Source organism: Salipiger bermudensis, assembly GCF_020171625.1.
GTDB lineage: Bacteria > Pseudomonadota > Alphaproteobacteria > Rhodobacterales > Rhodobacteraceae > Salipiger > Salipiger bermudensis_B.
In genome coordinates this window covers 54584-112254 of the sequence record NZ_JAIUZY010000014.1, presented here as the reverse complement: position 1 = coordinate 112254, position 57671 = coordinate 54584, and the positions used below count along the sequence as shown (strand labels likewise).

Here is a 57671-nt window from a genome sequence, read left to right as displayed (position 1 = left end):
GCCCGGCGCAGACGCTCTGATCGCCATGCTGAGCGCCTCCGAGGCAGCCCGCGCCGAGGACATGGACGCCGCCGCGCAGAACCTCGAGGCGGTCGCCGCCAATGGCGAGGTGCCCGAGATCTACCGCGAGATCGCCAGCTACAAGGCGATGAGCCAGGCAGGGTCGGGGCTCTCCATTGACGAGCGCCGCGCCGGGCTCGAGGCGCTCGCCGTGCCCGGCAAGCCGCTGCGCCTGCTGGCGGAAGAACAGCTTGCGCTGCTCGAGATCGAAGCCGGCGACCGGCTCGCCGCCGAGGAGCGGCTGCGCCGCATCGTCGAGGATTCCGAGGCCACCGCCGGCCTGCGTCAGCGCGCCTCGCAGATGATCATCGCCCTTGGCGGCGAACTGGATGCCAGCTAAAGCGGTGGAAACACAACAGGTCTGACCGGCCCGCCGGCCAGATCGAAGCGTGACAGGCGAAAGACGGGGGCAGTGGATTTGCGTATCACCACCATCACAGCGGGGCTTCTCGGGCTGACCATGCTGTCGGCCTGCTCGGAGCCCGAAGTCATCCTCCCCGGCGAGCGTCTGGGCACCCGCCAGGTGCTGCAGGACAGCGGCCCGGCCGACGTCACGCCGCCAAACACCGCCCGTGCGCTGTCGCTGGCGGCCAGCACGGTCAATGCCGGCTGGGCGCAGAGCCCGGTCTCGCCCTTCGCGCGGGTTGCGAACGCGGCGCTGAACCGCACGCTCAGCCCGGTCTTCTCGGTCGATATCGGCGCCGGTGACAGTCGCCGCAAGCGCATCAACGTCGACCCCGTCGTCTCGGGCGGCCGGATCTACACGATGGATTCCGAGCACATGCTCAGCGCCGTGAGCAGCTCCGGCCAGATCCTGTGGCAAAAGAGCATGGTGCCGGCGCGCGAACGCGCGGGTCAGGCGCAGGGCGGCGGGCTCGCCGTGGCGGACGGGCGGCTTTACGTGGCCTCGGGCTATGGCCGGCTCACCGCGCTCGACGCTGCCAGCGGTGCCGAGATCTGGGAGCAGCGCCTCGGCAACACCGCCACCGGCGCACCCACCGCCGCCGGCGGGCTGGTCTACCTGACCTCCGGCGACAGCCGCGCCTGGGCGCTCGAGGCCGACAGCGGTCGCATCCGCTGGCAGATCGACGCCCCCGAGAACATCGCCAACGTGGCCGGTGCCCCGGCGCCGGCACTGAACGACAAGGCTGTGATCTTCGCCTTCGGCAATGGTGGCGTGCAGGCGGCGTTCCGGCAGGGCGGGATGCGCCTGTGGAGCGCCGACGTCGTCGGCAGCCGCGTCGGCTCGGCGCTGGCGCAGGTCGGTGACATCACCGGCGGGCCGGTGATCGCCGGCGACCGGGTCTATATCGGCAACCATTCCGGCCGTATCGTGGCCTTCAACGTCGGGAATGGCGAGCGGCTCTGGACCGCGCGCATGGGCGCCCGCGGGCCGGTCTGGCCGGCTGGCGATTCGGTGTTCCTCGTGTCGGACAAGAACCAGCTGGTGCGGCTTGACGCCGCCAGCGGCACGCAGATCTGGGCCATCGACCTGCCGGGCTACGAGCCGGTGCGCCGGCCGCAGCGCCGCCGCGACAGCGCCTATGCCCATTATGGCCCGGTGATGGCCGGGGGGCGGCTCGTGCTGGCCTCCTCGGACGGGGCGCTGCGCAGCTTCGACCCGGCCTCGGGCGCGCTCATCGGCGCCACCGAGGTGCCGGGCGGGGCGACCACCGCGCCCGCGATCGCCAACGGCACGCTCTACGTGGTGACCAAGAAGGGCCAGCTCGCGGCCTATCGCTGACCCGGCAGGGAGCAACGTGACAGGAGGGGCGCGCGGGGCCGACCCGTCGCCCCTTTCGCCGTGCCCGCAAATGCGCTATCGGGGCGGCTTGTGATCTGGGAGTCAGGATATGACCTTCTCGCTGGCCATCGTGGGCCGCCCCAATGTGGGGAAATCGACGCTGTTCAACCGGCTGGTGGGCCGGCGCCTTGCCCTGGTCGATGACCAGCCCGGCGTGACCCGTGACCTGCGCGAGGGCGAGGCCAAGCTCGGCGACCTGCGCTTCACGGTGATCGACACCGCGGGGCTCGAGGATGCCACCGACGACAGCCTGCCGGGCCGGATGCGGCGCCTGACCGAGCGTGCCGTCGACATGGCCGACGTTTGCCTGTTCATGATCGACGCCCGCGTCGGAGTGACCCCGACCGACGAGATCTTTGCTGAGATCCTGCGCAAGCGCGCCAAGCACGTGATCCTCGGGGCCAACAAGTCCGAGGGCTCGGCGGCGGATGCCGGGGTGCTCGAGGCCTACGCGCTGGGGCTGGGCGAGCCGCTGCGCATCTCGGCCGAGCACGGCGAGGGAATGCCAGAGCTCTACAGCGCGTTGCAGCCGCTGGCCGACGGCTTTGCCGAGCGCGCCGCTGCTGAGGCGCCCGAAACCGATGTGAGCGTCGACGAGGAGGTCTCGGACGAGGCCGACGAGGCGCTGCCCGAAATCACTGTCGCGAAGCCGTTGCAGATCGCCGTGGTGGGCCGCCCCAACGCCGGCAAGTCGACGCTGGTCAACAAGATCATCGGCGAGGAGCGGCTGCTGACCGGCCCCGAGGCGGGCATCACCCGCGACGCCATCTCGGTGCGCTCCGAATGGGGCGGGGTGCCGATGCGGATCTTCGACACCGCCGGCATGCGCAAGAAGGCGCGGGTGCAGGAAAAGCTCGAGAAGCTGTCGGTCTCCGACGGTCTGCGCGCGGTCAAGTTCGCCGAGGTCGTGGTGGTGCTGCTCGACGCGGCGATCCCTTTCGAGCAGCAGGACCTGCGCATCGCCGACCTGGCCGAGCGCGAGGGCCGCGCGGTGGTGATCGCGGTGAACAAGTGGGACATCGAGGACGAGAAGCAGGAGAAGCTGCGCGACCTCAAGGAGGCGTTCGAGCGCCTGCTGCCGCAGCTGCGCGGCGCGCCGCTGGTCACCGTCTCGGCCAAGACCGGGCGCGGGCTCGACCGGCTGCAGGGGGCGATCATGAAGGCCTGGGAGGTGTGGAACCGCCGCATCTCGACCGGCCAGCTCAACCGCTGGCTCGAGGGCATGGTGTCGAGCCACCCGCCGCCCGCGCCGCAGGGCCGCCGCATCAAGCTGCGCTACATGACCCAGGCCAAGACCCGTCCGCCGGGCTTCGTGGTGATGTGCTCGCGCCCGCAGGACATGCCCGACAGCTATACGCGCTACCTCGTCAACGGCCTGCGCGAGAGCTTCGACATGCCCGGCACGCCGATCCGGCTCTACATGCGCGGGCAGGGCGACAAGAACCCCTACAAGGGACGCCGCGAGAAGAACGCCGGCGCGCTGAAGAAGCACCTCGGCAAGAAGAAAGGCTGATCCCAAACAGTGCCGCTGCGCGGCGCACTATGGTTTCTGCAGGGGGGCGCTGCCCCCCTCTTGGCCTCCGGCCAATTCACCCCCCGAGGTATTTTCGAACCAAAGAAGCCAGAAGCGCCGCGCCCCTGGCTTCTCTTCGTCTAAAATACTCCCGCCGGAGGCAGGCCGTCCGGGGCGACCGGGCGATGGTTGTCGGGCAGGTGTGCGCTGCTCAGTCCATATCTCCGCCAGCGGGAAGCGCCTTGAGATAGGCCGCGACGGCCTCGCGATCGGCGGCGTCGAGCTTGGCGAAGCTCTCAACCACTGCCACCATGTGGCCGCCGGCGCTGTCGTAGTCGGGCGTGAAGCCGCTTTCGAGGTAGTAGGCGATGGCGCCTGCGTCCCAGTCGAGCCGGTCCGGCGTCAGGCCCGGGATGGTGCCGGTGCCGTTGGGGTTCGGCGCGCCGGAGAGCCAGGCGGAGGTGTCGAGCCCGCCGAGCCCGTCCCGCGGCGTGTGACACTCGCCGCAATGCGCCAGCGCCTCGACGAGGTAGCGGCCGCGCTCGAGCTGCGCGTCGGGCACGTCGTCCAGCACCCAGCCATCGCTCATGTAGAGCAGTTTCCACGCGCCTACGCCGCGGCGGATGTTGAAGGGGAAGGCAACCTCGTGCGGCTCGCTCGGCACTTGCGAGGCAGGCAGGGTGAGCAGGTAGGCCCAAAGATCCACCACATCCGTGTCGCGCATATGGGCGTAGGCGGTGTAGGGAAAGGCCGGGTAGAGGTGCCGGCCCGAGGGCGAGACGCCGCGCATCACCGCGTTGGCGAAGTTGGACAGCCCCCAGGTCCCGATGCCGTGCTCGGGGTCGGGCGAGATATTGGGCGCCACGAAGGTGCCGAACTCGGAGACGAAGCGCTGCCCCCCGGAGAGCACCAGCTTTTCGTCGTCCGACGCGTCTGGGGCATGGTGACAGGAGGCGCAGCCGGCGGCGGTGAAGACCCGCTCCCCGGCGGCCGGGTCTCCGGTCATGCCGGAGAAGCGTGCGTCCGGCAGCCGGTTCGGCGCGGTCAGTACCCATCCGGCCGCGGCAGCGGCCAGCGCCGCCACGACCACGATTCCCAGTGCCTTGCGCATGGATCAGTTCCGCGGCGCGCGGTAGCTGTCGTGGCAGGCCTTGCAGGCGCCGCCGAGTTCCCCCATCGCCGGGCGGATCGCGTCGAGGCCCTCTCCGGCGGCGGTCTGCATGGCGCCTGCCGCCTCGCCGAGGCCGGCCCATTTGGAAGCGAAATCCTCCCAGTCGGTCCAGATCTCGGGCTTGGCGCGGGTGCCGTCCATCTCTGCTGTCGAGGACCCTTCGGGCCAGAGGGGCGGCTGGTGGATCATCGAGACCGCGACGAGCGTGTCGGCGGCGGCCTGCGCGGCCTCGGCGTCGTACTCGGTCTTGCCCTGCGCCATGTCGCCCAGCGTGCCGAGATTGATCGCGAGGATGCGGAACTGGCCCTGGCGGGCCTTCATCTGGTCGGCGTAATCCTGCGCCATCGCGGCGCCTGCGAGGCCGAGCGATAGGGCGGTGGCGGCGGTCAGAAGTCGGGTCATCGGAAAACTCCCTGCGGGTGATGCAATTTCTATCTATGAGTGACTTGAAAGCTAGGCCGACACCGGGGTCTCGGCAAATCCGCCCGGGCTGCATGCCGATGGTCTGACATCCGAAGGGTTTGCTCTCGCGACGATGCGGTCAGCCGTGGCGCTCGAAAGTCGACACGCCGTAAAAGCAATTGTATGTTGCAATTCAGTTTGTTGAAGATATTTCTTACAGTGATCTGTCAGCCGCCGGTAAGCCTCTAAGAGAGGCCCAACTCCCAGATTACCCAGTCGCTCGGCTCAGGGGCTCACCCGCATCGGGGCGCGCAGGCGGTCTGCGGTCAGCGCGTCGGGCCAGCCGACCCAGCGCTCGATGGCGTAGAGCACGAGGCACAGCGCCACCACCGCGAGAACCAGCTTGACGCGGCCCGACGAGGGCGGGTTGCGCACCCACCGCACCATGCGCAAGAGCCAGTGAGGGTTCATCCTAGCCCTCCGGGAAACGCACCTTGCCGATGAACGGCAGGTTCCTGTTCCTCTGCGCGAAGTCGATGCCGTAACCCACGACAAACTCATCGGGAATCTCGAACCCGGTCCAGTCCGCCTTGAGCGCCACCTCGCGCCGCGCCGGTTTGTCGAGCAGGGCGATGGTGCGCAGCTTGCGCGGATCGCGCGAGCCCAGAAGCTTGAGGACGTGGTGCAGGGTGAAGCCGGTGTCGACGATGTCTTCCACCACCAGCACGTCGCGGCCCTCGATCGGCGAGCGCAGGTCCTTGAGGATGCGCACTTCGCGGCTCGACTGCATGGCGTCGCCGTAGGAGGAGGCCTCGAGGAAATCGACCTCGACCGGCAGGTCGAGCTCGCGCACCAGATCGGCGATGAACACGAAGCTGCCGCGCAGGAGACCGACCACCACGAGCTTGTCGGTGTCGGCATATTCGCGGTCGATTTCGCGCGCGAGATCCTCGATGCGCGCGGCGATGGTCTTGGCCGAGATCATCTCATCTACGACATAAGGCCGCTCTGTCATGGCATTCCCCTTGCAAAGACGGCCACAGCATATGAAGAAACCCCCGACCATTGTCACGCGATAAAGGGACGCTAGAAAGACCGTCATGCCGACCCATTCCGAGACCAAGCACCTGCCTTACACCGCCCAACAGATGTACGATCTGGTGGCAGACGTCGGCAGCTATCCCGAGTTCCTGCCGTGGACCGCCGCGGCGCGCATCCGTTCGACCGAGGAGGAGGGGGATCACACTGTGATGCTCGCCGACCTGGTGATCTCGTTCAAGGTGTTCCGCGAGCGGTTCGGCAGCCGCGTGACGCTGTACCCGGAGCAGAAGAAGATCGACACGGAATACCTCGACGGTCCGTTCAAGCACATGATTTCCAAGTGGGAATTCGAGGACACGCCCGATGGCGGCGTGGACGTGCACTTCTTCGTCGATTTCGAGTTCAAGAACCGGCTGCTGCAGGGCGCCGCGGGAATGTTCTTCTACGAGGCGATGCAGCGCATCGTGCGCGCCTTCGAGCGCCGCGCGGCAGAGCTTTACGGCCCTAAAGGCTGAGGGCGGCTCAGTCCTCGCTGAGCGCGCTCAGCAACAGCTCGAGCGCGCGGATCGTGGCGGCCTCGCGCACCTTTGCCCGCCCCAGCGCGCCGAACTGCACGGTTTCGGTGATCGTGCCGCGGGCGCTGGCGAGCCCGAAGCAGACCATGCCCTCGGGCTTGCGCTCCGAGCCGCCAGGGCCCGCCACACCGGAGATCGCCACGGCGAGATCGGCGTCGGCGGCGGCGCGGGCGCCTTCGGCCATCTCCCGCACCACCTCTTGCGAAACCGCCCCGTGCCGCGACAGGGTGTCGCCGCGCACACCGAGCAGGTCCTGCTTGGCGGCGTTGGAGTAGGTGACGAAGCCGCGGTGAAAGATGTCGGACGAGCCCGCCACGTCGGTGATGGCCGCCGAAACCATGCCGCCGGTGCAGCTTTCGGCGGTTGTGACGGTGGCGCCGCGGGCGCGGGCCAGCCTCAGGATGTCGTGGGTGAGGGCCTCGGTCACATCAGCACCCCATGGGCCAGCGCGGCCAGGGCGATGCCGACGATCGCGGCGAAGACGCCGGCGATCACGTCGTCGAGCATGACTCCCATCGCGTCGCCCCGGCGGTCCGCTTTGCCCACCAGCCAGGGCTTCCAGATGTCGAACAGGCGGAACAATATGAACGCCGAGATCCAGCCCGGCCAGAGCCGCCAGATGTCCACTGACATCATCATCGCGCCGTAGCCCACCGGGAACAGCGCGATCCACTGGCCCACCACCTCGTCGATGACGATCCAGGAGGGATCGTGGTCGGGGGCGTTGGTGGTCAGGCGTTCGGTGGCGACGAGTCCCAGGACGAAGGCCGCGACGGCGGCGGCGGCGAGCAGCCAGAACCCGCCGGCGAGCAGCAGCGCGTAGGCCACGGGCAGGGCGGCAAGCGAGCCCCAGGTTCCGGGCGCGGGCTTCAGGAAGCCGACGTAGAAGAAGGAAGCGATGGCTTTCATGATTTCACCAGTGTGGCTGTTGCGATGGCGGCGATGCCCTCCTCGCGGCCGGTAAAGCCCAGCCGTTCCGAGGTGGTGGCCTTGACCGAGACCCGGTCGGTCTCCATGCCCATGATGCGGCACATCTCGGCAGTCATGGCAGCGGCGTGCGGGCCGATCTTGGGGCGTTCGCAGACGAGCGTGAGGTCGATATTGGAGATGGTAAAGCCCTTGGACCGGGCCAGATCGACCGCGTGACGCAGGAAGATCTCGCTTGCGGCGCCCTTCCACTGCGGGTCCGAGGGCGGAAAGTGGCGGCCGATATCGCCCTCGGCCATGGCGCCGTAGAGCGCATCGGTGACCGCGTGCATCCCGACATCGGCGTCGGAATGGCCCTGCAGGCCGCGCCCGTGCGGCACCTTCACGCCGCAGAGCACGACGTGATCGCCCTCGCCGAAGCGGTGCACGTCATAGCCGTTGCCCAGTCGGATATCCATCTCGTCGGTCTCCTTCAGAAGTGCCTCGGCGCGGGCGAAATCGTCCGGGCCGGTGATTTTGAGATTGCGCTCCTCGCCCGGGACGATGGCGACGTCCAGCCCGGCGGCGCGGGCCACCTCGACATCGTCGGCAGCGCCGCCGGGATGTGCGGCGTGAGCCTGCACGATGGCGTCATAGCGAAAGCCCTGCGGTGTCTGGGCGCGGTATAGCCCGGTGCGGTCGCGGGTGCCGGTCACACGGCCCTCGGCGCCGGTCCAGAGCGCATCGGTCACCGCGAGTGCGGGTGCGGCGCCCGGCGCGGTGTCGAGCGCGGCGATCACCGCGTCGATCAGGGGGGCGGAGACGCACGGCCGCGCCACGTCGTGGATCAGCACCCGTTCGGGGGGATCGTCTGCCAGCGCCTCGAGTCCCGCCCGGACCGAGCCCGCGCGGTCCCCGGCGCCATGCACCAGCGTCACGGGCAGGCCCTTGCAGAGCGCCTCGGCGCGGGGCTCGTCCTCGGGGTGGATCACCAGCACGAGCCGGGGCAGGTGGGCGAAGGCGCGCAGGGTCCAGAGCGCCACGGGCGCCCCGGCGATCTCGCGCCATTGCTTGGGCAGCGCGCCCCCGGCGCGGGTGCCGCGCCCGGCGGCGACGATGATGGCGGCGGTGGTCATGTCTGGCGTCCTTCCCATCGCCTTCTCTAGGCGCTGCCCCGCCGCTGCGCAATGCAGCCGGAGCGGGCGATCAAAAAATAGGCAGGACGCATCGAGATGGGGCGCCAAACCCTTTGAGGAATTGAATGTCGCGGCAGCACAGGTTACCTCCCAAGCATCTGCACAAGGAATAGGCGCTTGAGTATCCTCCTCGGCGACAGGTCGATCACGCCCCCCGTCCTACTGGCCCCGCTGGCGGGAATCACCGATCTGCCCTTCCGCACCCTCGTGTCGCGTTGGGGGGCGGGGCTTGTCGTGTCCGAAATGATCGCCAGCGGCGAGTTCCTCACCGCGCGTCCCGGCACCCGCGAAAAGGCCGAGCTTGGCGCCGCGATCGAGAACACCTCGGTCCAGATCGCCGGTCGTGCGGCCGAGCCGATGGCCGAGGCCGCGCGCAGGGTCGCCGACATGGGCGCGCGGGTGATCGACATCAACATGGGCTGTCCGGCCAAGAAGGTCACCGGCGGCTACTCGGGGTCCGCATTGATGCGCGACCCGGACCACGCGCTCCGGCTGATCGAGGCGGTGGTCGCGGCGGTGGATCTGCCGGTGACCCTGAAGACGCGGCTGGGCTGGGACGATGGCAGTCTGAACGCGCCGGAGCTTGCGGCGCGGGCCGAGGCGGCGGGCATCCGGATGATCGTGATCCATGGCCGCACCCGCTGCCAGTTCTACAAGGGCCGCGCCGACTGGGCGGCGATCCGCAAGGTGAAGGAGGCGGTGAGCGTGCCGCTGGTGGCAAACGGCGACATCACCGACGCGGCCAGCGCGCGCGAGGCGCTGCGGCTCTCAGGCGCGGATGGCGTGATGGTCGGGCGCGGGGCGCAGGCCGCGCCGTGGCGGCTGGCCGAGATTGCCCACGCGCTCTACGGCGCACCGGCGCCCGAGATCCCCGAGGGCGCGGCGCTGACAGATCTGGTGCGCGAGCATTACGACCGGATGATCGATTTCTACGGCCCCGAGCTTGGCGTGCGCTGTGCCCGCAAGCATCTGGGCTGGTACATGGATTCCGCCGGAACCTGCGCCGCGATGCGCCGCGAGGTGCTGACCGAGCGCGATCCCGGCCGCGTCGGCGCTTTGCTCAAGGCGGCGCTTGAAGAGGCCCTCGAGGAGGCCGCATGAACACCGAAATTCAAGGCCAGCTCTGGTCCTCCCTGCCGATCCCGGCGATCCTTCTGGATGCCGAAGAGCGCATCGCCGACATGAACCCGGCGGCGGAAGGCTTCATGAACAACTCGGCCAAGTGGCTGATCGGGCAGCCGATCTGGGATCGGCTGGCGGTCGACGCGCCGCTCGAGGAAAGCCTCGCCCGGGCGCGCGAGAACGGCACGCCGCTCTTCGTCAACGATGTCGACGTGGGCACCGGGGCGCGCCCACCGCTGGTCTGCAACCTGCAGATCGCGCCGGTGCAAAGCCATCCCGGCTGGTTCATCATGCTGATCTCTCCGCGCGAGCTTGCAGGGCGGATGACGCAGAGCCACTCGGTGAAATCGGCGGCCAAGTCGGCCATCGGCATGGCCGAGATGCTGGCGCACGAGATCAAGAACCCGCTCGCGGGCATCGCCGGGGCGGCGCAGCTTCTGAGCATGAGTCTCAGCAAGGACGACCTCGAGCTGACCGATCTGATCGTGGCCGAGACCCGCCGGATCGTGAAACTGCTCGAGCAGGTCGAGCAGTTCGGCAATCTCTCGGCCCCCGAAAAGAAGCCCGTCAATATCCACGACGTGCTCGACCGGGCGCGGCGCTCGACCCAGCTCGGGGCCGGGGCGCATATGCGGTTCATCGAGGAATACGACCCCTCTCTGCCGCTGGCCCATGGCGACCCGGACCAGTTGCTGCAGGTGGTTCTGAACCTTCTGAAGAACTCGGCCGAGGCCGCGGACCCGAAGGCCGGCGGCACCATTCGCCTGCGCACCTTCTACGAGCATTCCTTCCGGATGCGCCGGGCGGACGGCACGACGCAGAAGCTGCCGCTGCAGATCGAGGTGATCGATGACGGCCCCGGCCTGCCGGACGACATCAAGGGCGACGTGTTCGACCCGTTCATCTCGGGCAAGGAGAACGGCACCGGGCTTGGCCTCGCGCTGGTGTCCAAGATCATATCGGACCATGACGGCTGGATCTCGGTGGACTCGGTCCCCGGCCGCACGGTCTTTCGCATTTCGCTTCCGCGCGCCCCGCGCGAGACTGAGGAGAAGAGCTAATGGACGGCACCGTTCTTGTCGCTGACGACGACCGCACCATCCGCACGGTCCTGACCCAGGCCCTGACCCGGGCCGGCTGCAAGGTGCACGCGACCTCGTCGCTGACCACGCTGATGCGCTGGGTCGGCGAAGGGAAGGGCGACGTGGTGATCTCGGACGTGGTCATGCCCGATGGTAACGGGCTCGAGATGCTGCCCAAGATCCGACAGGACCGGCCCGAGCTGCCGGTGATCGTGATCTCGGCGCAGAACACCATCATGACGGCGATCCAGGCCGCCGAGGCCGAGGCCTATGATTACCTGCCCAAGCCCTTCGACCTGCCGGACCTGATGAAGCGCACGGCCAAGGCGCTCGACAATCGCAACCGCACGCCGCGGCGCGACGAGGCGACGACCATCGGCGCCGACAGCCCCGACGAGCTGCCGCTGGTGGGCAAGACCCCGGCGATGCAGGCGCTCTACCGCCTCGTGGCGCGGGTGATGAACACCGATCTTCCGGTGCTGATCTCGGGCGAGAGCGGCACCGGCAAGAGCCTGATCGCGCGGGCGATCCACGATTTCTCCGACCGTCGCACGCTGCCCTTCGTGACCGTGACCGGGGCCGACCTGTCGGACCTCGAAGGCCCGGCGCGGGTGCTGGCGCGGGTCAAGGGCGGCACGCTCCTGATCGACGAGATCACCGACATCCCCGACGAGATCCAGGCCCGGGTGGTGCGGATGATGGACATCCCCGGCGAGCACGTGCCGCGCTTCATGGCGACCTCGCAGGGCGATCTGGCGCAGGCGATGGAAGAGGGCCACGTGCGTCAGGATCTCTACTATCGTCTCTCGGGTGCCACCATCAACGTGCCGAGCCTGCGCGAGCGGGTCGAGGACATCGCGCTGCTCACCGATCACTTCCTCGCCCGGGCCGAGCGCGAGGGTGCGCCCAAGCGCTGGCTGTCGGCGGATGCAGCCGAGCTGTTCCGCGCCTATAGCTGGCCCGGCAACGTGCGCCAGCTCGAGAACTCGGTGCGCCGCCTCAGCCTGACCAGCCGTGCCGAAGAGATCAGTCGCCCCGAGGTCGAGGCGGTGCTGGGCAACCAGCCCGATACCGGCCCGATCCTGCGCGGCGGCGATGCCGAGAAGCTCGGCACCTCGGTGGCGCGCCACCTGCGCCGCTATTTCGACCTGCACGGCAACATGCTGCCGCCGCCGGGGCTCTACACGCGCATTCTCAAGGAGGTCGAGGCGCCGCTGATCGAGATCGCGCTCGAGGCCACGGGCGGCAATCAGGCGAAATGCGCCGATCTGCTGGGAATCAACCGAAATACCCTGAGAAAGAAGATCACCGACCTCGATATTCGCGTGACACGCCGCCGCAAGCTGATGTAAAACCGCCACAGAGATGTGGCCGCGCTGCTTCGCTTTTTGCGAAAGTGGCGAAGAAGCCACAATATATGGCGGTTCGCTGCATCGAGCAGCACATCACGATGAGGTCGGCCTGTGGCCATCCGGGCACGGAAATCAGTCTCGCGAAGCGCGGCTTGGTCAAAGCTGGCGCGCTTGCGGCGTCAGCGCATGGTGCAGAACATCGCGGCCCTGGGTCTGGTGATCCTCGGCCCGTTGCTGGCGCTGATGACCTTCATCGCGCTCGGTCCGCTCGACAAGGGCAGCGGGCCGGAGTTGAGCCTCAGCCTCGTTCTGCTGGCCGATTTGGTCTATGTGCTGCTTCTGGCGACGCTGGTTCTGGCCCGCGTCGCCCGTATGATCGCCGACCGCAGGGCGCAATCCGCGGGCTCGCGCCTGCATCTGCGCCTGACCGGGGTGTTCGCGCTGATGGCGCTGCTGCCCACGGTCACGGTCGCGGTTTTCGCCGTGCTCACCATCAATATCGGCCTCGAGACGTGGTTCTCGAGCCGGGTGCAGAACGTGGTCGGCGCCTCTCTCGCCGCCGCCGAAGCCTATGAGGAAGAGCAGCGCCGCGGCCTGACCGAGGACGTGGAGGCGCTGGCGCGCTTCGTCGACAACGCCCGCCGCGCCAATTTCGCCTTCGACGACGGCGACATCCGCCAGATCCTCGCGCAGGGGCAGGGGCAGGTGCAGCGCGGTCTGCGCGAAGCCTTCGTGATCGACGGCGCGGGCGAGATCCGCGCCCGTGGCGAGCGCTCCTACCTCTTCGACTACGAACAGCCCACCATCGCCCAGATCGCGCTGGCCGAGGACGAGGGCGTGGTGATGATCCCGGACTGGGAGAACCACGAGTTGCGCGCGCTCACGCCGCTCGATGCCTTTGCCGACCGCTACCTCTATGTTAGCCGCGCCGTCGACGGCAACCTGCTCAGCCTGCTTGATGAAACGCAGGCGACGGCGAAGTTCTACCAGCAGCAGGAAAGCGAGCGCGGGCGCCGCCTTTTCGACTTCGCGCTGCTCTATCTCGGCTTTGCCGTGCTGCTGATCCTCGCCGCCACATGGCTGGGCCTGTGGTTCGCCGAGCGCCTGTCGCGCCCGGTGGGGCGCCTGACCGGGGCCGCTCAGCGTGTCGGCGCCGGCGATCTCGACGTGCAGGTCAAGGAGGAAGAGGGCGACGACGAGATCTCGATGCTCGGGCGCTACTTCAACCAGATGACCCGCCAGCTCAAGGCGCAGCGCGAGACCCTGCTCGAGAACACCCGCCAGATCGAGCGCCGCCAGCGGCTCTTCGACAGCGTGCTCTACTCGGTCACCTCGGGCGTGGTCGGCCTTGATGACAGTGGCCGCGTGACCTTCGTGAACCGCTCGGCCGAGCGGCTGCTGGGCTGGCACGAGACCAAGGCCGAGGTGCCGATCACCGTCGCCGTGCCCGAGTTCGGCGCGCTCTTCGACAAGCTGATGGCGACCGGGCAGGAGACCGCGCAGGAAGAGGTCAAGGTCAGCCGCGAGGGCCGGCTCGAGCACCTTCTGGTGCGCATGTCGCTGCGCCGCCGCGACGACGGCTCGCTTGAGGGCTACGTGGTGGCCTTCGATGACGTGACCGATCTGGTCAGCGCGCAGCGCATGGCCGCATGGGGCGACGTGGCGCGCCGCATCGCGCACGAGATCAAGAACCCGCTGACCCCGATCCGGCTGTCCGCCGAGCGCATCAAGCGCAAGTTCGGCCGCCAGATGCAGGGCGAAGATGCCGAGAAGCTGGACCAGATGACCGAGGTCATCGTGCGCCAGACCGAGGACCTGCGCCGCATCGTCGACGAGTTCTCCAAGTTTGCCCGGATGCCCGAGCCCGAGCGTCGACCCGAGGACGTGGTCGCCCTGCTGCGCGGCGCGGCGCTGCTGCAGGAGACCGGCCAGCCCGACGTGCGCTTCGTCATCGACCTGCCGGAGGCCGAGATGCCAGCCGAGCTCGATGCGACGATGATCGGGCAGGCGCTCACCAACATCATCAAGAACGCGGGCGAGGCCATCGAGACGCGCGTCGAATCCGGCGTGCCCGAGGGCTACGCCCCCGAGATCCGCGTCAGCCTCACCGAAGAGGACGGCCGCGCGCTGATCCGGGTGATGGACAACGGCATCGGCCTGCCGGAGGACCGCGCGCGGCTCTTCGAGCCTTACGTGACCACCCGCGACAAGGGCACCGGCCTCGGCCTGCCCATCGTGAAGAAGATCATCGAGGAGCATGGCGGCAGCCTCGCCCTCGAGGACGCGCCGCTCTTCGACGGCGACACCCATGCCGGGGCGATGGCGGTGATCCGCCTTCCGCTCGGGGCGATGCCGGCGGATCCGGCGCAGAAGCAGAAGATCATTTCAGAGTTAGAGGGGCAGACATGAGCGACATCCTGATCGTCGACGACGAGCGCGACATCCGCGAGCTGATCGGGGACATCCTCGAGGACGAGGGCTTCAGCACCCGGCTGGCGGCCAACAGCTCCGAGGCGATGGCCGAGGTCAACGCCGAGCCGCCCGGGCTGATGATCCTCGACATCTGGCTGAAGGACAGTAAGATGGACGGCATCGACATCCTCAAGACCGTCAAGCGCGACAACCCCGACATCCCGATCATCATCATCTCGGGCCACGGCAACATCGAGATCGCCGTCGCGGCGATCAAGCAGGGCGCCTACGACTTCATCGAGAAGCCGTTCAACATCGACCAGCTGCTGGTGGTGATCCGCCGCGCCATGGAGACCTCGCGCCTGCGCCGCGAGAACCAGAAGCTCAAGCGCCGCGAGACCGAAGTGGCGCAGATGGTCGGCGACAGCGCCGCCTTCCGCGCGCTGGTGAGCCAGCTCGACAAGGTGACCAAGTCGAACGGACGGGTGATGCTGACCGGCCCCGCGGGCTCGGGCAAAGAGGTGGCGGCGCGCTACATCCATGCCAATTCTGGTCGCGCGCAGGCGCCCTTCGTGACGGTGAACTGCGCCGGGGTCGAGCCCGAGACCATGGAAGAAGTGCTGTTCGGACGCGAAAGCCCCGAGCGCGGCATCGAGCCGGGGCTGCTCGAGCAGGCGCATGGCGGGGTGATCTTCTTCGACGAGGTCGCCGACATGCCCGGCGGCACCCAGTCCAAGATCCTGCGCGTGCTGGTCGACCAGTCCTTCACCCGGGTCGGCGGCTCCGACAAGGTGCGGGTCGATCTGCGGGTGATCTCCTCCACCAACCGCGATCTCGACGCCGAGATCGACGCCGGCCGCTTCCGTCAGGAACTCTACCACCGGCTCAACGTGGTGCCGATCGCGGTGCCGAGCCTCGAGGACCGGCGCGAGGACATTCCCATGCTGGCGGCGCATTTCATCGAGGCCTGCAACAAGAGCCAGGGCCTGCCGGTGCGCCCGCTCTCCGAAGACGCGGTGGCCTTGATGCAGACCATGGTCTGGCCGGGCAACGTGCGCCAGCTCAAGAACCTGGTCGAGCGGGTGCTGATCCTCGGCGAGGGCACCGGCCCGATCGAGGCGCGCGAGCTGCCGCAGGATGCGCCCGTGGGCGGCGAGAACGATGGCCGGGTGGTGCTGTCGGGCACGCTCGCGACCCTGCCGCTGCGCGAGGCCCGCGAGGCGTTCGAGCGCGAGTACCTGCTGACCCAGATCAACCGCTTCGGCGGCAACATCTCCCGCACCGCCTCCTTCGTGGGGATGGAGCGCTCGGCGCTGCACCGCAAGCTGAAGTCGCTGGGCGTGGTGACCGGCTCCAAATCCGGCGGCCGGATGGCCTATGTGGACGAAGACAATGTTCAGCAGGCCGGCTGACGCGGCGCTGCTTGCGCTGGCGCTTCTGCTTGCGGGCTGCGGCGCGACGGTGTCGACAAAAGGCAGCGTGGACGCGCCGAGCTCCGTCGCCGCTGGGGCGCGCGAGGCCAGGGTCGCCGAGGTCACGCAGGCGCTGCTGGCCCTCGGCCCCTCGGTCGATCCCGCCGAGGCGGCCCGCGCCGCGCGCATCGCCGTCGAGGTGCCGCTCGAACGTGCCCGCGAATGGCAGGTGACCGACCCGCCGCTGGTGCACAATTTCAAGGTCGTCAACGGGTTGCGCGAGAAGGGCGTGTGTCAGGATTTCGCCGACGCGCTCGAGATCGCGCTGACCGCCGCGCGCTTCCGCAGCCTCGAACTGCACCGCGCCATCGCTAATGCCCGCAACCTCAGGCTCGAGCACGCCACGGTGATCGTCACCGCGCGCGGCGCGCCGATGGAGAGCGGGCTGGTCCTCGATCCCTGGCGCACGGGGCAGGGACGACTGTGGGTCGGTCGGGTCACCGAAGACCCCGACTACCAGTGGGAATCCCGCGCCGCCGTGCGCGCCTGGCACGCCGACTGGAAAGCCCGCGCCAAGGCCGAAACCTGAGCCCGGCAGGTCTTCTTCTGGCCGGAAATATCCCGGGGAGTTTGAGGGGCAGCGCCCCTCATCGTCGCACGCCTCGCCACGCTGTGCGGCATGGCCCGCAGCCGCGCCGCCAGCGTCGCAGCCTCGCGCCTCAGGCACGCCAGCGGTCCGCCGCCCGTTGACGCTCTGGCGCGCCCGTGTCATGCCAGCGAGACGTCTTGGGCCAGACACGAGGAACGGATGAAGGTCATCATTTGCGGGGCGGGGCAGGTCGGATGGCAGATCGCCCGGCACCTCTCGGGCGAGCGCAACGACGTCACCGTCGTCGACAGCAACCCCGATCTTGTCCGCCGCGCCACCGACACGCTCGACGTGCAGGGCATCGCGGGCTTCGCGTCTTACCCGGACGTGCTGGAAAAGGCCGGCGCGCGCGATGCCGACATGATCATCGCCGCCACCCATTCCGACGAGGTCAACATGGTCACCTGCCAGGTGGCCCACTCGGTCTTCGCGATCCCGCGCAAGGTGGCCCGGCTGCGCTCGCAATCCTACCTCACGGCGATCTATTCCGATCTCTACCGCCGCGATCACATGCCGATCGACGTGGTGATCAGCCCCGAGCGCGAGGTCGCCGAGGCAGCGCAGCAGCGCCTGTCAGCGCCCGCCGCCTTCGACACCGAGACCTTCCTGCAGGGCGATGCACAGCTTCTGGGCCTGACCATCGACGATGACTGCCCGATCGTGAACACGCCGCTGCGCCAGCTCTCGGACCTGTTCTCGACCCTGCGCGCGGTGGTGGTGGGCGTGCGCCGCGAGGGCACGCTGTTCGCGCCCGAGCCGGGCGACCAGCTCTTCACCGGCGATTCCTGCTACGTGGTCACCCACCGTCAGGACATCCGCCGTACCCTCGAGATCTTCGGCAAGTCGCTGCGCAAGCAGGAGCGCGTCGTAATCATCGGCGGCGGCAATGTTGGCCTCGCGGTGGCCAGCGCGCTCGAGAAGCGCACCGAGCGCATCCGCGCCAAGGTGATTGAGCGCGACCGCGGCCGCGCCGAGCGCGCCGCCGATGCCCTCGAGCGGACCATCGTTCTGCATGGCGACGGGCTCGACGCCGCACTTCTGGCCGAGGCCGGGATCGACCGCGCCGACGCGGTGCTCTGCGTCACCGACGACGACAAGACCAACATGCTGGCGGCGGTGCGCGCCAAGGCAGCGGGCTGCCCGATGGCCATCGCGCTGGTCAACGATCCCACCATGGTGCCGCTGATGGAGCCGCTGGGGGTCGACGCCTATATCAACCCGCGCGCCACCACGGTGAGCTCGATCCTGCGCCACATCCGCCACGGGCGGGTGCGCTCGGTCTATTCCATCGGCGATGCCGAGGCCGAGGTGATCGAGGCCGAGGTGCTCTCGACCTCGTCGCTGGCGGGCAAGATGGTCCGCGAGATCGATTTCCCCGAAGGCGTTCTGGTGGGCGCGGTGCGCAAGGGCGACAAGGTGGTCAAGATCACCGGCGACCTGCGCATCGAGGATGGCGACCGCGTGGTGATCTTCGCGCTTGCCAAGGACGTGGCGCAGGTCGAGCGGCTGCTCCAGGTCTCGATCGATTTCTTCTAGGCCGATGCGCACGCTGTCCCGAACGCCGCTGCTGCTCCTGCTGACCGGGATCGTCTGCGCCTCGATGATCCTGCCGGCGGCGGTGTCGCTGTCGGAGGGCGAGTATCACGACGCGCGCAGTTTCTTCTATGCCGGCATCGTGGGAATGGTGCTCACCGTCCTGATCGCCATCGCGCAGGCGACGCGGCGGCACAACCGGAGTGCCTCGCGCCAGCTTCTGGCGCTGATGACCGCCTTCATCGTCCTGCCGGCGGTGATGGCGGTGCCGTTCCACGAGGCGGTGCGCACCACCAGTTTCCTCAACGCCTTCTTCGAGATGGTCTCGAGCTTCACCACCACCGGCGCGACGCTCTTCGACGCGCCGCGCCTGTCCTCGGCCGAGCACCTGTGGCGCGCGCAGGTCGGCTGGCTCGGCGGGCTGCTGATGTGGGTGGCGGCGGCGGCGATCCTCGCGCCGCTGACGCTCGGCGGGTTCGAGATCACCGCCCGCGGTGAGCCGGGGCAGAGCGTCGATACCGGCGCCATCCTGCGCGACCTGTCGGACCCGGCCGAGCGGCTGTCGGTCACCGCGCGGATGCTGGTGCCGATCTATGGCGGGCTGACGCTGGCGCTCTGGCTCATGCTGATGATCGCGGGCGACCCGCCGCTGCTCGCGGTCAGCCACGCGATGTCGACCATGGCGACCTCGGGCATCTCGCCGCTTTCGGCGCCGCTCAAGGCCCCCTCGGGCATCGCTGGCGAGATGATCGTGTTCTGCTTCCTGTTCTTCGCGTTGTCGCGCCTGACCTTTTCCGGTGACACCGGCACGTCCTACCGGCCCGGGCTGCCCGAGGACCCCGAGTTCCGCATGGGCCTCGCGCTGGTCATCGTGGTGCCGGCGCTGCTGTTCCTGCGCCACTGGATCGCCGCCTTCGACGTCGGCGAGGAAACGAACCTGCTGCTGGGGCTGCGGGCGCTCTGGGGGGGCATCTTCACCGCGCTGTCCTTCCTGTCGACCACCGGCTTCGTCAGCGCCGACTGGGCCGAGGCGCGCAGCTGGTCCGGCCTCGAGACGCCGGGGCTGATGCTGATGGGGCTCGCGATCATCGGCGGTGGCGTCGCCACGACGGCGGGCGGGGTGAAGCTGCTGCGTATCTACGCGCTCTTCCTCGCCGGCAAGCGCGAGCTCGAACGGCTGGTGCATCCGCACTCGGTTGGCCATTCTGGCATCACCGCGCGGCGGATGCGACGGCAGGGGGCGTTCATCGCGTGGGTGTTCTTCATGATGTTCGCCATGTCGATCGCGGCATTCTCGCTGGTGTTCAGCCTGTTCGGGCTGGATTTCGAGAATGCCATGGCGATGACCATCGCGGGGCTGACCAATTGCGGCCCGCTGCTGCGCGCGGCGGCCGAGATGCCGGTCGATCTGGCCGGGCTGAGCGGCGGCGCCAAGCTGACCTTCGCGGCGTCGATGGTGCTTGGCCGGCTCGAGCTGCTGGCGATCATCGTGCTCCTCACGCCGGGGCTGTGGCGCGACTGAGACGCGCGGGCGATGGCTTGGTTGACGCCGCGTTAATGATAGCGTGCCTCCCTGACCCCATGCCTGCATCCGTGTGAGGCAGATCGCTTGCGGGCGCCGGTGATCGGCGCTACGGGCCTATTTTTGCACTGGAAGTTCCGCTTCACGCGTTACATACTCGGCAAAACGAGGGAAGGCCGCAGCGCGGCAAAGGGCAAGAATAAAGGCAATTTCAATGGCTTCGGACAGACAGAACCTGCAGGACGCATTCCTTAATCACGTCCGCAAAACCAAAGTTCCGGTGACAGTCTTTCTGATCAACGGCGTCAAACTTCAGGGTGTGATCACCTGGTTTGACAATTTCTGTGTGCTGCTGCGTCGTGATGGACAGTCCCAGCTTGTCTACAAACATGCGATCTCGACCATCATGCCGTCTCAGCCCATCAACCTCTATGACGGCGACGGCAACGATTGAAAGAACACGCAACGCACGTGACCCGCGCGTGGGTCCTGCATCCTGACATCCGGTCGGACCGGGATCGGCGCGACGCGGATATGGCCCTCGAGGAAGCGGTGGCCCTGGCCGCGGCGCTTCCCGACCTCGAGATCGTGGGCAGCGCCGTTGTGCCGCTGCGCGATCCCCATCCCGGACATCTCTTCGGCACAGGCAAGATCGAGGAACTGCGCCAGCAGATCGAGGAAGCCGAAGTCGAGCTGGTGCTAGTCGACGGCCCGGTGTCGCCGGTGCAGCAACGCAACCTCGAGAAGCAATGGAAGGTCAAGCTGCTCGACCGCACCGGCCTGATTCTCGAGATCTTTTCAGACCGCGCCGCCACCCGCGAGGGCGTGCTGCAGGTCGAGATGGCGGCGCTGAGCTACCAGCGCACGCGACTGGTGCGCGCCTGGACCCACCTCGAACGGCAGCGCGGCGGGCTCGGCTTCGTCGGCGGCCCCGGCGAAACCCAGATCGAGGCCGACCGGCGTGCCATCGACGAGCAGCTCGTGCGGCTGCGCCGTCAGCTCGAGCGCGTGGTCAAGACCCGCGACCTGCACCGCAAGGCGCGCGCCAAGGTGCCGTTCCCGATCGTCGCGCTGGTGGGCTACACCAACGCCGGCAAGTCGACCCTCTTCAACCGGCTGACCGGCGCCGAGGTGATGGCCAAGGACATGCTCTTCGCCACGCTCGACCCGACCATGCGGGCGGTGAAGCTGCCCACGGGGCTCGACGTGATCCTGTCGGACACGGTGGGGTTCATCTCGGATCTGCCCACCGAGCTGGTCGCGGCCTTCCGCGCCACGCTCGAAGAGGTGCTGGCCGCCGACATCATCGTGCACGTGCGCGACATCTCGCACCCCAACACCGAGGAGCAGGCCGCGGACGTGGCCGCGATCCTCGACAGCCTCGGGGTCGACGAGGAGGTGCCGCTGATCGAGCTGTGGAACAAGACCGATCGTCTTGCGTCCGACGAGCACGACGCGGTGCTGCAGCGCGCGGCGCGCGAAGAGCATATCTTCGCGGTCTCGGCGCTGACCGGCGAGGGGCTCGACACCATGCTCGAGGCCGTCACCGATCGGCTGCAGGGCGAGAGCCTCGAGGAAGAGCTGCGTCTCGACTTCGACGACGGCAAGCGCCGGTCGTGGCTGTTTAAGAAGGGGCTGGTGCAGGACGAGGCGCAGGACGAGGACGGTTTCGTGCTGCAGGTGCGCTGGTCCGCCAAGGACCGCGCCCAGTTCGAGACGCTCTGATCGCACGCGGGGATGGCGCGCCGGGAACGGCGTGCTAGCCTGCCTCCTGACAGTCGCAGAGAGAGATCCCCGCATGGCGCAGCCCAGCCGAGTGACATCGTGGTTGATCGACGGGCCGCGCAAGATGGGCTGGCCCGATGTCGGCATCATGATGCTGGCGGTGGGCGTGCCGCCGCTGGTGGCAGTGCTGGTCTTCGGACCCGTCGGGATGGCGGCCTTCGCCGCAGCGATGCCGGCGCATCTCGCCGCCCGCGAGGGCGGGGCGCCGGTGGCGCTTCTGGCCACGATGGTCACCGGTCTTGGCGGCATGGTGGCGATCGCCGATCCGGTCATGGCGCTGATGGTGGCGGGCTGCCTTGCGGCGATGACCGCCATCGCGGCGCATCGCCGGCTGGCGCGCCCGGCGATGCGGGCGCTGCTGACCTGGACGCTGTTCACCTCGCCGCTCATCCCCGCCGACAACCTGCCGCAGCTTTTCGCGATCTACCTCGCCGGGATGGTGTGGAGCATTTCCGTCACCTCGCTGGCGCGCAGGGTCGGCGTGCCCCAGCCCTCGGGACGGGTGAGCCGGGTCTACAGCTTCACCTTCGGCGTGATCTTCGGCGTCGGTCTGGTGAGCGCGGTCTGGCTTGGCCAGCGGGCCTTCGGCACGCATGGCTTCTGGCTGCCGCTGACCTTCGTGATCCTGTCGATGCCGCCCTATGGCACGCTGTTCTCGCGCAGCCTGATCCGGACCCTGGCCACGCTGCTCGGGGCGGCCGCCTCGGTGGCGCTGACGCTGCTTGCGCCGCCGCAATGGCTGACCATTGCGCTGGCGCTCGTCTGCTTTCCGATCTCCTTCCGGTTCCTCCCGCGCAGCTCCTTCGTGGGCACCGCGCTGCTGACCTTCACCATTCTCGAGATCCTGTCGCTGATCGCGGATATCGACGTGCTGGCGGTGGAGCGGGTCGAGACGGTGATCCTCGCGAGCCTGATGACGCTCGGCCTCGGGCTGGTCGCGGCGGGCGCGCTCTGGCTGTTCAAGCGCGAGGCCCTGCACGACATCGTCGGACGCGATCAGGCCTGAACGGCGCGCTCAGCCGGCGAAGAGCGCGTGCTCGGACGCGATGACCTGCCGCGCCCCGAGATAGCGCGCCGCCTGCCGCCGAGAGGGCTCGAGCGGCGTGTTGGCCCAGACCCCGAGCGCGAACAGGCGCTGCTGAAAGACCACCGTCTCGGGCGCGCTGCCCGCCGGGCCGTAGCCCTGCGAAAGCGCCGCGGCGTGGCGGTCGAGCGCCTCGGAATCGTCCGAAAGCGCCACCGCGTCGATCAGCAGCGCGACCAGATCCCGCAGCGGCGCGTCGGGTTTGTCATTCTCGAAATCGAGCCCCACCAGCCCCTCGCGGGTGGTGATGAGGTTGGCGAGGTGCAGATCGCGATGGGTCACCGCGCGCTGCGAGGGCGTGCCGCGCACGTCGCGCGCCATCGCCTCGAGCCGCGTGACCTCGTACCGGAAGGCGGCGACCTCGGGGATCGCACGCTCTCCGCTGTCGTGCTGCTCCAGCAGCCGGTGCAGCCAGGCGATATGCCCCTTGGGCCGGAACGGATGCGCCTCGCGCGTCAGACCGTGAAATGCCACGAGCCAGTGCCCGGCGGCCTCGAGGTGCCGGGCGGCATCCTCGGGCGCTCGGTTCGCCACCACCGCCGCGAGGCTCGGCCCGTCCGCATAGGCCATGCCCAGAACCAGCCGCGCCTCGTCGAAGAACAGCACCTCGGGCGCGCCTTCTGGCCAAGCGGCAACAACCGAGCGCTGCCGGGCCACCTGGGCGCGGGCCTTCTCGGCGGAGGCGGGCGCGTAGACCTTCACCACCAGCCTTGTGTCGGGGGAGGCGGCGCAGAACACCTGCGCGCGCTGCGCCTTGTCGGTGTTCTTCAGGCAGCCAAGCCCGAACGCCGTGCCGGGCCGCTGCTCGGCCAGCGTCGCCCGCGCAATCGCGCGCGCCTCGGCGGGCGTGAGGTGGGTCTCGCCCGGCCGCTTGCCGCTCATTCCGGGAGCAGCCGCGTGACCCCGATCGAGGCGGCGCGGGCGAGCTCTGCATCGAGCGACATCGGGATGTACTCGCCGCGCCGCCAGAGCGTGCCGAGATCGTCGTAATGGCGCGACAGGAAATGCCCCGACTGTCCGGTCGACGAGATGTAGACCGAGGAATCCGGATCGGCGAAATCATAGACCCCGCGATAGGTCGCGGCGTGGATGTTGAGGAACGGCTCCGGGTCGCGCCCGGAGGTGCGGCCTCGCTCCAGCGTGAAATCGCCGCCGCTGGTGTTCTGGCGGATGTTGACGAAATGGCGCAGCACCGGGATCTCGCCCAGCACCGAATGCGCGTGCAGCGCCTGATGCGCGTCGCCCCAGCGCAGGCTCTCGAGCGAGCCTCCATAGGTCTCGCCGATCCACACCAGCGCGTCGTCGAGCGATTGCCGCGCGACGTCGCTGCAGGTCTCGACCACCACGGAGCGGATCACGTCGCACCAGACCGCGGCGCCATCGACATCGCGGAACACCCGCTCGATGAACAGCGGCTCGACGTGGGTGAACTCCTCCGCCAGCGGGCCAAGCTCGTCGCGGATCAGCCGCTCCTGCAGCGCCCGCACCCACGCGGCATAGATCAGCGGCTCGGGCAGGTGCTCGTTCAGCTCGCCGTTCCAGTTGGCGAGCAGGTCGAGCGCCTGCTGTCGGCGCCGCTGGGGCGTGCCGTCGGGGGCGGCCTCGCCGGTGAACCAGAGGTCGCGCCCGATCAGCGGCAGCAGCGTGCGCGCCGCCGGAGAGACGGTGTCGAGCTGCGCCTCGATGAAGCTGTCGCGGGTGTGCACCTCGCGCCCCTGCATCAGCTGCGTCCAGCGCATCACGCGCTGGCTGTCGCCCCAGTTGAAGCTTACATGCATCGGAAAGGGGCGGTCGATGATCTTGTTGTTGGTGTTGCCTACGATGCCGCCCTCGGGGTCGGTCCAGACCGGGTTGGCGCTGTCGGGCAGCATGCCCTGCCAGCGGTTGGCTTCGATCCAGCCGGGCGAGGGCATTCGGCCCTGGCTCTGATGTGCCGGGTCGCGCGCCGGCATCGCGCCGATCAGCTTCATCGCGATGCTGTCGCGGTCGATCAGCGTCAGCATCTGCGCCGGCGCCACGAAGCCTGCGCTGCCCTCCAGCGCCTCCTCGACGCTGCCCGCGCGCATCAGCCCGATGGCGGCGCTCATCGAGCTGTCCTCCTCCGAAAGCGCCGTCCAGCTCAGGCTCACCACGTGGCCCTGCGGGGTGATGGTCTCGAGGTCGAAGCGCGTGCGCGGCATCACCGGGCCGTTCTCGGTCCAGCGCAGGGTGACGGTGACCGGTTTGTCGTCCTTGATCTCGATGATCGAGCGCCGGGTGCGGAACCGCGCCCAGCCCTCGGGGGTGCGGTACTGCTCGGCATTGTCGGGGTTGAGCTCCTCGATATGCAGATCCTGATCGTCGAGATACGCCGAGGTCAGCCCCCAGGCGAGATCCTGCGACCGGCCGAGCATCACCGCGGGGATGCCGGGGATGGTGCCGCCGATGACCCCGCCCGAGGACAGCTGAAGCCGTGCCAGATACCAGGTCGAGGGCGCGGTGAGGCCGAGATGCGGGTCGTTGGCCAAGAGCGTGCCGCCCCCTGCCGAGCGGTCCGGGGCGGCGGCAAAGGCGTTCGACGCGCCCGCCAGCCCGCGCTCGGGCACCGGCGAGAGCGGGGCGCGCGGCCCCTCGCTCGCGCGAGCGAAGCGCGGCATCTCCCGGTCCGGGAACAGGCTGGCATATTCGGGCAGGGCGGCGGTGCCCTCTCCGGGCATGTCGGGCAGGATGTCGGCCAGCCGGTTTGGGTCGGGCAGCAGCAGCGAGGCGCGGGCGCGCAGGATTTCCTCGCGGAACTGGCCCGAGAGCTGCAGCGCCATCAGCTTTATGACGGCGAGCGAGTCCGCCGGCTGCCACGGCGCCACGGGGGCGTTGAACAGGAAGAACTCCGGCGCCCCGCGCCCGAGGCTCTCGTCATTGATCTCGGCGATGCGGGCGTTGACCCCGGCGGCATAGGCGCGCAGCGCCGCGGTCGTGGTGTCGTCCTGCGCCGTCACCGAGCGAGTCGCGGCGGTATAGAGGTCGAGCCGGCGCATCAGGATATCGGTGTCGAGCGTGCGCCGTCCGAACACCTCCGACAGACGCCCCTGCGCGGTGCGCCGCATCAGCACCATCTGCCAGAGGCGGTCCTGGGCATGGGCGTAGCCGAGGCCGAAATAGGCGTCCTCGTCGCTCTGCGCGAAGATATGCGGCACCGCCGCATTGTCGCGCACGATCTCGATCTCGTCCGCCGCGCCCGCGACGACGAGGTCCTTGTCGTAGTCGGGCAGGGAGCGCGAGGCGAGGTAGTAGACCAGCATCACCACGATGACCGACAGCAGGATCGCCATCGAGGCAAATCTCAGGAGCCATCGAAAGAGTGTTGCCATTGGGATAACCCCCGCTGTCCGGTTTTGCGGGGCTTAGCGCGCCGCCGCCCCCTTGCCAAGGGGCGGGGCAGCGGCAACAAAGGGCAAAGCACAATGATAACGGGAGGTTTACCCATGGCGAAATGCGCGTTCCTGGGTCTTGGCGTGATGGGATACCCGATGGCCGGCCACATGGCGGCGGCGGGGCACGAGGTCACGGTCTACAATCGCAGCACGGCCAAGGCCGAGAAGTGGGTCGCCGAACACGGCGGCGCCATGGCCGCGACCCCGCGCGAGGCCGCGGCAGGGGCCGAGTTCGTCATGGCCTGCGTCGGCAATGATGACGATTTGCGCGCGGTTTGCCTCAAGGAAGACGGGGCCTTTGCCGGTATGGACGAGGGCGCGCTCTTCGTCGATCACACCACGGTCAGCTCGATGGTCACGCTCGAGCTCTACGCCATCGCCAAGGAGCAGGGCGCGGGCTTCGTCGATGCGCCGGTCTCGGGCGGTCAGGCCGGGGCCGAGAACGGCCAGCTGGTGGTGATGTGCGGCGGCGACGAGGCCGATTACGACCGCGCGGCTCCGGTGATCGATGCCTATGCAAAGCTCTGCAAGCGCATCGGCGACAGCGGCGCCGGACAGAAATGCAAGATGGTCAACCAGATCTGTATCGCGGGCCTCGTGCAGGGCCTGTCCGAGGGGCTGGCCTTTGCCGAGAAAGCCGGCATCGACGGCCGCGCCGTGGTCGACGTGATCGGCGGCGGCGCCGCTGGGTCGTGGCAGATGGTGAACCGCTACGAGACCATGCTCGACGACGCCTTCGAGCACGGCTTCGCGGTCGACTGGATGCGCAAGGATCTGGCCATCTGTCTGGCCACCGGCGAAGAGATCGGCGCGAGCCTGCCGGTGACGGCGCTGGTCGACCAGTTCTACAAGGATGTGCAGCAGATGGGCGGCGGGCGCTGGGACACCTCCTCGCTCATCAAGCGCCTCAAGGCGTTCGGCTGACGGCGCCGTCGGATGCCTCCGGCGGGGATATTTAAGGCCAGAAGATGCCAGGAGCGCAGCGCCCCTGGTTTCTTCTGGCCACAAATATCCCGGGGGTAAGCGCGCCCCGGCGCGCGAAGGGGGCAGAGCCCCCTCCGGCCCGATGGGTCACGCCAGCGTGGCGTCCATGGTGATCTCGGTATCGAGAAGTTTCGAGATCGGGCAGTTCGCCTTGGCGGTCTCGGCGGCCTTGGCAAAATCCTCCGCCGAGGCCTCCGGGACCTTCGCGGTCACGGTGAGGTGGCTCTTGGTGATGGCAAAGCCGTCATCCTGCTTTTCCATCGACACCACGGCCTTGGTGGAGATGTCGTCGGCGGTGAAGCCGGCCTCGCCAAGGATCATGCTCAGCGCCATCGAGAAGCAGCTGGCGTGGGCGGCGGCCACGAGCTCCTCGGGGTTCGAGCCCGGCTCGCCCTCGAAGCGCTTCTTGAAGCCGTAATTCACCTCGTCGAGCACGCCGGACTCGGTCGAGATCGTGCCGGTGCCGTCCTTGAGGCCGCCTTTCCAGTTCGCCGATGCGGATTTGTTGATCATCTGAACGTCCTTTCCGTCTGTCTTGCAAAGCGCCCGTTGCCGGGCATTCGGGGCACAACGCGGGCAGGGCTTGGAAGTTGCATCGCCTTTCGACGCCGCGGCACGCGAACTCCGCCGGTGTTCACATTGCATATTGTCTTTTCCACACCCCTTCCCTTATGCTGTCGGATAGGCTTCCGCGTGACGGCAGCCCCAGAGTTTCGCTGCGACGGCGCGTCCCCGACAAAGGACCCGGCGCAGACCGATCGGGCCGCAAGGCCACCCGAAGACCGCCCGGACCGCTCATCGGCGACGGGCTGCAAACAGGCGCCGGACGCGATACGCGGACGAGCGTCGGAGAAGAACCGCGATGACGCGTGCGACGCAGATGAGGCACCCGGGCGAAGGCAGATTGCCTTCCCGTGCCTGCACGCCGCAACTCGCCCAGACAAGCCACGCTGCAACCCGTCTCCGCCCGCCAGGGCAGAGCGAGCTTGCGCCGTGCAGACGGACAACATGGCAAAGAAGATGCTCATCGACGCCACCCACGCGGAGGAAACCCGCGTCGTGGTGGTGGACGGAAACAAGGTCGAGGAATTCGACTTTGAATCGGAGAACAAGCGGCAATTAGCCGGCAATATCTATCTCGCGAAGATCACCCGCGTCGAGCCGTCGCTCCAGGCGGCCTTCGTGGATTACGGCGGCAACCGCCACGGGTTCCTCGCATTCTCCGAGATCCACCCCGATTATTACCAGATCCCGGTCGCCGACCGTCAGGCCCTGATGGAAGAAGAGGCGGCGCTCGCCGCCGAGGCCGAGGAAGAGGAAGACCAGCCCAAATCCAAGCGCTCGCGGTCGCGGCGCTCGCGCTCCCGCACGTCCTCGAAGGCCGAGAAGGCCCGCTCGGAGGACAAGACCGCCAGCGCCGATCCGTCCGAGATCAAGGGCATGGAGACCATCGACCTCGGCGAGGACGAGATCTCCGAGGACGCGTCGCAGGGGACTGCCGAGACCACCGACACCGTCGCCGCGCCGGACGCGCAGGCGGGCGAGGAGGCCGTGGCCGAGACCACCGCGCAGGACAACGAGGCGCCCGCCGCCGACGCGGCGTTTGACGATGTCTCCGACGACGATGCGGACGACAGCGACGAGGATGACGAGGACGGCGACGATCACGCCGGCCGCGAGGACAGCATCGAGTCGGTCGCCGATGACGACACCGAGGAAGAGATCCGGCCCAAGCGCAAGCCGCGGCCGCGCAAGTACAAGATCCAGGAAGTCATCAAGGTCCGCCAGATCATGCTGGTGCAGGTGGTCAAGGAAGAGCGCGGCAACAAGGGCGCGGCGCTGACCACCTACCTGTCGCTGGCTGGCCGTTACTGCGTGCTGATGCCGAACACCGCCCGTGGCGGTGGCATCTCGCGCAAGATCACCAACGCCGCCGACCGCTCCAAGCTCAAGCAGATCGCGACCGAGATCGACGTGCCCAAGGGCGCCGGCCTGATCATCCGCACCGCCGGGGCCAAGCGCACCAAGACCGAGATCAAGCGCGATTACGAATACCTGCAGCGCCTGTGGGAGCAGATCCGCGCCCTCACGCTGCAAAGCGTCGCGCCGGCCAAGATCTACGAGGAAGGCGACCTCATCAAGCGCTCGATCCGCGACCTCTACAACCGCGAGATCGACGAGGTTCACGTGGAAGGCGAGCGCGGCTACCGCATCGCCAAGGACTTCATGAAGATGATCATGCCGTCCCATGCCAAGAACGTGAAGCATTACGCCGACCCGATGCCGCTCTTCGCGCGCTATCAGGTCGAAAGCTACCTGAGCTCGATGTTCAACCCGACGGTACAGCTCAAGTCCGGCGGCTACATCGTCATCGGCGTGACCGAGGCGCTGGTGGCGATCGACGTCAACTCCGGCCGGGCCACCAAGGAAGGTTCGATCGAGGAGACCGCGCTCAAGACCAACCTCGAGGCCGCCGAGGAGGTGGCCCGCCAGCTGCGTCTGCGCGATCTCGCCGGCCTGATCGTGATCGACTTCATCGACATGGAAGAGCGCAAGAACAACGCCGCTGTCGAGAAGAAGATCAAGGACAAGCTCAAGACCGACCGCGCCCGCATCCAGGTCGGCCGGATCTCCGGCTTCGGCCTGCTCGAGATGTCGCGCCAGCGTCTGCGCCCCGGCATGATCGAGGCCACCACGCAGCCGTGCCCGGCCTGCCACGGCACCGGTCTGATCCGCTCTGACGACAACATGGCGCTCAACATCCTGCGCCAGATCGAGGAAGAGGGCACCCGCCGCCGCTCGCGCGAGGTTCTGGTCAAGGTGCCGGTGGGCATCGCCAACTACCTGATGAACCAGAAGCGCGAGCATGTCGCGATGATCGAGGCGCGCTACGGCATGGCCGTGCGCATCGAGGGCGACCTGCATCTGGTCTCGCCGGACTTCACCATGGAGAAGTTCAAGACCGCCACCCGCAACGTCGCCGAGGTTCTGGCACCGGTGGTGTCGGTCGACACCTCGCTGATGGACCAGATCGACGAGGATGCGCTCGCCGAGGAGGACGAGGACGAGACCGCCGAGGACACCGGCGCGACCGGGTCCGAGGCGGACACCGACTCCGAGAGCAACGGCGATCGCGGTGAGAACGGCGAAAACGGTGACGACGAGGGCAAGCCCAAGAAGCGCCGCCGCCGTCGCCGCCGCTCGCGGTCCAAGAAGTCGAACGGCGAGGGCGAGAACGGCTCCGACACCGGCTCTGATGACGACGCAGGCAACGACTCGGGCAACGGGGACGACGACAACGGAGAGGCCGGCAAGGACGCTCCGTCCGAGGCGCCGGTCGAAGCCTCCGGCGACGCAACCTCCGAAGAGGTCGCTCCGACCGAAACCGACGATGCACCGGCCAAGCCCAAGCGGACCCGCACCCGGTCGCGCTCGCGCAAGCCCAAGGCGGATGCGGTGACCGAAACCTCCGCGGACGAGATCGCAGCGGGTGAGGCAGACACCACCGGCGCCGCCGTGGTCGAGGCCGCCGAGCCGGCACCCGCAGCCGAGGATGCGGCGGCTCCCGAGCCGCAGGCCGAGGGCGCAGCCGTGTCCGAAGCGCAGCCCGAGGCCGAGGCCACCGAGGCGCCCGCAAAGGTCGAGCCCGAGGTGCAGCCCGCACCCGAGCCCGCGCCCGCCGCAGAGGCCCCCGAGGCAGAACCTGCGCCGGAGCCGACCGAAGAGGCGACGCCCGCCGCTGCCGAGACGCCCGAGGCTGAGCCTGCGCCGGAGCCGGCCCCGAAAGCGGAGCCCGAGACCATCTCCGAGACCGCCGAGGCCGAGGACGATGGCAAGCCCAAGCGTCGCGGCTGGTGGTCGATCGGGCGCTAAGCCCGTCCCACGGACACACACTGCAAACGGCCCTGGAGATGCTCCGGGGCCGTTTGTCGTTGCAGCATCCGAGCGACGTTTCAGCACGCCTACGGGGATGTGACCCTGTGCCGCGTGACGCCGGTGGGGTTATCTTCTATCGAAGGCCCATGTTCGGAATCGACCTTATCGACGCCAGCCTTCTGCCGGCCATGTTCGTGGCGCTTGCTGCGGGGATCATCTCTTTTCTGAGCCCCTGCGTGCTGCCTATCGTGCCGCCCTATCTGGCCTTCATGTCCGGCGTCTCGATCGCCGAGATGGAGGCCGGTGGCCGCGCACGGCTGCGCGCCTTCACCGCGGCGCTGTTCTTCGTTCTGGGGCTCAGTACGGTCTTCGTGCTGCTGGGCTTCACCGCGTCGTGGCTGGGCATGTTCTTCCTGCAGAACCAGATCCTTCTGGCGCGGATCTCGGGCGTGGTGGTGATCGTCTTCGGGCTGCATTTCCTGCACGTCTTCCGCATTCCCTTCCTCGACCGCGAGGCCCGGATCGAGACCGGCGAGACCGGCGGCTCGGCCTTCGGCGCCTATATCCTCGGGCTGGCCTTCGCCTTCGGCTGGACGCCCTGCATCGGGCCGCAGCTTGGGGCGATCCTGTCGATGGCGGCGTCCGAGGCCTCGGTGGCGCGGGGCACGGCGCTTCTGGCGGTCTATGCCGCGGGGCTCGGCCTGCCGTTCCTTCTGGCGGCGGTGTTCCTGAGCCGCGCCATGGGCGTGATGAACCGGCTCAAGCGGCACATGGGGCTGATCGAGAAGGTGATGGGCGTGCTGCTCATCGCGGTCGGTCTTGCGCTGCTCACCGGGGCGTTCTCGGCCTTCTCGTTCTGGCTGCTCGAGACCTTCCCTGCGCTTGGCGAGCTGGGCTGACGCGGCCCAGTGCCGTCCCCGGTCTTGCCCTTGCGGGCGGTTCGCGACAGGATCGCGAAAAGAGGGCAGGGATGATCGGCAACGACCCGCAGGCAGAAGGCGCGCCGGAGGCGGCGCAGGAGGTGCGGCGGCGCCGGGTGTTCTACATCCCGGGCTATGATCCCATCCATCCGCGCCGCTACCGTGAGCTTTACCGCAAGGAAGGCGCCGCGCAGGCGCGGATCTCGGGCTACGAGATCGCGCTGACGCCGGGCGCTGGCGGCAATCATTATGGCTGGCGGGTGGCGGCGCAGATCGACGGCGCCGAGGTCGCGGCCGAGGTCGAGGTTCTGGTCTGGTCCGACATCGTGCGCGACAGCATGTCGACGAGCATCCCCGCCACCTATCTCCAGCTCATTCGCACCGCGTGGGAATACATCGCGACCGGAGCGCTCAGGCGGCTGATGCGGCTGCGCAAGGGGCCTGTGATCGCGGCGCTCTACCCGGTGGGGATGCTGCTCGGGCAGCTTGTGCTGGCGCTGCTGCTGCTCTGGGGCGTGGCTTATGTGGTCGGGCTTCTGCGCCCGTGGCTGGGCGTCTTTGCCGATATCGGCGGCGTCCTCGCGGGGGCCGCGGCCGCGGTCTGGCTGCTGCGCTGGTTCAAGGCCAAGGACGGCAAGCTCTTCGCCTATTACCTGATGCACGACTACGCCTATTCGGCCCAGCATCGCGGCGCCAACCCGCCCGAGCTCGAGGCGCGCATGGCCGGCTTCACCGATGCGATTGCCGACGCGCTTGGCGACGACGTGGACGAGGTTCTGGTGGTCGGCCACAGCTCGGGCGCGCATCTGGCGGTCTCGATCCTGTCGGACCTGATCCGGCAGGGCCGGGTGCCAGACCACGGCCCGCGTTTGGCGTTCCTGAGCCTCGGGCAGGTGGTGCCGATGGTCTCGTTCCTGCGCGACGCGTGGCGGCTGCGCGCCGATCTCGCCTTCCTCTCGGCCCGGGACGAGCTCACATGGGTCGACGTCACCGCTCCCGGCGACGGCTGTGCCTTCGCACTCTGCGATCCGGTGTCGGTCTCGGGGGTGGCGTCTGCGGACAAGCGCTGGCCGCTGGTGTTCTCGGCCCAGTTCACCCGCGCGCTCAGCCCCGAGCGCTGGAAGGCGCTGCGCTGGCGCTTTTTCCGGCTGCATTTCCAGTATCTCTGCGCCTTCGACGCGCCGCGCGACTACGATTATTTCCAGATCACCGCCGGGCCGCTCAGCCTCGCCACCCGCTATGCCGGGCGCCCGCCCTCGGCCAGCCGCATCGACGTCGCGGTGTCGAAATTCACCTCGACCGCGCCATGACCCTGCCGCCGAAACCCGCCTCCCGCCCCGACAAGGTCTCGCTCTGGCGCTACCTCAAGCTGTTCCGGCAGGACCTGCTCTCGGCCCAGCCGGAGCGGCTCTACCGCGCGTGGATGGCCGAGTTTCGCACGCCGTTCTTTCGCTCCTACCTCGTCAACCAGCCCGATCTGGTGAAGACGGTGCTGAAGGACCGGCCGCTCGATTTTCCCAAGTCGGCGCGCATCTCGGAGGGCTTGCGGCCTTTGCTCGGAGAGTCGGTCTTCCTGACCAATGGCGCGCAGTGGCAGCGCCAGCGGCGCATCATCGACCCGGCCTTCGAGGGCGGACGCCTGCGCGAGACCTATCCGGCGATGTGGGCCGCGAGCCAGGCGGCGCTGGCGCGGCTCTCCGCACGCGCCGGGGAGACCGTCGAGATCGAGGAGCAGACCAGCCACGCCGCCGCCGACATCATCTTCCGCACGCTGTTCTCCATCCCCATCGAGGACGACCTCGCGGCGCAGGTCTTCCACGAGTTCCGCGCCTACCAGCGCACCCAGCCGATCCTCAACCTTGCCGCCTTCCTGCCGCTGCCGCGCTGGATGCCGCGCTTCTTCCGGTCCGACACCAAGGCCGCGGCGAAGCGCATCCGCGGGCTGATCACCGCGCTGTGCGAGCGCCGGCAGGCCGAGATCGAGGCCGGCACCGCGCCGGACGATCTGGCCACCAAGATCATGACCACCGCCGATCCCGAGACCGGCGATACCTTCTCGACCGAGGAGATGGTCGATCAGGTGGCGATCTTCTTCCTTGCCGGGCACGAAACCTCGGCCTCGGCGCTGTCCTGGGCGCTCTACCTCGTGGCAACCCATCCCGACTGGCAGGACCGGCTGGCCGAGGAGGCGCAGCTTCTGGGCGAGGCGCCGGAGTTCGCCGACATCGCCAGGCTGAAGCTCTCGCGCGACGTGTTCCGCGAGACGCTGCGGCTTTACCCGCCGGTGCCGATGATGGTGCGCGAGACGACCTGCCCGGAGCGGTTCCGCGACCGCGACCTGCCCAAGGGCGCGCAGATCGTGCTGAGCCCGTGGCACCAGCACCGCCAGGCGCGGCTGTGGGACAATCCCGACGGGTTCGACCCGGCGCGCTGGGGCACGGAGAATGGCCGCACATGTGCGCGCGAGGCCTACATGCCGTTCTCGGCCGGGGCGCGGGTCTGCACCGGGGCGGGCTTTGCCATGGTCGAGGGCGTGCTGATGCTGTCGCTGATCCTGCGCGATCTCAAACTCACCGCGCTGCCCGAAGAGGTGCCCGAGCCGGTCGCCTTTCTGACCGTCCGCGCCCGCGACGGCATTCACCTGCGGGTTGAGCGTCGCCGGGGCTGAACGTTAACGACGGACGTTAGCGTTAAACCTCCGTCTTTCGCCTACCCATCTCAAATTGCTTGCGATATGCCATTGGCAACACGGATTTTTCACCATGGGAGAGGGTTCCTCATGAGCGTTTTCGAAGAGCAGAAGACAAAGATGTCGACCGGTCAGGGCTTTATCGCGGCGCTGGACCAGTCGGGCGGGTCCACCCCCAAGGCGCTGCTGCAATACGGTGTCGAAGAGAACGAATATGACGGCGAAGCCGAGATGTTCGGCGAGATCCACAAGATGCGCACTCGCATCATCACCGCCCCGGACTTCACCGACGGCAAGGTGCTTGGCGCGATCCTCTTCGAGCGCACCATGCGCGGCGAGGTCGAGGGCATTCCGACCGCGCAGTACCTGTGGGAAAAGCGCGGCGTCGTTCCGTTCCTGAAGATCGACAAGGGCCTTGCCGACAAGGAAAACGGCGTGCAGCTGATGAAGCCGATGCCCGGCATCGAAGATCTGCTCAAGGAAGCCAAGGAGAGCTTCGGCATCTTCGGCACCAAGGAGCGTTCGGTGATCCACGAGGCCAATGCCGAGGGCATCAAGGCAGTGGTCGACCAGCAGTTCGAGCTTGGCAAGACCGTGGTTGCCGCCGGTCTGGTGCCGATCATCGAGCCCGAGGTCGACATCAACTCCCCCACCAAGGCCGAGGCCGAGGAGATGCTGAAGACCGAGATCGCCAAGCATCTCGACGCGCTGCCGGAAGGCGATGACGTCATGCTGAAGCTGACGATCCCCAGCATCGATGGCCTGTACGACACGCTTGCCGATCATCCGCGCGTGGTGCGCGTGGTGGCGCTCTCGGGCGGGTATTCGACCGACGTGGCCTGCGAGAAGCTCGCCAAGCAGCCGAAGATGATCGCGTCGTTCAGCCGCGCGCTGGCCGAAGGCCTGTCGAAGAAGCAGTCGGACGACGATTTCAACGCGCTGCTCGGCAGCAACATCGACAAGATCTATCAGGCCTCGCTCTGAGCGCGGCCTGCGGCCCCTCGGGGCCGGTAGGAAACGAAAAACGCGCCGGGATCTCCCGGCGCGTTTTTTCTTGCCTCGATGGTCCGGTCAGGAGCGGGCGATATAGCGGTCGCGACGGTGGTTCACGGTGATCAGGATATTGAGCACCACGGCGCCCAAAAGCGACCAGAGCACACGCTCCCAGTCGAACAGGAACAGCGCCAGCAGGAAGACGAGCAGGTCGAAGCCAAGCTGCACGTGGCCGGCCTTGATGCCCTTGGTGTCCTGCGCCCAGAGCGCCACGATGCCCACGCCGCCCAGCGTCGCGCCGTGACGGAACAGCATCAGAAGGCCCACGCCCGCCAGCATCCCCGACAGCGTCGCCCCCAGCGCCGGGTGCAGGTGGTTGATCGTCAGCACCAGCGGCAGCGTCTCGGCGATGGCCGACATCAGCGCCACCGACAGGAAGCTCTTGATCGTGAAGCGCCAGCCCAACTGTTTGATTGCCAGCAGGTAGAAGGGCAGGTTGAGAACGAAGAAGATCGCCCCGAACGGCAGGCCGGTCGGGTAGGAGAGCACCAGCGACAGGCCGGCGATCTGGCCGGTGAACAGCTCGGAGGCGCGCAGGAACTGGATCGACAGCGCCACGAGCGTGGTGCCGACAAGGATGGCCTGCAGGTCTTCCCACAGGGTGTGACGATCGGGCGGGGGCGATTCAAGCAGCAGCATGGGGTTGCCTTGCCGTCACGCGAGGGTGAGGTCAAGATGCGTGCTGCGGCGACCCGGCGTCCGTTTCCGCAAGCGCCCTTTTCCCGGGCTTTGGCGGGCGCGATGCCTCCTCAGAGGCCACATGGCGCGCACTGCGCGCTGGAGGGCACCGGTGTGCCTCGCATCGCTTCGCGCCGTCTCGCGGGTGTCGATTTCCACGGCGAGGTCGAAGCCGGGCGAGGCCGCCGGCTGCAGGTGCCCGAGCACGAGCGATCATGACGGTACCGGCGCTGTCCCGGGCCATGACGTCCGTCGGCTGCCGTCGTTGCGGCCGGCGGGCGGGGTGATCCAGATCATCAAACTGCGGGCAGGCTGCGGATAAAGCGGGCACAGGCGCTCAGGGCTGCGGAGGTCGGGCCAAACGAAAACCGGCCCCGCGTGGGGGCCGGCCATCTTCGTGCTACCTGCAGCGCTCAGGCTGCGCCGAGCGCCTTGTTGAGGTTCTCGTCGACCTTTTCGAGGAAGCCCATGGTGGTGAGCCATTTCTGATCCGGCCCGACCAGCAGCGCCAGGTCCTTGGTCATCCAGCCCGACTCCACGGTCTCCACCACGACCTTCTCGAGGGTGGTGGCAAAGGTCATCAGCTCGCTGTTGCCGTCGAGCTTGGCGCGGTGCTTGAGGCCGCCGGTCCAGGCATAGATCGAGGCGATGGAGTTGGTCGAGGTCGCCTGTCCAGCCTGATGCTGGCGGTAGTGGCGGGTGACCGTGCCATGCGCGGCTTCCGCCTCGACGATCTGGCCGTCCGGGGTCATCAGCTGCGAGGTCATCAGGCCGAGCGAGCCGAAGCCCTGCGCCACGGTGTCGGACTGCACGTCGCCATCGTAGTTCTTGCAGGCCCAGACGAAGCCGCCGTTCCACTTCATGCAGCAGGCGACCATGTCGTCGATCAGGCGGTGCTCGTACCAGATGCCCTTGGCCTTGAACTGTTCCTCGAACTCTTCCTCGAAGACCTTCTGGAACAGGTCCTTGAAGCGGCCGTCATAGGCCTTGAGGATGGTGTTCTTGGTCGACAGGTAGACCGGCCAGCCCAGCGACAGGCCGTAGTTGAACGAGGCGCGGGCGAAGTCGATGATCGAGGCGTCGAGGTTGTACATCGCCTGGTAGACGCCCGCCGAGGGGGCATCATACACCTCTTTCTCGATCACCGTGCCGTCCTCGCCGACGAATTTCATCGTCAGCTTGCCGGCGCCGGGGAAGTGGAAATCGGTCGCCTTGTACTGGTCGCCGAAGGCGTGGCGGCCGATCACCACGGGCTTGGTCCAGCCCGGCACGAGGCGCGGAACGTTGCGGCAGATGATCGGCTGGCGGAACACCACGCCGCCAAGGATATTGCGGATCGTGCCGTTGGGCGAGCGCCACATCTGCTTGAGGCCGAACTCCTCGACCCGGGCCTCGTCGGGCGTGATGGTGGCGCATTTGACCGCGCAGCCGACCTCCTTGGTCTTCTCGGCGGCGTCGATGGTGATCTGGTCGTTGGTCGCGTCCCGGCTCTCGATGCCGAGATCGTAATACAGCAGGTCAAGATCCAGATAGGGCAGGATCAGCTTTGTCTTGATGAAGTCCCAGATGATGCGGGTCATCTCGTCGCCGTCCATCTCGACGATCGGGTTGTCTACCTTGATCTTCGACATGCAGGTCCCTTTCCGTTGTGCACGTGCAGCATGATGGGGCTTTAGCCCAGATTCGCAACGTTGGGAAGTATGGTATGCATCGGTATACATAATGTGATGCTCGGCGCCGGAAATTGCGGCGTTTGTCGGGGCAGGGAGGGGCCGCGCTGGCGGGGGCGGGCAGGGTATCCCTGCCGCGTCCCTCGGACGATATTCCACTGCCCATCCTTAGGTCGTCGGTCAGGGGAGACGCGACATTGAGCGCGCCCTTCTCGGCACCGGGTGAGGGCCTCTGGCGGAGGCCGGGGCGTCTCATCTCATGAGCGAGGGCAGGGCCACAGAGCGCCGCCGTAATGATCCGACACCGGGCAGCCCGCCACGCGGGAGGGTCACCCCGCCTCGGCGGCCTCTGCCCGGACCAGCCAGCGCATCAGCAGCAGCGCAAGGATTGCCTCGATGAAGATCCCCGCCGCCAGTGGCACGGGGGTGCCGTCGAACATCAGCCCGTTCGGCACCGCGATCAGCACACCGGCCACCGTCGCCACCGCCCCGATCACCGAGGCCGCGAGGCCCGCGATGTGGCCGACCGGCTCCATGGCGATGGCGTTGATGTTGCCGACCGTCAGACCCATCTGGAAGAACACCGAGAGCTGCCAGAGCAGGAACAGCGCAAAGCCGGGCGTGCCGGACAGGCCGAAGGCAAAGAGCGCCAGCGTGATGCCGGCCAGGGCCACCTGCACCGACAGCATCGCCGTGATGAGAAAGCGCATCCCGAGCCGCATCACCAGCGCCGCGTTCAGCACGCTGCCCGAGGCGGCGAGGATCGCCACGCCGCCGAACCAGAGCGGGAAGGTCTCGGCGCGCCCGAAGCTGATGTCGTAGATCTGCTGTACGGTGGAGATCATCGAGAACAGCATCGCGAAGATCAGCGCCTGCACACCGATCGAGATCACCACCACCCGCTGGCCGAACAGCTCTGCCAGCGCGGCGCGGAAGGTCGTGAGCCGGAACGGGCGGCGGTTCTCGGGCGGGTGGGTCTCGGACAGGCGCACCATCAGCCAGATCGAGGCGATGCTGGAGAACGCCACGAAGGCCCAGAAGATGCCGCGCCAGCCGGTGGCGGCGATGATCACCGCGCCGATCGAGGGGGCGAGGGCCGGGAACAGGGTGAAGACCATCATCACGAAGGACATGATCCGCGCCATCTCGCGCCCCGAATAGAGGTCGCGCACGATGGCGAGCGCCACCACCCGGGGCCCTGCGGCGCCCAGCCCCTGCAGCAGGCGGGCCGCCAGCAGCAGCTCGAGCGTCTCGGCATAGGCGGCGCAGATCGAGGCCACGATATAAAGCGCGGAACCGCCCAGCAGCACCGGCTTGCGCCCGAACACGTCCGAGAGCGGGCCGGTGAAGAAGGTCCCGATGCCCATGCCGAAGACGAAGCTGGTCACCACGAGCTGCGCGCGGTTGACCGCCTCGGGCGTCAGCTCGGCACCGATCTCGGGCAGGGCCGGGAGCATGGCGTCGATGGAAAAGGCGATGGTGGCGAAGAGCATCGCGAGCAGCGCGATGAACTCGACCCGTCCGGGAACAGACCGCATGTGACCTCTGAATTCTGCAAGGCCACGCCGCTCAGCATCCGCTGTGGCTGGCGGGCCGGTTGACCGCTAACACCGGGCTATCGGAAAACGGTATACCGGCACAACCACGGATATCGCCGCGGCGCGCGCAACCCGGTCATGCACCGCCCGCATGGGCTGCGGCTCGGCGGCCTCCTGCCGGTCTTCACTGGCGGGCGATAAGGCGCGTTCAGGCGGCGCCTTCGCGGATCTCGGAGATCACCTTGGACCAGAGCTCGGTGGGCTGGGCGCCGGGCACCGCGTGCTGTCCCGCGACCACGAAGGTCGGCACCGAGGTCACGCCCATGCCGCGCGCGGTGGCGTCCATCTCGACGATCTCGCGCCGGTCCGCCTCGGAGGCGAGCAGGCGTTGGATCAGGCTGGCGTCGAGCCCGCAGCCATCGGCGATGTCGGCCAGCACCTCGCGGTCGCCGATGTCGCGCCCGTCGACGAAATACGCCTGAAACAGCGAGGAGACCACGGCGGTCTGCACGCCCTCGATGCCGCCCCAGTGGATCAGCCGGTGGGCATCGATGGTGGAAGGCGTGGTTTCGATCGCGTCGAGATTCAGCGTCAGACCGGCGTCGGCGGCGTGCTCGGCCACCGGCATGTAGGCCTGCACCGCGCCCTCCTTGCCGCCGAACTTGGTCTCGAGATAGGCGCGCCGGTCCATGCCCTGCGCGGGCATGTCGGGGTTCAGCATGAACGGCCGCCAGCGAATGGTGAACGGGTGATCGGGCTCTTCGAGCAGGGCGCGGTCGAGGAGGGCTTTGCCGATGTAGCACCAGGGGCAGATCGGGTCGGAGAAGATGTCGAGCGTGACCATGTACCATGTCCTTTTGCGGCCCTTCTAGCAGGGCCTGCGCCGGGAATCGACAGCGGAACGACGCGCGCCCGTTTGGGTGGTCGGCAATGGCGCGGGGCCGTGCGGAAGAGCCGTCAGGCGCAAAAAGGGGCGCGCACCCACGCCCCCTGCGCGTTCCTAGCCGCGGCCACGCCCCTCGAAGCGGGGCAACATGGCGGAGAAATCGCGCCCAGTGCCGCCTTCGTCCTCGACGAAGGCGCGGTAGAGCTCCAGCGCGCGCTCGCCCATCGGCGTGTCGGCATCCGCCGTCTCGGCGGCCTGCTGCGACAGGCCCAGATCCTTGAGCATCAGTTCTGCGGCGAAGCCGGGCTTGTAGCCGTTGTCTGCGGGCGATTGCGGCCCGACCCCGGGCGCCGGGCAATAGGCGTTCATCGACCACGAATAGCCCGACGAGGTCGAGACCACGTCGAACATCGCCTCGCGCGAGAGGCCGAGCTTGTCGGCCAGCGCAAAGGCCTCACAGGTGGCGATCATGGTGACGCCGAGGATCATGTTGTTGCAGATCTTCGCCGCCTGACCGTTGCCGGAGGGGCCGCAATGCACCGCCTTCTGACCCATGATGTCAAAGAGCGGCTTCGCCTTGGCAAACGCCTCCTCCGATCCGCCCACCATGAAGGTCAGAGTGCCACCCGAGGCGCCGCCGACGCCGCCTGAAACCGGCGCGTCGAGCGCGCCCAGCCCGGCCTCGGCGGCCTGCGCCGCGACCGCGCGGGCACTGTCCACATCGACGGTCGAACAGTCGAGCAGCACCGCGCCGGGCGGCATCGCGGGGATCACCTCGGCCGCGACGCTGCGCAGGATCTGGCCGTTGGGCAGCATGGTGATGACGACCTCGGCACCGGTCGCCGCCTCGGGGGCGGAGACGGCGGTGCCCACGCCCTCGGCGGCGGCCCCGGCGACGTCGAACCCGGTGACCTCGTGACCGGCCTTGGCGAGGTTGGCGGCCATCGGCGCGCCCATGTTGCCAAGCCCGATAAATGCGATCTTCATGGTGTCTCTCCTCCCTCGCGTGACGCGTCTCAGAGCGCCAGTTCTTCCTCCCCGAGCGGCGCCAGCAGGGCGGCCACGCGGTCCTCTGTCACCTCGTCGATCGAGAAGCGCCACTGCGGGTTGCGGTCCTTGTCGATGATCTGCGCCCGCACGCCCTCGAGGAACTCGCCCTGCTCGACGATGCGGTGCGAGACCCGGTATTCCTGTCTGAGCGCGCTTCGGATGCCCTCCTCGCCGGAGCGCAGCCGCGCCAGCATTGCCAGTGTCAGCGCCATCGACAGCGGCGCGTTGCGGCCCACCGCCTTGGCGGCGCGCTCGGCGATCTCGCCATCGGCGCCGTCCAGCGCCGCCTTGATCTCGGGCAGGCTGTCGGAGGCGAAGAGCCGGTCGATCTCGTCCTGTGCGTCGGCCAGCGGGCTTTCGGGCGTCGCCTGTGCCTCGGCCTCAAGTGCGGCCACGGTCCCGGTATCGGCCAGTGCGGACTTGAGCGCCTCCCAGCGCTCCTCGGGGATGTAGAAATCTGCAAACCCAGCGTGCAGCGCATCCCCCGGACCCATGCGCGCGGCGGTCAGGCCGAGATAGGCGCCCAGCCGACCCGGCGCGCGGGACAACAGCAGCGACCCACCGACATCCGGCACGAACCCGATGCCGCATTCCGGCATGGCGATCTGGGCGCTCTCGCCGATCACCCGGTGCGAGACGTGCCCGCCAAGCCCGACGCCGCCGCCCATGACGAAGCCATGCAGGAAGCTGACGATGGGCTTTGGATATTCCGAGAGCTTGGCATTCATCCGGTACTCGTCGCGCCAGAAGGTGCGTCCGGTGTCGAATTCGCCCTTCAGCCCGGCGCGGTAGATCTCTGCGATGTCGCCGCCGGCGCAGAACGCCTTTTCCCCCTCGGCATCGAGGATCACCAGCGCGACCGTGTCATCATCGCGCCAGGCATCGAGCGCGGCCTCGATCTCCATGCACATGTCATAGCTCAGCGCGTTCAGCGCCTTGGGCCGGGTGAGGGTGATGTGGCCGGCGCGGCCATTGCTGCGGATGTGGGTGTCGCTCATGGAACTCCTCGGCGCATCAAAGCGGGGGTCGGGGGTGTTCGGGGGGCAGGCCCCCTGGGGGGCCTGCCGAAGCGCGGCGTGAGTGGTGCCTTGCGCGTGTATCGGGTCAGGACGAGATCAGGCTGCGCGCCACGATCATGCGCATGATCTCGTTGGTACCTTCGAGGATCTGGTGCACCCGCAGGTCGCGGACGATCTTCTCGATGCCGTAATCCGCGAGATAGCCGCAGCCGCCATGCAGCTGCAGGCACTGGTCTGCGACCTTTGAGCCGGCCTCGGTGACGAATTTCTTCGCCATGGCGCAGAACTTGGTGGCATCCGGCGCCCCGGTGTCGAGCTTCCAAGCCGCCTGTCGCAGGAAGGTGCGGGCGGCCTGCAGCTCGATCTCCATGTCGGCGAGACGGAACTGCAGCGCCTGAAACTGGTCGAGGCTCTGGCCGAAGGCGCGGCGCTCGGCCATGTAGGCCAGCGTCGCGTCGAGCGCCGCCTGCGCGGCGCCCAGCGAGCAGGCCGAGATGTTGAGCCGGCCGCCGTCGAGCCCGGCCATGGCATAGCGAAAGCCCTTGCCCTCTTCGCCCAGCAGGTTGCCGGCGGGCACCGGGCAGCCATCCATCTGCACCTGCCGCGTGGGCTGCGCCTTCCAGCCCATCTTGGCCTCGAGCCCGCCGAAGCTCAGCCCCTCGGTGCCGTCGTCGAGCACCAGCGCCGAGATGCCGCGCGGGCCGGCCTCGCCGGTGCGGGCCATGACGATATAGGCGTCGGAATAGCCGCCGCCGGAGATGAAGGCCTTGGTGCCGGTGAGGCGGTAGCCATTGCCCGACGCCTCGGCGCGGGTGGCGAGCGCCGCGGCGTCCGATCCCGAGCCGGGCTCGGTCAGGCAGTAGGAGAGCACGGTCTCCATGGTCAGGGCCTTGGGCAGGTAGCGCGCGCGCAGATCCTCGGAGCCGTAGAGATCGATCATCTTGGCGCACATGTTGTGGATCGACAGGAACGCCGCCACCGCCGGGCAAGCCATGCTGAGCGCCTCGAAGACGAGCGTGGCGTCGAGCCGGCTGAGCCCCGAGCCGCCGCTCTCCTCGCTGACATAGATGCCGCCGAGACCCAGCTGGCCGATCTCTGTCCAGAGCTGTTTCGGGATCGTGCCCTCGGCCTCCCAGGCCATGGCGTTGGGCGCCACGTGTTCCTGGCCGAAGCCATGGGCCATGTCGAAGATCGCCGTCTGCTCCTCGCTCAGCGCGAAATCCATGTCGGGCCCTCCCTGCCGTGATGGAAATGAACAAGTGTTCATAATCTGGCGGAAAGCGGATCGGGATGCAAGCGGTTGTGTGAGGGCTCATCAGACGGCGTGTGCGTCGCCGCCGTCGCAAGACCGGCACGCGGGTCTGCCGATTTCCTCTCCGGTCCGCGAAGTCTCGGTCATGCGGTGGGACTGGAGTTCGGTGCTGCGCGAGCCCGGCGCGTGATCCGTTTGGCGGCGGTCCCGCGACGGGCTGGCCCTGGGCAAACTCGGACCGCATGGGGGACCGCGACGCTTTCAGGTGCTGCGATCCGGTGATGCCGCGGCTCTGGGGGAATTCGCTCGCCCTCCGCGACCGGCGATGGGCGATGGGCTGATCGAAAGCCCGATTGAGGGGGCGCCGCACCTTTCTGGTCCTTGCCTCATTCGCGGTCAGGCCGTCGGCGGGCGTGGCGCGGCCCGGCGCGTGCCCGGACCGCGTGGCGCGGCCGATGCTAGCGCTCCTGCCGGGTCGCCCACGACTGCAGTTCGCCGGCGATCCTGCCAAGGGACTTCACCTGATCGACGCCGCCAAGGCGAATGGCCTCCTTGGGCATTCCGAAGACGACACAGCTTTGCTCGTCCTGAGCGATCGTGGTCGCGCCCGCGTCCTTCATCTCGCGCAAACCCCGCGCGCCGTCGTCGCCCATGCCGGTCAGGATTGCGCCGATCGCCTTGTTGCCGGCCGCCTGAGCCACGGATCGGAACAAAACGTCGACCGACGGGCGATGGCGCGAGACACATGGCCCGCGCACGACCTCGGTGATGTAGCCGGCCCCGTTTCGCCGTAGCATCATGTGCTGGTTGCCGGGCGCGATCAGCACCGTACCGCGCTGGACGCGGTCGCCGTTCCTCGCCTCGAGGACCGTCGGACGGCACAGGCCATCAAGCCTTCGGGCGAAGGTTTGGGTGAAGTGCTCGGGCATGTGCTGGACGACGACGATCGGGGGAATATCCTCGGGCAGGGCGGAGAGCACTGTCACCAAAGCCTCGGTGCCGCCGGTCGAGGCACCGATGGCGATGACCTGGCCGTTCGGTGGCGCCGCGTTCGCCCGCGGGGGCAGGGGCGGCAGGATGGCATCGGCGGTCAGCTTCGGGCCGGGGCCGGCGGCGGCGCTGGCCTTCGGTTTGCGCCGGCCGGTCGTCGCCGCGGCGGCGGTCACCGCGTCGCACAGGCGCATCTGGGCCTCGGCGCGCTGTTCTTCCGATCCCATCTTTGGCTTGGCGATGACCTCAGCGGCTCCGAAGGACAGGGCTTTCATCGCGTTCTCGCTGCCCTTGGCCGTGAAGCTGGAGCAAATCACCACCGGGATCGGGTGCTGCGCCATGATCCGCCGCAGGAAGGTCAGACCGTCCATGCGCGGCAGCGCGAGGTCGAGGACGAGCACGTCCGGCAGCTGCTGGCGCATCTTCTCGGCAGCTTGGAAGGCGTCTGCGGCGGTCGCCGTGACGGCGATGTCGGGATCGACCGAGAGCAGCCGGGACAGCGCTGAGCGCGCCGCGGCGCTGTCGTCGACGATCATCACGCGGATCGGATCGGACGCGTGGCTCATCGTCAGTCGCCCTTTCGTCTGAAAGTGGCGGGCGCGATCTGCGCCAACCTGTGGTCCTGCACGATCATCGATTCGGCATGGCCAACGAAGAACCAGCCGCCGATGGCCAGATGCCCCACGATATTCGCGATGACCTGCTGTTGCTGGGCTTCCGTGAAATAGATCAAGACGTTGCGCAGCATGATGACATCGAGCCCGTGACTGACCGGATAGGGCGGGTCGATCAGGTTCAGCTCGCCGAAGCGGACCCTGCGCCGCAGTTCCGGCACGATGCGGGCTACGCCGGTGCTTTCCTTCGTGCCGCGTCCGGACATCGTGTAGCGGGCGCGCAGGTCCTGTGGTACGGGATCCAGCTGATCGCACGGGTAGATCGCGCGCATTGCCTCATCGAGAACCCGGGTCGAGATGTCGGTGCCGAGGATTGTCCAATCGAGCTGGCCATCCGTCCCGGCCGCCTCGGCCAGGATCATGGCGGCGGAGTAGGCCTCGGCACCGGTCGAGGAGGCCGCGCTCCACAAGCGGAAGCGGCAGGGGTGACGCCGCTCTGACGCACGCATGGCTTCGGGGATGACCCGCTTTGCCAATAGCTCGTAATGGGCGGGTGTCGGTCTTGTTGGTGGTGATCTTGTCGATGATGAGGGGCCACTCGTCGTGCAGCGCACCTCCGTCGAAGAGATGCTCGAAATAGTCGTCGAGGTCGGAGAACCCGCCCTCAAGCAAGCGCCTGCGCAGTCGAGTGACGATGAGGTGGTCCTTGTTCGCAGGCATCCGGATCCCGGTCTCAGAAAAGACGAGATCCCTGAATCTGGCCCGGTAATCGGTTTGCGGCGCGGATCTGGTCAGGGGGCGCATGTCAGAGCTTCAGACGGATCTGCGCTTCGATGCAGAGCGGTGAGGTCCGAGGTGTCGAAGACGGCGAGGATGTTGAGCATTGCCACGATTCCTCCCTCGCGGCGGCCGATGCCGTGCAGGACCCGAGGATCCCAAGACACCATCTCGGCCTCCGCTACGGGCAGGACCTCGCCGTCGTTGTCGAGGCCGCAGACCTCGATCACACGATCGACGCGCAAGGCGAGCGTATGATCCCGGGTCTGCCCTTCGATCGTCAGCACCATGATGCGGGTGTCGTCGTCGTCCGCCTCTGGCACCTCGCCGAGCAACCGGCACAGATCCACGAGAGGCACCGAGGCACCCCGCACATCGATGAGCCCCAGAAGGTGGGGGGGCGAACCGGGCAGGCGGGAGGGCGCCTGCGCCGAGAGGATTTCCCGTACGATCCCGACCTCGACCGCGAACAGGGAACCGGCCACGGCGAAGGTCACGACGGTGTCTGCGCGTGTCATGTCCCGGTCCTCAGGCCGCGCTGCGGGAGGCACGCATGAACTCGGCATCGAGTTCATCCTCGCCGCCAGACAGGTCAAAGTCGAACCCACCACCCGCAAGCTTGCCCGGGGTTCGCTTGGGTGTCGAGGCCGCAGGGCGCCGCACCTCGGTCGCGACGGGCTGCGCGCCTGCGTGGGCCTCGGTCCGGAAGTAGGAAATCGCGGCGCGCAAGCTTTCGGACTGACCGGAAAGCTCCTCGGCGGTGGCCGACATTTCCTCGGAGGCCGAGGTGTTTTCCTGTGTCACCTTGTCGAGCTGCTGGATGGCAAGATTGACCTGGGTCGCACCCGATGCCAGTTCCCGGCTGGCGCTGCTGATCTGCGCCACGAGGTCCGAGGTTTTCTCGATATCCGGCACGAGCCCGTCCAGCATCTTGCCTGCCTCTTCCGCCGCGCGAACCGTATTGCCGGACAAAGACGAGATTTCTCCGGCGGCCGTCTGGCTGCGTTCGGCCAGCTTGCGGACTTCGGAGGCGACGACTGCGAAGCCGCGGCCATGCTCTCCGGCGCGGGCCGCCTCGACCGCCGCGTTCAGGGCGAGCAGATCGGTCTGGCGGGCGATCTCCTGCACCACCATGATCCTCTCCGCGATGGTTTTCATCGCCTCGACGGCCTCTGCCACTGCCGTGCCGCTCTCGCGCGCGTCCGCGGCGGACTTTCGAGCGATTTCCTCTGTCTGGCCGGCATTGTCGGCGGTTTGCTTGATGTTCGCCGTCATCTGCTCGACCGAGCTGGACGCTTCTTCCGTCGACGAGGCCTGTTCGGTCGCGCCCTGGCTGAGCTGTTCGGCGGTCGAGGCCATCTGGGCTGATCCGGAGGCGACCTGACCGGCGCCGCCGGTCACCTCGCCCACCACCCGGCGGAGGTTCGCGGTCATCTGGTTCATCGATCTGAGCAGGTCGCCGATCTCGTCGTTCGAGGTCACTTTCGCCGTGTCCGTCAAATCGCCGTCGGCGACCTTGCGGCTCAGGTTGCTCGCGCGGGCCAGCCCCCTCGACAGCGTCATGACAATCCACAAACCGGCGAAGATAGAGACCGCCGCGATGCCGATCATCATCGCGATGGTCTGGGTGCGAGCGGCAGTGTAGCTCGCTGAGGCTGCGGCGGCGGACTGATCGAGGCTCTTCTGGTTGGCCAGCAGAATCGACTCGACCTGCGCCTCCATCTTCTCCCAGGCGGTCTGGCCCTCGGTGTTCAGGAGGCGAAAGGCTCTGAGGCTGTCACCGTCATCGGCCATTGCCATCGCACGTTCGTTGACCGACCGGATTTGTTCCAGGACGGAATCGTACTGATCGAGAGACGCGTTCCCGTCTGCGGTCGCGATCTCGCGGAGGCTTCTGAGATACCGGTCGTGCCGGTTCCGAGCCTGATCCATCCCGTCGACGATGTCCCTGCGTGTGACAGGGCTCTCCACAAGGAGATATTCCCGCACGTCGCGCTGCACGCGCAGCTGTTCACGACCCAGTTCCGTGCCGAGTTTGATACGTTCGGCGTCGTTATTGATCACACCCTCCATGCGCGCCTGCATCCCCGACAGCTTGTTCAGGGCGATCGCGGAGGCGAAGATCGAGCTCATGACGATGACGGCAAGGGTCACGGAAAGTTTCAGTTTCAATGTCATTCGCATTTTGGAACCTCAGCACGATTGATGAACGGGGTGGTCGATTTCGGCGAGATAACCCGCGAAGATCGCACCAAGATCGGGGATGATGAAGAAGCGCTCACCCTGTCGGCCGACCGCCCGGACGTAGTGGCGAGGCCAGCTTGCGCCGACGGCGGGAACGTCCTCGAGGCTGGCGGACGTCACCTTGGTCACTTCGTGGACCTGTTCCGCCAGCACCCCCACGACGGAGGGCGTGTCGGCGAGTGGGAGATCAAGGACGAGGATCCGGGTGTCTTCGTTCACGTCGTTTTGCGGCATTCGAAGCGGAATGCGCAGGTCGGTGAGCGGCACCACGGCGCCGCGCACGTTCAGCAGGCCCGCCGCGAAAGGCGGCGCGTTCGGGACCCGGGTGACCTCGCCCGGCTCGATCACGGTTCGCAAGACGTTGGTCTCGATCGCAAGAAGCTCGCCGCCGAGGCGAAAGGTCACCATGTCCCAACGTTTCAGCGGAGGCGCACTCGCGCCCCTGCTCGCCTGCTGCGCTCTTTGGGTCCCGTCGGACATCACGCGGCCTCCCTGCTGTCGAGGGTTTGCCCGAAGGACACGAGCTGGGGGATGTCGAGGATCAAAGCGACCGATCCATTGCCGAGCACGGTGGCCCCGGAGAACATCTTGAGCGCGGCATGCAGCGGCGAGAGCTGCTTGATGACGGTTTGCGACGACCCGATGATGCGGTCCACCGTGAGCCCCACCCGCAGGCCGGCGGCAGTGACGACGACCACCTTCTGGTGAGGGCCAGGCACGCCCTTGCTGGCAAGCAGATCGCGCATCCGCAGGTACGGCACGAGCTGGTCACGGATATTGAGAAACCGCGTCGTCCGCGCGTCTCCGACCTCATCGTCCGGCAACTCGATGATGTGTTCGACGGCCGCAAGAGGGATGGCATACCGCTCGTCCGCGATCTCGACGAGGAGGCCGTCGATGATCGCCAGGGTCAACGGGAGGCGCATGTCGATCCGGGTGCCATGGCCGGGTTCGCTGTCAACGTCGATCCTGCCGCGCAATTGCTCGATGGTCCGCTTGACCACGTCCATCCCAACACCGCGCCCACTGAGTTCGGTGACCGCGTCTGCGGTGGAGAAGCCGGGCTGGAGGATCAGGGCACGGACGTCGTCATCGTCCAGATTTGTGTCCGGTCCGATCAGGCCGCGGTCTTCTGCCCGGGCGCGGATCTTTTCCAGTTCGAGGCCGCGCCCGTCATCGGAGAGCGAAATGATCACCTCTGCGCCGGAATAGCGCGCCGACAGCCGGATGGTGCCATGCTCCGGCTTGCCCATGGCACGACGTTGCTCGGCGGTCTCCAGCCCGTGGTCGGCCGCGTTTCGGATCAGGTGCATGAGGGGATCGGAGAGCTTTTCGATCACCGTCTTGTCGAGTTCCGTGTCCTGGCCCTCGATCTCAAGGGTAATGGGTTTGCCCAGCGTACCGGTGAGATCGTGAACCAGCCGTCGGAAGCGGCCGGTGATTGTCTCGATGGGGGTCATGCGGATTGACATCGTCGTCTCGCGCATCCCGGAGGCCAGGCGCTCGATGTCTTCGGCAACCGCCACCAGTTGCGGATCGCGGGATCTGGCTGCAAGCTCGGCCAGGCGCGCCTCGGCGATGACCAGTTCACCGACCCTGTCCATCATCTCGTCCAGCCGTTCGGCGGGCACCCGCATCATGGACCGCTCGCTGGTAGGGGGCGACGTCCGGGTGGCTTCGGCGGGAGGGGCTGCCATGGCGGACGAGACATCGCCGCGGGAGATATCGGCGTCCTCCTCCGCACCCGCGGCCCCAGCAGGCTTGAGGTTCAGGTCGAGTCCCTCCTCGTTGAACAGAAAGACATCGCGAATGTCGTCCTCGGTGATCTCGCCGGGCAGATCCATCCGCCATCCGATGTGCAGCTCCGCCGGCGCCATCTTTTCGAGCGGTGGCAGATCATCAAGGATCGGGGCAATGTTGCTGGCACCCATGGCGCGAAATTCTGCGAGGATCGCTTCGGGTCGTCCGCCAAGCGTGAGCGTGTCCGGAGCAAGCCGGAACGACATGATCCAGCCCGGATCTTGGGCCTCCGCCTCGCGATCTCCCGAGACAAGGGCAGCCAGCCTGCCCAGAAGCAGCGCGCCCGGTTCGGTCGACCCGCCTGCCAACAGGTCCACCACGTGGTCGCGCGCCGAAAGGGCGATCTCGATGAGCTGCGGGGTCACCTTAAGCGTTCCTTCACGCACCGCCTCGAACGCGGTTTCGAAGTCGTGGAGGAATTGCGACATCGCGATCTGGCCGAACATGGCCCCGCTGCCCTTGAGCGTATGCAGATCTCGAAAGGCGCTGTCGATCAGGGACTTGTCCGTGGGGTTGGCCTTCAGGTCCAGTAGGGTCGCCTCAAGCGATTCCGTCAGGTGTTGCGCCTCAATCAGGAACAGCGGATCGGTTTCCTCACTCATCAGCCCAGAACCTTCTTCACGACGCTTAGCAATTTCTTGTCGTCGAACGGCTTGGTCATCCAACCGATCGCCCCGGCCTCGCGCGCCGTCTGCTTGAGGGCGGCGGCGTTCTCGGTGGAGAGAAAAATCACTGGCACGCCCGCACTGCCCGGCATCTTGCGAAAGGCGCGGATGAACCCGATCCCATCGAGGTTGGGCATGTTTTGGTCCGTGATGACGGCCCGGGGGACCGCACTTCGCGCCAGGCCAAGGGCCGCCTGACCATCGGGGGCCTCGACCGTGTCATAGCCGGCAAGACGCAGGGTCGAGGAAATCAACCGCCGAACAGAATCGGAATCGTCAACGACAAGTATCGGTCTGGGCACCCGGGCTCTCCATTTCGCTGGTGTGTGGCTGGCACAGCCGATCGAGGGCGAGGCCCCGCCAGAGTGCCTCTGGCTGGCTGCCCGGTGCCATGACGAGGGCGACGTCCTTGCCGTGTGCGCGGGCCGAGTTGAGGGCAGCGGCGATGAGTTGCGCGCCAGCCGTGTCGATCTCTGCAACATCCCTCAGGTCGATCCGGCAGGTCTCGTGGCTCAGAAGTCCGATCAGACCCTGCCGCGCATCCTCGATGTCAGAAATCACATAGGGCAACCGTGCCACCTTGACTTGAACCGACTGGACCTTGGTTAGACCGGGGGAGGTTTACAAACCGTCAAGCCGCGCAGGAAAAATCTGGCCCGGACTAACCCTTCTTTAAGCCGCGTCCGATAGCTCTGGGGCGTCTTCGATGCTCTCTGCGACAGGAGGGCGCGCACCCGGACTATGCCATGCGATCAATGCCTTATGCCAAATCCTCTTGCCCGACCGGTCGCTCAGCACGACGCCCTTACGGCGCTTCAGGCCGAAATCGACGCGATCGAAGGCGCCTTCTCAGAGGCCGTGGAGGCGCTGATCTCGGGGCGCGAGGGACTCGTCAAAATGATCGCCGCGCTGCGATCCTACGAGGAGGGGCTGCAATCCTGCATCGACCAGGATCTTCCACAGGTTCTCGGGCGGCTGGCCGCACGGCTGGCGGACGCCGAAACGAGGGACACCGAAAGCCTTCGGAAACTGGAGCGGATGATATCGGACATATCGGGCGTGGAGGCGCCGATGCACCACCTGCGGGAGCTGATCCGGACGCTGGAAATCTTCTCTAGCACCGCCAGCGTCGTGGAAGCCGAGTCCGAGCTCGCCGGTCGCTCGAACTTCTCGGCGCAGATCAAGTCACTCTCGCTCAAGAGCTTTACCGGCCTCCAGGATCTCAGGACGCTGGTCGGGGAGCTGAAACTGCAATTGGTGTCTCTCAAGACCGCGCAGGAAACCCATGCCTCAGCCGGTCTGCAACGTCTTGCAGGGATCGGCGACCGGCTTACCCAGCTCGGCCGCGGGGTGGCGGGCGATCTCGCCAAGGCGCAGGCCCCGGCGCGCCGCGTTCATGACGTTGCCGGGCAGGTCGGCGAACGGATGAACCGGACCTTGGCGTCGCTGCAGATCGGCGACAGTGTCCGGCAGCGTCTCGAGCACGTGATCGAAGCCTCGCGCACCTTTGGGCCCGGCACCGGGACGCCCCCGTCAGCCAGACTGCTGATCGGCATCATCGGGGTGCGCCAACTCTACGCGGCGGCCGATGCGCTGAGCCGGGAACTGGCCACGCTTCCCGGCGACCTGCGCGCACTTCGCGCCGACACCGGGACCCTGCTGACCATGGGGCAGGACCTGAAGTCGGACACAACCTTGTCGGCGCGGTTCCTTCCGATCAAGGACCTCAGCGCGCGCAGCCTGTCGGCGCTCTATGCGGGTGAGGCACACCGCCGGACGGTGCAAGACCGTCTCAGGGCGATGGGCGCGATCGTCCAGGATGTCAAAGGCACGCTGGATCGTCAGGCCGTCCTTGACGAGGAGATGAAGTTTGGCAGCTTGAACGTCTCGTTGCTGAGCCGGAGTGCGATCCGGGGTGGCAGCGCAATGAACTACGTCACGCACGAGATTGCCGAGCTGATCATACGATGCCTGAAGCAGCGTCTCGAAGTGATCGACATTCTGTCCGACATCGTTGCCTCGATCTCGGATACGCAGGATCAGCAGGCGCTTTCAGCGGACCTTGACGCCATCCGCGACGATCTCGACGGTCTGACCCAGGTGCTCCACGTCTGGGAGGCGCTCTCGGGCGGGGTGGACGCCCTGCTCCAGACCGGACCGGCCAGCGCCGCGGCGTTTGGCGCCTGTGCCGACCAAATGGAGGTGCAGGTCCCATTGGTCGATCGGGTCCGGGAGCTTGCCGCCCAGCTCGGCAGCGCCTGCGCAGAGGCCGATCCGAAAGACCTCTACCGCGAGCCTCGGGCGTCGGAAGCCGCCGACTGGATGCGGACGCTTTATTCCGTCCCCGAGGAGCGCGATCTGCACGATGACATCTGCGGAACCTTCGGGTCAAACCGCGCCGAACGCGCGGCAGACCCGGACGAGAGTGAAACTGACAGAGATGAGGAATTCGAGTGGTTCTGAAAAAGACCGAACGTCTTCAACCACGTCCCGCCTGATCGACGCGCAAGCGCTCAGGTCCGGCCGGTTTGCCCCTCGCTGCGAGCTCCGACGGATCTTTCGACCGCGTTGCCGGTCAGGCGAGGCGCCCTCGTCTTCTTCTGGCCAGAAATATCCCCGCCGGAGGCAGGCAGAACTCCGCGGCCGGGAGGGCGGCACGGAAAGCGATCTCAGGCGAGGGTGCCCCGGATGACGCGCTCGACCTTCTCCAGCAGCACCGCGTTGTCGAAGCGGGCCACGGCGGTGTCGCGGGCGGCGCGGGTCATGGCGGAGCGGTCCTCCATGTCGAGAAGCTGCGCGATGCGGTCGGCGAAACCCGCTTCATCCCATTCGGGCACCAGCAGCCCGTTGACGCCGTCCTCCACCGCCTCGGGGATGCCGGCATGGATCGTCGAGAGCGTGATGCAGCCGCAGGCGAGCGCCTCTTGGATCGCGGTGGGCAGGCCCTCGGTGTTGCCGTTCTTGGCGGTGACCGAGTGCTGCAGGAAGATCTCGGTGCCCACGAGGTGCTGGCGCACCGCGTCATGCGGCAGCGCGCCGGTGAAGGTGACCTGGTGGCCGACGCCGAGCTCTTTCGCCATCGTCTTGCAGGTCTCGAGCAGGGGGCCGTCGCCGATGAAGGTCAGATGCGCGTCCCGCCCCCTGGCGGCGGTCGCGAAGGCGCGCAGCGTCACCTGGGGGGCCTTCTTCTCGACCATGCGGCCCACTGCGAGGAAGGAGCCCGGGGTCTTCTCGCCCGGCGTGAAGCGGCGGATGTCGACGCCCGAGGGCACCACGTGGGCGTTGGGATGCGTCACGCCGTGGCGGGCGAGGTTGTCGAGCAGGAACTGCGACACCGAGAACACGCCGGCGAGCCGCGGCATCATGTGCCTGTAGGCCCGCACGGTCTTGTTCGAGCGCAGCGCGAAGCTGGCATCGGTGCCGCGGAAATAGGTGAAGCAGGGCAGGTCCATCGCCTGCGCAAGCTTCGCCACGACGAGGGCCTGGGTGCCGAACTCGGCGAGGATCACCTCGACCTGCTGGTCGCGAAGCCAGTCGCGCAGGCGGGCCTTGTTGTCGCCGAAGGGCAGGCGGCCGGTGCTCTCGGTCAGCGCGTTCCAGCCCATGGCCAAGGGCGCGCGCAGGCGGTCGGCGGTCGAGAGCGGTGCGCGGCGCTCGAAGATCGGCTTGCCGAGCGGGTCGGTGCCGTTGAAGCGCCCGGTGAGCACGCAGGTCTCTCCGCCGAAGATATGCGCGATATGGCGGTTGATGAAGGTCTCGCCCGGGACGAAGAAATCGGAGGTCGCGATGCAGGTCTTCATGGGGGCACTCCGAAGGTTGCGGCGCGGCCCTTGTGCCCCTCCCGACCGCGCCGCGCAAGTGGGGGCCCCGTTGGCCGGGGGCCCCGTGTGTGTCAGCCGAGCACGCTGGTCACCGCGTCGCGGGTAACCGAGACGATCTCGTCGGCCTCGGCGCGGCTCAGGCAGAGCGGCGGGGCGAAGCCGAGGATGTCGCCCTGCGGCATGGCGCGGGCGATCACGCCGCGCTCGAGCATGGCAGCCACGACCTTGGCGCCCTTGCCCTCGGAGGCGTCGAAGAAGCGCCGCGCGTCGCGGTCCTGCACCAGCTCCACCGCGCAGAGCATCCCTTCGCCACGCACCTCGCCGACATGCGCATGATCGCCGAGGGCGTCACGCATGGTCTCGGTCAGGTAGCGCCCGGTTTCGGCGGCGTTCTGCACGAGGTTCAGCTCGTCGATGAGCTGCAGGTTGGCGATCCCGGCGGCGGCGCCGATCGGGTGGGCCGAGTAGGTCCAGCCATGGCCCAGGACGCCGTACTCGTCGGTGCCCTGGCACAGCACATCCCACATGCGCTGGCCCACGATGGTGGCCGAGAGCGGGGCGTAGGCCGAGGTCAGACCCTTGGCCGAGGTGATGAGATCGGGCTTCATCCCGTAGTGATCCGAGCCGAACATCGAGCCGAGCCGCCCGAAACCGGTCACCACCTCGTCGGCGATGAGCAGGATGTCGTGGCGGTCGAGCACCTCCTGGATTGCTGGCCAGTAGCCCTCGGGCGGCGGCACGATGCCCCCGGTGCCCAGCACCGGCTCGCCGATGAAGGCGGCGATGGTGTCGGCGCCCTCGGCGGCGATCAGCTCCTCGAGCTTGGCCACGCAATGAGACACGAACGCTGCCTCGGTCTCGATGCCCTCGGGGCGGCGGTAGTAGTAGGGCGCCTCGGTGTGCACCACCTGCGCCAGCGGCAGGTCGAACTTCTTGTGGAACAGCTCGAGCCCGGTGAGCGAGCCGGTCATCAGCCCGGAGCCGTGATAGCCGCGCCAGCGCGAGATGATCTTCTTCTTCTCGGGGCGGCCGAGGATGTTGTTGTAGTACCAGACCAGCTTGATGTTGGTCTCGTTGGCATCCGAGCCGCCAAGCCCGAAATATACCCGCGCCATGTGATCGGGCGCCCGGTCCATCACCATCTTGGCCAGGGTGATCGAGGCCTCGGAGCCGTGGCCGGCATAGGCGTGGTAATAGGCCAGCTCGTGCGCCTGCTTGGCGATCGCTTCGGAAATCTGGGTGCGGCCATAGCCCACGTTCACGCAGTAGAGCCCGGCAAAGCCGTCGAGCAGGCGGTTGCCGTCACGGTCGGTGATGTAGACGCCTTCGCCGCCGGTGACGATGCGCTGGGGCGCCTCGCCGCGGGCGAACTGGCCGAGATGGGTGGAGGGGTGGAAAAAGCTCTCGCGGTCCCACTTGCCCAGTTGGTCATTCGTCAGCATAGATCGTTCCTTCTTGGTGTTCTTCAGGCGCGCGGGGTTCAGCCCCAGTCGCGGCAGACGTATTTGATGTCGGTGAAGGCCTCGAGGCCCTGGCGGGCGCCCTCACGGCCAAGCCCGGATTGCTTGGTGCCGCCGAAGGGGATCGGGGCCCCGGTGACCTTGGTACGGTTGACCGCGACCATGCCGAACTGCAGCGCCCGGGTGAGGCGGTAGATGCGGCGCGGGTCGAGGCTGTGCACGTAGGCGACGAGCCCGTATTCGGTGGCGTTGGCGCGGGCGATCACCTCGGCCTCGTCGTCGAACACGGCGAGTGGCGCGACGGGGCCGAAGTTTTCCTCCGACATGATCGCGGCGCTGTCGGGCACATCTGCCAGCACGGTCGGTTCAAAGAACAGCGGGCCGTGGCTCTCGGAGACCTTGCCACCGGCGCGCAGGCTGGCGCCCTTGGCCAGCGCGTCGGCGACCTGGGATTGCTGCTTCTCGATGGCGCGCTCGTGGATCAGCGGGCCGATCTCAGGGTCGTCGATGCCGTGCCCCATGGTGAGCGCCTCCACCGCCGTGGTGAAGCGGGCGCAGAAGTCGTCATAGACCGCGCGCTGAATGTAGAACCGGTTGGCGCCGAGGCAGTCCTGCCCGGACGTGGCGAACTTGGCCTTCACCGCCTCGGTGACCGCCCGATCGAGATCGGCGTCGTCGAAGACGATGAACGGCGCGTGGCCGCCAAGCTCGAGCACCAGCCGCTTCACCGTGTCGGCGGACTGACGGTAGAGCAGTCGTCCGATCTCGGTCGAGCCGGTGAACGAGAGCGCCCGCACGCGAGTGTCGGCGGTCCATTCGCCGACGATGGCGGCGGCGTCGCCGATCACCGTGTTGATTACGCCCTCGGGGAAGCCCGCGCGGCGGGCCAGCTCGGCCAGCGCCAGCGCCGAGAGCGGGGTTTCGGCAGAGGGGTGGATGACAACGGTGCAGCCGGCGGCGAGCGCCGCGGCGGCTTTGCGGGTGATCATCGCGCAGGGGAAGTTCCACGGGGTGACGAGGGCGGCCACGCCCACCGGCTCGCGCCAGAGTTCCATCTCGGCATCGGGCAGGTGGCTGGTGACACCCTCGATATTGGGGCGCAGGGCCTCCTCGGCGTAGAACTGCACGAAGCTCGCGGCGTAGTCGATCTCGCCGCGGGCCTCGCTGATCGGCTTGCCCTGCTCGGCGGTCATGATGCGGGCGAGGTCTTCCTTGGCCGCGACGATCAGGGCGTGCCAGCGGTGCAGGATCGCGGCGCGGTCCTGCGGCAGGGTCAGCGCCCAGTCGGGGAAGGCGGCATCGGCGGCATCGACGGCGGCGCGGGCGCCATCGGCTTCGCTTATCGCCACCTTTGCGACAAGCTGCCCGGTGGCCGGATCGCGCACGGCAAGACGGCCCGCGCCGGGGAAATCGCCGGCACTGGGCATGAGGGCGGGATCGGCGAGGCCGAGCGTGGGGCTGTTCGAGAGATCGGTCATGGGCAACACCTCCTGAGTGTCGCCAGGGTGCCTCAGGCCGGGGAGAGGATTTCTCCGGAGTTGCGTCGGCGGGAGGAAAGTTTCTCTCGGGTTTTGCCGGAAGGAGGAGAGGAATTCTCTGGTGGGTTATCTGGCCTTGGTAAGCGCACCAGGGGGGACTTCAGCGGTCTCGGGGA

50 protein-coding genes (1 of these 50 cut by a window edge) are annotated in these 57671 nt (G+C 67.7%); 22 read left to right on the top strand and 28 right to left on the bottom strand.

Annotated features, from left to right (window positions below; all coding sequences use genetic code 11):
* The 3 genes from LCM15_RS19765 to der form a co-directional block, all read left to right on the top strand.
* Positions 1-400, top strand: partial view of a tetratricopeptide repeat protein gene (locus tag LCM15_RS19765; RefSeq protein WP_224859482.1) — the 3' portion only. 257 nt of this gene lie to the left of the window's left edge; 400 of the gene's 657 nt are visible here — the last part of the coding sequence; its start codon lies beyond the left edge, outside the window; the stop codon is at positions 398-400.
* A gap of 78 nt (positions 401-478) precedes the next feature.
* The gene (locus LCM15_RS19760; RefSeq protein WP_224859501.1) at positions 479-1804 is read left to right on the top strand and encodes a PQQ-like beta-propeller repeat protein; all 1326 of its coding nucleotides are present in this window, start codon (positions 479-481) and stop codon (positions 1802-1804) included.
* A gap of 109 nt (positions 1805-1913) precedes the next feature.
* Entirely contained in the window at positions 1914-3377 is a 1464-nt protein-coding gene (der, locus tag LCM15_RS19755; protein ID WP_224859481.1) for a ribosome biogenesis GTPase Der, read from the top strand.
* A gap of 211 nt (positions 3378-3588) precedes the next feature.
* Here the strand turns inward: der and LCM15_RS19750 are convergent, their stop codons facing one another.
* The 4 genes from LCM15_RS19750 to hpt all read right to left on the bottom strand — a co-directional run bounded on the left by LCM15_RS19750 (position 3589) and on the right by hpt (position 5965).
* Complete coding sequence (locus LCM15_RS19750; RefSeq protein ID WP_224859479.1) at positions 3589-4488, bottom strand: c-type cytochrome; 900 nt, start codon at positions 4486-4488, stop codon at positions 3589-3591.
* Positions 4489-4491: 3 nt separating this feature from the next.
* On the bottom strand, positions 4492-4950 hold the full coding sequence (locus tag LCM15_RS19745) for a c-type cytochrome (RefSeq protein WP_224859477.1): 459 nt from the start codon (positions 4948-4950) through the stop codon (positions 4492-4494).
* A gap of 285 nt (positions 4951-5235) precedes the next feature.
* Positions 5236-5421 carry a hypothetical protein gene (locus LCM15_RS19740; protein WP_224859475.1) on the bottom strand — a complete coding sequence of 62 codons (186 nt, stop codon included), beginning with the start codon at positions 5419-5421 and terminating at the stop codon, positions 5236-5238.
* Position 5422: 1 nt separating this feature from the next.
* Entirely contained in the window at positions 5423-5965 is a 543-nt protein-coding gene (hpt, locus tag LCM15_RS19735; protein ID WP_224859473.1) for a hypoxanthine phosphoribosyltransferase, read from the bottom strand.
* An 85-nt stretch (positions 5966-6050) separates the two neighbouring features.
* Between hpt and LCM15_RS19730 the strand changes: the two genes are divergently transcribed.
* Positions 6051-6506: a type II toxin-antitoxin system RatA family toxin gene (locus LCM15_RS19730; protein ID WP_224859471.1), complete on the top strand. Its 456-nt coding sequence runs from the start codon at positions 6051-6053 to the stop codon at positions 6504-6506.
* 7 nt (positions 6507-6513) lie between these two features.
* On the opposite strand, the gene LCM15_RS19725 is transcribed toward LCM15_RS19730, so the two are convergent.
* Genes LCM15_RS19725 through LCM15_RS19715 form a run of 3 tightly spaced genes read right to left on the bottom strand, consistent with a single transcriptional unit; the run spans position 6514 to position 8608 of the window.
* Complete coding sequence (locus LCM15_RS19725; protein ID WP_224859469.1) at positions 6514-6993, bottom strand: CinA family protein; 480 nt, start codon at positions 6991-6993, stop codon at positions 6514-6516.
* Entirely contained in the window at positions 6990-7475 is a 486-nt protein-coding gene (locus LCM15_RS19720; RefSeq protein WP_224859462.1) for a phosphatidylglycerophosphatase A, read from the bottom strand. The genes LCM15_RS19725 and LCM15_RS19720 overlap by 4 nt, the downstream gene beginning before the upstream one ends.
* The gene (locus LCM15_RS19715) at positions 7472-8608 is read right to left on the bottom strand and encodes a bifunctional 2-C-methyl-D-erythritol 4-phosphate cytidylyltransferase/2-C-methyl-D-erythritol 2,4-cyclodiphosphate synthase (protein WP_224859460.1); all 1137 of its coding nucleotides are present in this window, start codon (positions 8606-8608) and stop codon (positions 7472-7474) included. Before LCM15_RS19715 ends, LCM15_RS19720 begins: the two co-directional genes overlap by 4 nt.
* Positions 8609-8785: 177 nt before the next feature.
* On the opposite strand from LCM15_RS19715, the gene dusB reads away from it, so the two are divergent.
* The 11 genes from dusB (at position 8786) to LCM15_RS19660 (ending at position 22543) form a co-directional block, all read left to right on the top strand.
* The gene (gene dusB, locus LCM15_RS19710) at positions 8786-9769 is read left to right on the top strand and encodes a tRNA dihydrouridine synthase DusB (RefSeq protein ID WP_224859458.1); all 984 of its coding nucleotides are present in this window, start codon (positions 8786-8788) and stop codon (positions 9767-9769) included.
* Positions 9766-10851 (top strand): two-component system sensor histidine kinase NtrB, encoded by a 1086-nt coding sequence (locus tag LCM15_RS19705; protein ID WP_224859456.1) that lies wholly within the window; start codon positions 9766-9768, stop codon positions 10849-10851. The genes dusB and LCM15_RS19705 overlap by 4 nt, the downstream gene beginning before the upstream one ends.
* Positions 10851-12224: a response regulator gene (locus LCM15_RS19700; RefSeq protein WP_224859454.1), complete on the top strand. Its 1374-nt coding sequence runs from the start codon at positions 10851-10853 to the stop codon at positions 12222-12224. The genes LCM15_RS19705 and LCM15_RS19700 overlap by 1 nt, the downstream gene beginning before the upstream one ends.
* Before the next feature lie 186 nt (positions 12225-12410).
* Positions 12411-14633: a sensor histidine kinase NtrY-like gene (locus LCM15_RS19695; protein WP_224859452.1), complete on the top strand. Its 2223-nt coding sequence runs from the start codon at positions 12411-12413 to the stop codon at positions 14631-14633.
* Positions 14630-16048, top strand: coding sequence for a sigma-54-dependent transcriptional regulator (locus tag LCM15_RS19690; RefSeq protein WP_224859450.1), 1419 nt, complete (start codon positions 14630-14632; stop codon positions 16046-16048). Before LCM15_RS19695 ends, LCM15_RS19690 begins: the two co-directional genes overlap by 4 nt.
* Positions 16029-16637: a hypothetical protein gene (locus tag LCM15_RS19685; RefSeq protein WP_224859448.1), complete on the top strand. Its 609-nt coding sequence runs from the start codon at positions 16029-16031 to the stop codon at positions 16635-16637. The genes LCM15_RS19690 and LCM15_RS19685 overlap by 20 nt, the downstream gene beginning before the upstream one ends.
* Positions 16638-16856: 219 nt before the next feature.
* Complete coding sequence (trkA, locus tag LCM15_RS19680) at positions 16857-18233, top strand: Trk system potassium transporter TrkA (RefSeq protein WP_224859446.1); 1377 nt, start codon at positions 16857-16859, stop codon at positions 18231-18233.
* A gap of 4 nt (positions 18234-18237) precedes the next feature.
* Positions 18238-19752: a TrkH family potassium uptake protein gene (locus LCM15_RS19675; protein WP_224859444.1), complete on the top strand. Its 1515-nt coding sequence runs from the start codon at positions 18238-18240 to the stop codon at positions 19750-19752.
* 214 nt (positions 19753-19966) lie between these two features.
* Complete coding sequence (gene hfq, locus LCM15_RS19670) at positions 19967-20206, top strand: RNA chaperone Hfq (RefSeq protein ID WP_007800966.1); 240 nt, start codon at positions 19967-19969, stop codon at positions 20204-20206.
* A 17-nt stretch (positions 20207-20223) separates the two neighbouring features.
* On the top strand, positions 20224-21477 hold the full coding sequence (gene hflX / locus LCM15_RS19665) for a GTPase HflX (protein ID WP_224859442.1): 1254 nt from the start codon (positions 20224-20226) through the stop codon (positions 21475-21477).
* Between the two features lie 73 nt (positions 21478-21550).
* Positions 21551-22543 (top strand): FUSC family protein, encoded by a 993-nt coding sequence (locus tag LCM15_RS19660; protein WP_224859440.1) that lies wholly within the window; start codon positions 21551-21553, stop codon positions 22541-22543.
* Between the two features lie 9 nt (positions 22544-22552).
* Here the strand turns inward: LCM15_RS19660 and LCM15_RS19655 are convergent, their stop codons facing one another.
* Complete coding sequence (locus LCM15_RS19655) at positions 22553-23503, bottom strand: phosphotransferase family protein (protein WP_224859438.1); 951 nt, start codon at positions 23501-23503, stop codon at positions 22553-22555.
* On the bottom strand, positions 23500-25968 hold the full coding sequence (locus tag LCM15_RS19650) for a penicillin acylase family protein (RefSeq protein ID WP_224859436.1): 2469 nt from the start codon (positions 25966-25968) through the stop codon (positions 23500-23502). Before LCM15_RS19650 ends, LCM15_RS19655 begins: the two co-directional genes overlap by 4 nt.
* A gap of 114 nt (positions 25969-26082) precedes the next feature.
* Here LCM15_RS19650 and LCM15_RS19645 point away from each other — a divergent pair, with 114 nt between their 5' ends.
* Complete coding sequence (locus tag LCM15_RS19645) at positions 26083-26955, top strand: NAD(P)-dependent oxidoreductase (protein WP_224859434.1); 873 nt, start codon at positions 26083-26085, stop codon at positions 26953-26955.
* Between the two features lie 147 nt (positions 26956-27102).
* On the opposite strand, the gene LCM15_RS19640 is transcribed toward LCM15_RS19645, so the two are convergent.
* The gene (locus LCM15_RS19640) at positions 27103-27528 is read right to left on the bottom strand and encodes an OsmC family protein (protein ID WP_224859432.1); all 426 of its coding nucleotides are present in this window, start codon (positions 27526-27528) and stop codon (positions 27103-27105) included.
* Between the two features lie 495 nt (positions 27529-28023).
* Between LCM15_RS19640 and LCM15_RS19635 the strand changes: the two genes are divergently transcribed.
* The 5 genes from LCM15_RS19635 to LCM15_RS19615 all read left to right on the top strand — a co-directional run bounded on the left by LCM15_RS19635 (position 28024) and on the right by LCM15_RS19615 (position 35484).
* On the top strand, positions 28024-30888 hold the full coding sequence (locus tag LCM15_RS19635; RefSeq protein ID WP_224859430.1) for an Rne/Rng family ribonuclease: 2865 nt from the start codon (positions 28024-28026) through the stop codon (positions 30886-30888).
* 149 nt (positions 30889-31037) lie between these two features.
* The gene (locus tag LCM15_RS19630; RefSeq protein ID WP_224859428.1) at positions 31038-31790 is read left to right on the top strand and encodes a cytochrome c biogenesis CcdA family protein; all 753 of its coding nucleotides are present in this window, start codon (positions 31038-31040) and stop codon (positions 31788-31790) included.
* A gap of 71 nt (positions 31791-31861) precedes the next feature.
* The gene (locus tag LCM15_RS19625) at positions 31862-33121 is read left to right on the top strand and encodes a hypothetical protein (protein ID WP_224859426.1); all 1260 of its coding nucleotides are present in this window, start codon (positions 31862-31864) and stop codon (positions 33119-33121) included.
* Positions 33118-34479, top strand: a complete 1362-nt coding sequence (locus tag LCM15_RS19620; protein WP_224859424.1) for a cytochrome P450 — start codon at positions 33118-33120, stop codon at positions 34477-34479. The genes LCM15_RS19625 and LCM15_RS19620 overlap by 4 nt, the downstream gene beginning before the upstream one ends.
* A gap of 111 nt (positions 34480-34590) precedes the next feature.
* A complete protein-coding gene (locus tag LCM15_RS19615; RefSeq protein WP_224859422.1) occupies positions 34591-35484 on the top strand; it encodes a fructose bisphosphate aldolase in 894 nt (297 codons plus the stop codon).
* Positions 35485-35571: 87 nt separating this feature from the next.
* Here LCM15_RS19615 and LCM15_RS19610 read toward each other — a convergent pair whose 3' ends face one another.
* The 15 genes from LCM15_RS19610 to LCM15_RS19535 form a co-directional block, all read right to left on the bottom strand.
* Positions 35572-36192, bottom strand: coding sequence for a YitT family protein (locus tag LCM15_RS19610; protein ID WP_224859420.1), 621 nt, complete (start codon positions 36190-36192; stop codon positions 35572-35574).
* 452 nt (positions 36193-36644) lie between these two features.
* Positions 36645-37862: an NADP-dependent isocitrate dehydrogenase gene (locus LCM15_RS19605; protein ID WP_224859418.1), complete on the bottom strand. Its 1218-nt coding sequence runs from the start codon at positions 37860-37862 to the stop codon at positions 36645-36647.
* Between the two features lie 368 nt (positions 37863-38230).
* Positions 38231-39439, bottom strand: coding sequence for an MFS transporter (locus LCM15_RS19600; protein ID WP_224859416.1), 1209 nt, complete (start codon positions 39437-39439; stop codon positions 38231-38233).
* A gap of 208 nt (positions 39440-39647) precedes the next feature.
* On the bottom strand, positions 39648-40283 hold the full coding sequence (locus LCM15_RS19595; RefSeq protein WP_224859414.1) for a DsbA family protein: 636 nt from the start codon (positions 40281-40283) through the stop codon (positions 39648-39650).
* A 156-nt stretch (positions 40284-40439) separates the two neighbouring features.
* Complete coding sequence (gene mmsB, locus LCM15_RS19590) at positions 40440-41312, bottom strand: 3-hydroxyisobutyrate dehydrogenase (protein WP_224859412.1); 873 nt, start codon at positions 41310-41312, stop codon at positions 40440-40442.
* A gap of 29 nt (positions 41313-41341) precedes the next feature.
* The gene (locus LCM15_RS19585) at positions 41342-42373 is read right to left on the bottom strand and encodes an enoyl-CoA hydratase/isomerase family protein (protein ID WP_224859410.1); all 1032 of its coding nucleotides are present in this window, start codon (positions 42371-42373) and stop codon (positions 41342-41344) included.
* A gap of 106 nt (positions 42374-42479) precedes the next feature.
* The gene (locus tag LCM15_RS19580) at positions 42480-43619 is read right to left on the bottom strand and encodes an acyl-CoA dehydrogenase family protein (protein WP_224859408.1); all 1140 of its coding nucleotides are present in this window, start codon (positions 43617-43619) and stop codon (positions 42480-42482) included.
* Positions 43620-44104: 485 nt separating this feature from the next.
* Positions 44105-45208: a protein-glutamate methylesterase/protein-glutamine glutaminase gene (locus LCM15_RS19575; RefSeq protein WP_412103306.1), complete on the bottom strand. Its 1104-nt coding sequence runs from the start codon at positions 45206-45208 to the stop codon at positions 44105-44107.
* Positions 45205-45786, bottom strand: coding sequence for a CheR family methyltransferase (locus tag LCM15_RS19570; protein ID WP_263619730.1), 582 nt, complete (start codon positions 45784-45786; stop codon positions 45205-45207). The genes LCM15_RS19575 and LCM15_RS19570 overlap by 4 nt, the downstream gene beginning before the upstream one ends.
* 255 nt (positions 45787-46041) lie before the next feature.
* Positions 46042-46545, bottom strand: a complete 504-nt coding sequence (locus LCM15_RS19560; protein WP_224859403.1) for a chemotaxis protein CheW — start codon at positions 46543-46545, stop codon at positions 46042-46044.
* 10 nt (positions 46546-46555) lie between these two features.
* On the bottom strand, positions 46556-48205 hold the full coding sequence (locus tag LCM15_RS19555; protein WP_263619729.1) for a methyl-accepting chemotaxis protein: 1650 nt from the start codon (positions 48203-48205) through the stop codon (positions 46556-46558).
* Positions 48206-48220: 15 nt separating this feature from the next.
* Entirely contained in the window at positions 48221-48751 is a 531-nt protein-coding gene (locus LCM15_RS19550; RefSeq protein ID WP_224859399.1) for a chemotaxis protein CheW, read from the bottom strand.
* Entirely contained in the window at positions 48751-50673 is a 1923-nt protein-coding gene (locus LCM15_RS19545) for a chemotaxis protein CheA (protein WP_224859398.1), read from the bottom strand. The genes LCM15_RS19550 and LCM15_RS19545 overlap by 1 nt, the downstream gene beginning before the upstream one ends.
* Positions 50673-51038 carry a response regulator gene (locus LCM15_RS19540; RefSeq protein WP_224859396.1) on the bottom strand — a complete coding sequence of 122 codons (366 nt, stop codon included), beginning with the start codon at positions 51036-51038 and terminating at the stop codon, positions 50673-50675. The genes LCM15_RS19545 and LCM15_RS19540 overlap by 1 nt, the downstream gene beginning before the upstream one ends.
* Positions 51013-51297: a lipid asymmetry maintenance protein MlaB gene (locus LCM15_RS19535; protein ID WP_224859499.1), complete on the bottom strand. Its 285-nt coding sequence runs from the start codon at positions 51295-51297 to the stop codon at positions 51013-51015. Before LCM15_RS19535 ends, LCM15_RS19540 begins: the two co-directional genes overlap by 26 nt.
* 201 nt (positions 51298-51498) lie before the next feature.
* Here LCM15_RS19535 and LCM15_RS19530 point away from each other — a divergent pair, with 201 nt between their 5' ends.
* Positions 51499-53199, top strand: a complete 1701-nt coding sequence (locus LCM15_RS19530; protein WP_224859394.1) for a hypothetical protein — start codon at positions 51499-51501, stop codon at positions 53197-53199.
* A gap of 206 nt (positions 53200-53405) precedes the next feature.
* Here LCM15_RS19530 and LCM15_RS19525 read toward each other — a convergent pair whose 3' ends face one another.
* The 3 genes from LCM15_RS19525 to LCM15_RS19515 form a co-directional block, all read right to left on the bottom strand.
* Entirely contained in the window at positions 53406-54536 is a 1131-nt protein-coding gene (locus LCM15_RS19525; RefSeq protein ID WP_224859392.1) for a glycosyltransferase, read from the bottom strand.
* A 92-nt stretch (positions 54537-54628) separates the two neighbouring features.
* A complete protein-coding gene (locus tag LCM15_RS19520; RefSeq protein ID WP_224859391.1) occupies positions 54629-55999 on the bottom strand; it encodes an aspartate aminotransferase family protein in 1371 nt (456 codons plus the stop codon).
* A 38-nt stretch (positions 56000-56037) separates the two neighbouring features.
* Positions 56038-57495: an NAD-dependent succinate-semialdehyde dehydrogenase gene (locus LCM15_RS19515; RefSeq protein WP_224859389.1), complete on the bottom strand. Its 1458-nt coding sequence runs from the start codon at positions 57493-57495 to the stop codon at positions 56038-56040.
* Positions 57496-57671 lie beyond the last annotated feature (176 nt).

Bases quoted from the DNA above. Each gene is read 5' to 3' on its own strand.
- der (WP_224859481.1), top strand. From the start codon at position 1,914: ATGACCTTCTCGCTGGCCATCGTGGGCCGCCCCAATGTGGGGAAATCG.
- LCM15_RS19750 (WP_224859479.1), bottom strand. From the start codon at position 4,488: ATGCGCAAGGCACTGGGAATCGTGGTCGTGGCGGCGCTGGCCGCTGCC.
- LCM15_RS19745 (WP_224859477.1), bottom strand. From the start codon at position 4,950: ATGACCCGACTTCTGACCGCCGCCACCGCCCTATCGCTCGGCCTCGCA.
- LCM15_RS19740 (WP_224859475.1), bottom strand. From the start codon at position 5,421: ATGAACCCTCACTGGCTCTTGCGCATGGTGCGGTGGGTGCGCAACCCG.
- hpt (WP_224859473.1), bottom strand. From the start codon at position 5,965: ATGACAGAGCGGCCTTATGTCGTAGATGAGATGATCTCGGCCAAGACC.
- LCM15_RS19730 (WP_224859471.1), top strand. From the start codon at position 6,051: ATGCCGACCCATTCCGAGACCAAGCACCTGCCTTACACCGCCCAACAG.
- LCM15_RS19720 (WP_224859462.1), bottom strand. From the start codon at position 7,475: ATGAAAGCCATCGCTTCCTTCTTCTACGTCGGCTTCCTGAAGCCCGCG.
- LCM15_RS19715 (WP_224859460.1), bottom strand. From the start codon at position 8,608: ATGACCACCGCCGCCATCATCGTCGCCGCCGGGCGCGGCACCCGCGCC.
- LCM15_RS19705 (WP_224859456.1), top strand. From the start codon at position 9,766: ATGAACACCGAAATTCAAGGCCAGCTCTGGTCCTCCCTGCCGATCCCG.
- LCM15_RS19700 (WP_224859454.1), top strand. From the start codon at position 10,851: ATGGACGGCACCGTTCTTGTCGCTGACGACGACCGCACCATCCGCACG.
- LCM15_RS19695 (WP_224859452.1), top strand. From the start codon at position 12,411: ATGGTGCAGAACATCGCGGCCCTGGGTCTGGTGATCCTCGGCCCGTTG.
- LCM15_RS19690 (WP_224859450.1), top strand. From the start codon at position 14,630: ATGAGCGACATCCTGATCGTCGACGACGAGCGCGACATCCGCGAGCTG.
- LCM15_RS19685 (WP_224859448.1), top strand. From the start codon at position 16,029: ATGTTCAGCAGGCCGGCTGACGCGGCGCTGCTTGCGCTGGCGCTTCTG.
- trkA (WP_224859446.1), top strand. From the start codon at position 16,857: ATGAAGGTCATCATTTGCGGGGCGGGGCAGGTCGGATGGCAGATCGCC.
- LCM15_RS19675 (WP_224859444.1), top strand. From the start codon at position 18,238: ATGCGCACGCTGTCCCGAACGCCGCTGCTGCTCCTGCTGACCGGGATC.
- hfq (WP_007800966.1), top strand. From the start codon at position 19,967: ATGGCTTCGGACAGACAGAACCTGCAGGACGCATTCCTTAATCACGTC.
- LCM15_RS19660 (WP_224859440.1), top strand. From the start codon at position 21,551: ATGGCGCAGCCCAGCCGAGTGACATCGTGGTTGATCGACGGGCCGCGC.
- LCM15_RS19655 (WP_224859438.1), bottom strand. From the start codon at position 23,503: ATGAGCGGCAAGCGGCCGGGCGAGACCCACCTCACGCCCGCCGAGGCG.
- LCM15_RS19650 (WP_224859436.1), bottom strand. From the start codon at position 25,968: ATGGCAACACTCTTTCGATGGCTCCTGAGATTTGCCTCGATGGCGATC.
- LCM15_RS19645 (WP_224859434.1), top strand. From the start codon at position 26,083: ATGGCGAAATGCGCGTTCCTGGGTCTTGGCGTGATGGGATACCCGATG.
- LCM15_RS19640 (WP_224859432.1), bottom strand. From the start codon at position 27,528: ATGATCAACAAATCCGCATCGGCGAACTGGAAAGGCGGCCTCAAGGAC.
- LCM15_RS19635 (WP_224859430.1), top strand. From the start codon at position 28,024: ATGGCAAAGAAGATGCTCATCGACGCCACCCACGCGGAGGAAACCCGC.
- LCM15_RS19630 (WP_224859428.1), top strand. From the start codon at position 31,038: ATGTTCGGAATCGACCTTATCGACGCCAGCCTTCTGCCGGCCATGTTC.
- LCM15_RS19625 (WP_224859426.1), top strand. From the start codon at position 31,862: ATGATCGGCAACGACCCGCAGGCAGAAGGCGCGCCGGAGGCGGCGCAG.
- LCM15_RS19620 (WP_224859424.1), top strand. From the start codon at position 33,118: ATGACCCTGCCGCCGAAACCCGCCTCCCGCCCCGACAAGGTCTCGCTC.
- LCM15_RS19615 (WP_224859422.1), top strand. From the start codon at position 34,591: ATGAGCGTTTTCGAAGAGCAGAAGACAAAGATGTCGACCGGTCAGGGC.
- LCM15_RS19610 (WP_224859420.1), bottom strand. From the start codon at position 36,192: ATGCTGCTGCTTGAATCGCCCCCGCCCGATCGTCACACCCTGTGGGAA.
- LCM15_RS19605 (WP_224859418.1), bottom strand. From the start codon at position 37,862: ATGTCGAAGATCAAGGTAGACAACCCGATCGTCGAGATGGACGGCGAC.
- LCM15_RS19600 (WP_224859416.1), bottom strand. From the start codon at position 39,439: ATGCGGTCTGTTCCCGGACGGGTCGAGTTCATCGCGCTGCTCGCGATG.
- LCM15_RS19595 (WP_224859414.1), bottom strand. From the start codon at position 40,283: ATGGTCACGCTCGACATCTTCTCCGACCCGATCTGCCCCTGGTGCTAC.
- mmsB (WP_224859412.1), bottom strand. From the start codon at position 41,312: ATGAAGATCGCATTTATCGGGCTTGGCAACATGGGCGCGCCGATGGCC.
- LCM15_RS19585 (WP_224859410.1), bottom strand. From the start codon at position 42,373: ATGAGCGACACCCACATCCGCAGCAATGGCCGCGCCGGCCACATCACC.
- LCM15_RS19580 (WP_224859408.1), bottom strand. From the start codon at position 43,619: ATGGATTTCGCGCTGAGCGAGGAGCAGACGGCGATCTTCGACATGGCC.
- LCM15_RS19560 (WP_224859403.1), bottom strand. From the start codon at position 46,545: ATGACACGCGCAGACACCGTCGTGACCTTCGCCGTGGCCGGTTCCCTG.
- LCM15_RS19555 (WP_263619729.1), bottom strand. From the start codon at position 48,205: ATGACATTGAAACTGAAACTTTCCGTGACCCTTGCCGTCATCGTCATG.
- LCM15_RS19550 (WP_224859399.1), bottom strand. From the start codon at position 48,751: ATGTCCGACGGGACCCAAAGAGCGCAGCAGGCGAGCAGGGGCGCGAGT.
- LCM15_RS19545 (WP_224859398.1), bottom strand. From the start codon at position 50,673: ATGAGTGAGGAAACCGATCCGCTGTTCCTGATTGAGGCGCAACACCTG.
- LCM15_RS19530 (WP_224859394.1), top strand. From the start codon at position 51,499: ATGCCAAATCCTCTTGCCCGACCGGTCGCTCAGCACGACGCCCTTACG.
- LCM15_RS19525 (WP_224859392.1), bottom strand. From the start codon at position 54,536: ATGAAGACCTGCATCGCGACCTCCGATTTCTTCGTCCCGGGCGAGACC.
- LCM15_RS19520 (WP_224859391.1), bottom strand. From the start codon at position 55,999: ATGCTGACGAATGACCAACTGGGCAAGTGGGACCGCGAGAGCTTTTTC.
- LCM15_RS19515 (WP_224859389.1), bottom strand. From the start codon at position 57,495: ATGACCGATCTCTCGAACAGCCCCACGCTCGGCCTCGCCGATCCCGCC.